The sequence below is a fragment of the Micromonospora okii genome (genome assembly GCF_020884795.1).
GTDB classification, from domain to species: domain Bacteria; phylum Actinomycetota; class Actinomycetes; order Mycobacteriales; family Micromonosporaceae; genus Micromonospora; species Micromonospora okii.
Genome location: NZ_BBZF01000016.1, coordinates 262782 through 318900, shown reverse-complemented (window position 1 = coordinate 318900; position 56119 = coordinate 262782). Strand labels below are relative to the sequence as shown.

The 56119-nt window shown below is 73.8% G+C and carries 54 protein-coding genes (1 of these 54 running past the window's edge); 28 read left to right on the top strand and 26 right to left on the bottom strand.

Going from position 1 to position 56119, the window contains the following annotated elements; translation table 11 throughout:
• Window positions 1–89: 89 nt before the first annotated feature.
• Window positions 90–1163, bottom strand: coding sequence for a succinyl-diaminopimelate desuccinylase (gene dapE, locus LPU43_RS13450; protein ID WP_229400717.1), 1074 nt, complete (start codon window positions 1161–1163; stop codon window positions 90–92).
• Between the two features lie 24 nt (window positions 1164–1187).
• Between dapE and dapD the strand changes: the two genes are divergently transcribed.
• Window positions 1188–2147 (top strand): 2,3,4,5-tetrahydropyridine-2,6-dicarboxylate N-succinyltransferase, encoded by a 960-nt coding sequence (gene dapD, locus LPU43_RS13445; RefSeq protein ID WP_229400716.1) that lies wholly within the window; start codon window positions 1188–1190, stop codon window positions 2145–2147.
• Between the two features lie 101 nt (window positions 2148–2248).
• Here the strand turns inward: dapD and LPU43_RS13440 are convergent, their stop codons facing one another.
• On the bottom strand, window positions 2249–5629 hold the full coding sequence (locus tag LPU43_RS13440) for a S8 family serine peptidase (protein ID WP_229400715.1): 3381 nt from the start codon (window positions 5627–5629) through the stop codon (window positions 2249–2251).
• Window positions 5630–5770: 141 nt separating this feature from the next.
• On the opposite strand from LPU43_RS13440, the gene LPU43_RS13435 reads away from it, so the two are divergent.
• Complete coding sequence (locus LPU43_RS13435; RefSeq protein WP_229400714.1) at window positions 5771–6328, top strand: sugar O-acetyltransferase; 558 nt, start codon at window positions 5771–5773, stop codon at window positions 6326–6328.
• A 105-nt stretch (window positions 6329–6433) separates the two neighbouring features.
• Entirely contained in the window at window positions 6434–9169 is a 2736-nt protein-coding gene (locus tag LPU43_RS28675; protein WP_305074124.1) for a hypothetical protein, read from the top strand.
• Between the two features lie 111 nt (window positions 9170–9280).
• On the opposite strand, the gene LPU43_RS13425 is transcribed toward LPU43_RS28675, so the two are convergent.
• The 3 genes from LPU43_RS13425 to LPU43_RS13415 form a co-directional block, all read right to left on the bottom strand.
• Window positions 9281–9928, bottom strand: coding sequence for a nucleoside/nucleotide kinase family protein (locus LPU43_RS13425; RefSeq protein ID WP_229400713.1), 648 nt, complete (start codon window positions 9926–9928; stop codon window positions 9281–9283).
• On the bottom strand, window positions 9928–10581 hold the full coding sequence (locus LPU43_RS13420; protein WP_229400712.1) for an SIMPL domain-containing protein: 654 nt from the start codon (window positions 10579–10581) through the stop codon (window positions 9928–9930). Before LPU43_RS13420 ends, LPU43_RS13425 begins: the two co-directional genes overlap by 1 nt.
• Before the next feature lie 222 nt (window positions 10582–10803).
• Complete coding sequence (locus LPU43_RS13415) at window positions 10804–11823, bottom strand: prephenate dehydrogenase (protein WP_229400711.1); 1020 nt, start codon at window positions 11821–11823, stop codon at window positions 10804–10806.
• 219 nt (window positions 11824–12042) lie between these two features.
• Between LPU43_RS13415 and LPU43_RS13410 the strand changes: the two genes are divergently transcribed.
• A complete protein-coding gene (locus LPU43_RS13410) occupies window positions 12043–13881 on the top strand; it encodes a M48 family metallopeptidase (protein ID WP_229400710.1) in 1839 nt (612 codons plus the stop codon).
• Window positions 13882–13932: 51 nt separating this feature from the next.
• Here the strand turns inward: LPU43_RS13410 and dapC are convergent, their stop codons facing one another.
• Both dapC and fdxA read right to left on the bottom strand, forming a co-directional pair.
• Window positions 13933–15048 carry a succinyldiaminopimelate transaminase gene (gene dapC / locus LPU43_RS13405; RefSeq protein ID WP_229400767.1) on the bottom strand — a complete coding sequence of 372 codons (1116 nt, stop codon included), beginning with the start codon at window positions 15046–15048 and terminating at the stop codon, window positions 13933–13935.
• On the bottom strand, window positions 15045–15371 hold the full coding sequence (fdxA, locus tag LPU43_RS13400) for a ferredoxin (protein WP_167492961.1): 327 nt from the start codon (window positions 15369–15371) through the stop codon (window positions 15045–15047). The genes dapC and fdxA overlap by 4 nt, the downstream gene beginning before the upstream one ends.
• A gap of 79 nt (window positions 15372–15450) precedes the next feature.
• Between fdxA and LPU43_RS13395 the strand changes: the two genes are divergently transcribed.
• Window positions 15451–16518 carry a GNAT family N-acetyltransferase gene (locus LPU43_RS13395; RefSeq protein WP_229400709.1) on the top strand — a complete coding sequence of 356 codons (1068 nt, stop codon included), beginning with the start codon at window positions 15451–15453 and terminating at the stop codon, window positions 16516–16518.
• Between the two features lie 15 nt (window positions 16519–16533).
• Here LPU43_RS13395 and LPU43_RS13390 read toward each other — a convergent pair whose 3' ends face one another.
• The 3 genes from LPU43_RS13390 to mshB all read right to left on the bottom strand — a co-directional run bounded on the left by LPU43_RS13390 (window position 16534) and on the right by mshB (window position 18459).
• Window positions 16534–16998 carry a hypothetical protein gene (locus tag LPU43_RS13390; RefSeq protein WP_229400708.1) on the bottom strand — a complete coding sequence of 155 codons (465 nt, stop codon included), beginning with the start codon at window positions 16996–16998 and terminating at the stop codon, window positions 16534–16536.
• A gap of 79 nt (window positions 16999–17077) precedes the next feature.
• Window positions 17078–17518 carry a hypothetical protein gene (locus LPU43_RS13385; protein ID WP_229400707.1) on the bottom strand — a complete coding sequence of 147 codons (441 nt, stop codon included), beginning with the start codon at window positions 17516–17518 and terminating at the stop codon, window positions 17078–17080.
• Between the two features lie 17 nt (window positions 17519–17535).
• Complete coding sequence (gene mshB / locus LPU43_RS13380) at window positions 17536–18459, bottom strand: N-acetyl-1-D-myo-inositol-2-amino-2-deoxy-alpha-D-glucopyranoside deacetylase (protein WP_229400706.1); 924 nt, start codon at window positions 18457–18459, stop codon at window positions 17536–17538.
• 86 nt (window positions 18460–18545) lie between these two features.
• Here mshB and LPU43_RS13375 point away from each other — a divergent pair, with 86 nt between their 5' ends.
• Together LPU43_RS13375 and LPU43_RS13370 are read left to right on the top strand one after the other, a co-directional pair.
• A complete protein-coding gene (locus LPU43_RS13375) occupies window positions 18546–20690 on the top strand; it encodes a S9 family peptidase (RefSeq protein WP_229400705.1) in 2145 nt (714 codons plus the stop codon).
• A 90-nt stretch (window positions 20691–20780) separates the two neighbouring features.
• Window positions 20781–21248 (top strand): hypothetical protein, encoded by a 468-nt coding sequence (locus tag LPU43_RS13370; protein WP_229400704.1) that lies wholly within the window; start codon window positions 20781–20783, stop codon window positions 21246–21248.
• Window positions 21249–21315: 67 nt separating this feature from the next.
• On the opposite strand, the gene LPU43_RS13365 is transcribed toward LPU43_RS13370, so the two are convergent.
• The 6 genes from LPU43_RS13365 to LPU43_RS13340 form a co-directional block, all read right to left on the bottom strand.
• Entirely contained in the window at window positions 21316–21915 is a 600-nt protein-coding gene (locus LPU43_RS13365; RefSeq protein WP_229400703.1) for a hypothetical protein, read from the bottom strand.
• A 520-nt stretch (window positions 21916–22435) separates the two neighbouring features.
• Complete coding sequence (locus LPU43_RS13360; protein ID WP_229400702.1) at window positions 22436–24178, bottom strand: ABC transporter substrate-binding protein; 1743 nt, start codon at window positions 24176–24178, stop codon at window positions 22436–22438.
• A gap of 123 nt (window positions 24179–24301) precedes the next feature.
• Window positions 24302–25288: an ABC transporter permease gene (locus LPU43_RS13355; RefSeq protein WP_229400701.1), complete on the bottom strand. Its 987-nt coding sequence runs from the start codon at window positions 25286–25288 to the stop codon at window positions 24302–24304.
• Between the two features lie 11 nt (window positions 25289–25299).
• Window positions 25300–26319 carry an ABC transporter permease gene (locus LPU43_RS13350; RefSeq protein WP_229400700.1) on the bottom strand — a complete coding sequence of 340 codons (1020 nt, stop codon included), beginning with the start codon at window positions 26317–26319 and terminating at the stop codon, window positions 25300–25302.
• Window positions 26316–27320: an ABC transporter ATP-binding protein gene (locus LPU43_RS13345; protein ID WP_229400699.1), complete on the bottom strand. Its 1005-nt coding sequence runs from the start codon at window positions 27318–27320 to the stop codon at window positions 26316–26318. The genes LPU43_RS13350 and LPU43_RS13345 overlap by 4 nt, the downstream gene beginning before the upstream one ends.
• Window positions 27321–27430: 110 nt before the next feature.
• Window positions 27431–28531 (bottom strand): ABC transporter ATP-binding protein, encoded by a 1101-nt coding sequence (locus LPU43_RS13340; protein ID WP_373321702.1) that lies wholly within the window; start codon window positions 28529–28531, stop codon window positions 27431–27433.
• A 230-nt stretch (window positions 28532–28761) separates the two neighbouring features.
• Here LPU43_RS13340 and LPU43_RS13335 point away from each other — a divergent pair, with 230 nt between their 5' ends.
• The 6 genes from LPU43_RS13335 (at window position 28762) to LPU43_RS13310 (ending at window position 36265) form a co-directional block, all read left to right on the top strand.
• Complete coding sequence (locus LPU43_RS13335; RefSeq protein ID WP_229400698.1) at window positions 28762–29310, top strand: Uma2 family endonuclease; 549 nt, start codon at window positions 28762–28764, stop codon at window positions 29308–29310.
• Window positions 29311–29342: 32 nt separating this feature from the next.
• On the top strand, window positions 29343–30779 hold the full coding sequence (locus LPU43_RS13330; protein ID WP_229400697.1) for a TldD/PmbA family protein: 1437 nt from the start codon (window positions 29343–29345) through the stop codon (window positions 30777–30779).
• Entirely contained in the window at window positions 30776–32167 is a 1392-nt protein-coding gene (locus tag LPU43_RS13325) for a TldD/PmbA family protein (protein WP_229400696.1), read from the top strand. The genes LPU43_RS13330 and LPU43_RS13325 overlap by 4 nt, the downstream gene beginning before the upstream one ends.
• 285 nt (window positions 32168–32452) lie before the next feature.
• Entirely contained in the window at window positions 32453–33259 is an 807-nt protein-coding gene (sdhC, locus tag LPU43_RS13320) for a succinate dehydrogenase subunit SdhC (RefSeq protein ID WP_229400695.1), read from the top strand.
• A gap of 10 nt (window positions 33260–33269) precedes the next feature.
• Window positions 33270–35201, top strand: a complete 1932-nt coding sequence (locus LPU43_RS13315) for a fumarate reductase/succinate dehydrogenase flavoprotein subunit (protein WP_229400694.1) — start codon at window positions 33270–33272, stop codon at window positions 35199–35201.
• Window positions 35201–36265 (top strand): succinate dehydrogenase/fumarate reductase iron-sulfur subunit, encoded by a 1065-nt coding sequence (locus LPU43_RS13310; RefSeq protein ID WP_229400693.1) that lies wholly within the window; start codon window positions 35201–35203, stop codon window positions 36263–36265. The genes LPU43_RS13315 and LPU43_RS13310 overlap by 1 nt, the downstream gene beginning before the upstream one ends.
• Before the next feature lie 177 nt (window positions 36266–36442).
• Here LPU43_RS13310 and LPU43_RS13305 read toward each other — a convergent pair whose 3' ends face one another.
• Window positions 36443–36886, bottom strand: a complete 444-nt coding sequence (locus tag LPU43_RS13305; protein ID WP_229400692.1) for a (deoxy)nucleoside triphosphate pyrophosphohydrolase — start codon at window positions 36884–36886, stop codon at window positions 36443–36445.
• 183 nt (window positions 36887–37069) lie between these two features.
• Between LPU43_RS13305 and LPU43_RS13300 the strand changes: the two genes are divergently transcribed.
• The 5 genes from LPU43_RS13300 to LPU43_RS13280 all read left to right on the top strand — a co-directional run bounded on the left by LPU43_RS13300 (window position 37070) and on the right by LPU43_RS13280 (window position 39436).
• The gene (locus tag LPU43_RS13300; protein WP_229400691.1) at window positions 37070–37378 is read left to right on the top strand and encodes a 4a-hydroxytetrahydrobiopterin dehydratase; all 309 of its coding nucleotides are present in this window, start codon (window positions 37070–37072) and stop codon (window positions 37376–37378) included.
• A 162-nt stretch (window positions 37379–37540) separates the two neighbouring features.
• Window positions 37541–37903, top strand: coding sequence for a hypothetical protein (locus LPU43_RS13295; protein WP_229400690.1), 363 nt, complete (start codon window positions 37541–37543; stop codon window positions 37901–37903).
• Window positions 37904–37996: 93 nt separating this feature from the next.
• A complete protein-coding gene (locus LPU43_RS13290; RefSeq protein WP_229400689.1) occupies window positions 37997–38743 on the top strand; it encodes a class I SAM-dependent methyltransferase in 747 nt (248 codons plus the stop codon).
• 46 nt (window positions 38744–38789) lie between these two features.
• Complete coding sequence (locus LPU43_RS13285) at window positions 38790–39152, top strand: PH domain-containing protein (RefSeq protein ID WP_229400688.1); 363 nt, start codon at window positions 38790–38792, stop codon at window positions 39150–39152.
• 95 nt (window positions 39153–39247) lie between these two features.
• Window positions 39248–39436, top strand: coding sequence for a hypothetical protein (locus LPU43_RS13280; protein WP_229400687.1), 189 nt, complete (start codon window positions 39248–39250; stop codon window positions 39434–39436).
• A 20-nt stretch (window positions 39437–39456) separates the two neighbouring features.
• Here LPU43_RS13280 and LPU43_RS13275 read toward each other — a convergent pair whose 3' ends face one another.
• Window positions 39457–39714: a hypothetical protein gene (locus tag LPU43_RS13275; RefSeq protein WP_229400686.1), complete on the bottom strand. Its 258-nt coding sequence runs from the start codon at window positions 39712–39714 to the stop codon at window positions 39457–39459.
• Window positions 39714–39992: a DivIVA domain-containing protein gene (locus tag LPU43_RS13270; protein WP_229400685.1), complete on the bottom strand. Its 279-nt coding sequence runs from the start codon at window positions 39990–39992 to the stop codon at window positions 39714–39716. Before LPU43_RS13270 ends, LPU43_RS13275 begins: the two co-directional genes overlap by 1 nt.
• Before the next feature lie 177 nt (window positions 39993–40169).
• Here LPU43_RS13270 and LPU43_RS13265 point away from each other — a divergent pair, with 177 nt between their 5' ends.
• Together LPU43_RS13265 and LPU43_RS13260 are read left to right on the top strand one after the other, a co-directional pair.
• Window positions 40170–40583, top strand: a complete 414-nt coding sequence (locus tag LPU43_RS13265; protein WP_229400684.1) for a GntR family transcriptional regulator — start codon at window positions 40170–40172, stop codon at window positions 40581–40583.
• A 313-nt stretch (window positions 40584–40896) separates the two neighbouring features.
• On the top strand, window positions 40897–41616 hold the full coding sequence (locus LPU43_RS13260) for a SanA/YdcF family protein (protein ID WP_229400683.1): 720 nt from the start codon (window positions 40897–40899) through the stop codon (window positions 41614–41616).
• Window positions 41617–41625: 9 nt separating this feature from the next.
• Here LPU43_RS13260 and LPU43_RS13255 read toward each other — a convergent pair whose 3' ends face one another.
• Window positions 41626–42540, bottom strand: a complete 915-nt coding sequence (locus LPU43_RS13255; protein ID WP_229400682.1) for an alpha/beta hydrolase family protein — start codon at window positions 42538–42540, stop codon at window positions 41626–41628.
• Window positions 42541–42576: 36 nt separating this feature from the next.
• Window positions 42577–43203 (bottom strand): histidine phosphatase family protein, encoded by a 627-nt coding sequence (locus LPU43_RS13250; protein ID WP_229400681.1) that lies wholly within the window; start codon window positions 43201–43203, stop codon window positions 42577–42579.
• A 217-nt stretch (window positions 43204–43420) separates the two neighbouring features.
• On the opposite strand from LPU43_RS13250, the gene LPU43_RS13245 reads away from it, so the two are divergent.
• From LPU43_RS13245 to LPU43_RS13230, 4 genes are all read left to right on the top strand, one after another.
• A complete protein-coding gene (locus LPU43_RS13245; protein WP_229400680.1) occupies window positions 43421–43807 on the top strand; it encodes a DUF6234 family protein in 387 nt (128 codons plus the stop codon).
• A gap of 36 nt (window positions 43808–43843) precedes the next feature.
• Window positions 43844–44371: a GNAT family N-acetyltransferase gene (locus LPU43_RS13240; protein ID WP_229400679.1), complete on the top strand. Its 528-nt coding sequence runs from the start codon at window positions 43844–43846 to the stop codon at window positions 44369–44371.
• A 166-nt stretch (window positions 44372–44537) separates the two neighbouring features.
• Window positions 44538–44906 carry a VOC family protein gene (locus LPU43_RS13235; protein ID WP_229400678.1) on the top strand — a complete coding sequence of 123 codons (369 nt, stop codon included), beginning with the start codon at window positions 44538–44540 and terminating at the stop codon, window positions 44904–44906.
• A gap of 150 nt (window positions 44907–45056) precedes the next feature.
• A complete protein-coding gene (locus LPU43_RS13230; RefSeq protein ID WP_229400677.1) occupies window positions 45057–45821 on the top strand; it encodes an aminoglycoside adenylyltransferase domain-containing protein in 765 nt (254 codons plus the stop codon).
• A gap of 215 nt (window positions 45822–46036) precedes the next feature.
• Here LPU43_RS13230 and LPU43_RS13225 read toward each other — a convergent pair whose 3' ends face one another.
• From LPU43_RS13225 to LPU43_RS13210, 4 genes are all read right to left on the bottom strand, one after another.
• Window positions 46037–46300: a hypothetical protein gene (locus LPU43_RS13225; RefSeq protein WP_229400676.1), complete on the bottom strand. Its 264-nt coding sequence runs from the start codon at window positions 46298–46300 to the stop codon at window positions 46037–46039.
• Window positions 46301–46658: 358 nt separating this feature from the next.
• On the bottom strand, window positions 46659–47744 hold the full coding sequence (gene ychF / locus LPU43_RS13220; RefSeq protein ID WP_229400675.1) for a redox-regulated ATPase YchF: 1086 nt from the start codon (window positions 47742–47744) through the stop codon (window positions 46659–46661).
• Between the two features lie 73 nt (window positions 47745–47817).
• Window positions 47818–48558, bottom strand: coding sequence for a Type 1 glutamine amidotransferase-like domain-containing protein (locus tag LPU43_RS13215; protein ID WP_229400674.1), 741 nt, complete (start codon window positions 48556–48558; stop codon window positions 47818–47820).
• 176 nt (window positions 48559–48734) lie between these two features.
• Window positions 48735–49190 carry a hypothetical protein gene (locus tag LPU43_RS13210; RefSeq protein WP_229400673.1) on the bottom strand — a complete coding sequence of 152 codons (456 nt, stop codon included), beginning with the start codon at window positions 49188–49190 and terminating at the stop codon, window positions 48735–48737.
• Window positions 49191–49490: 300 nt separating this feature from the next.
• Here LPU43_RS13210 and LPU43_RS13205 point away from each other — a divergent pair, with 300 nt between their 5' ends.
• The 4 genes from LPU43_RS13205 to LPU43_RS13190 are packed head-to-tail and all read left to right on the top strand — an operon-like array spanning window position 49491 to window position 55244.
• Complete coding sequence (locus tag LPU43_RS13205) at window positions 49491–50936, top strand: AlkA N-terminal domain-containing protein (protein ID WP_229400672.1); 1446 nt, start codon at window positions 49491–49493, stop codon at window positions 50934–50936.
• Complete coding sequence (locus tag LPU43_RS13200; protein WP_229400671.1) at window positions 50933–51466, top strand: methylated-DNA--[protein]-cysteine S-methyltransferase; 534 nt, start codon at window positions 50933–50935, stop codon at window positions 51464–51466. Before LPU43_RS13205 ends, LPU43_RS13200 begins: the two co-directional genes overlap by 4 nt.
• Window positions 51467–51513: 47 nt before the next feature.
• Entirely contained in the window at window positions 51514–53355 is a 1842-nt protein-coding gene (locus tag LPU43_RS13195; RefSeq protein WP_229400670.1) for an ABC transporter ATP-binding protein, read from the top strand.
• Complete coding sequence (locus tag LPU43_RS13190) at window positions 53352–55244, top strand: ABC transporter ATP-binding protein (RefSeq protein WP_229400669.1); 1893 nt, start codon at window positions 53352–53354, stop codon at window positions 55242–55244. The genes LPU43_RS13195 and LPU43_RS13190 overlap by 4 nt, the downstream gene beginning before the upstream one ends.
• Before the next feature lie 194 nt (window positions 55245–55438).
• On the opposite strand, the gene LPU43_RS13185 is transcribed toward LPU43_RS13190, so the two are convergent.
• On the bottom strand, window positions 55439–56119 hold the 3' end of the coding sequence (locus LPU43_RS13185; RefSeq protein WP_229400668.1) for a CotH kinase family protein. The gene runs 1038 nt beyond the window's last position; only the last 681 of its 1719 coding nucleotides appear in the window; the start codon falls outside the window, past its right edge; it ends in the stop codon at window positions 55439–55441.

Below are 56119 nucleotides of genomic sequence, written 5' to 3'. Positions count from 1 at the left end.
GTTTGCGTCAGGAACCGGCGGCCGGAACGACGCAAACTCCTTGATCACCGGGGTGGGCGGGGAGCGGGGCGCGGACGGTGGGGCGCAGGTCAGGCCGGGGTCAGCCAGCGGCGCAGGGTTTCCGCGCCCTCGCGGATCTTGCTGATCTCGACGTGCTCGTCCGGGTGGTGGGCCAGGTTGGGGTCGCCCGGCCCGAAGTTCAGCGCGGGGATGCCCATGGCGGCGAACCGGGCCACGTCCGTCCAGCCCAGCTTGCCGATCGGCGGGGCGTCGACGGCCGCGAGGAACTCCTTCGCCGGCGCCGCGTCCAGCCCCGGGGCCGCCCCGGCCGCCGCGTCGGTCACCCGCAGCTCGAAGCCGGCGAAGACCTCGCGCAGGTGCGCCTCTGCCTCGGCCGGGGTGCGGTCCGGCGCGAAGCGGTAGTTCACCTCGATCTCGCAGCGGTCCGGCACCACGTTGCCGGCGACCCCACCGTTGATCCGCACCGCGTTCATGCCCTCGCGGTAGTCGCAGCCGTCGATGGTCACCCGCCGCGCCTCGTACGTCGACAGGCGGTTCAGCACCTCCCCGGCGGCGTGGATGGCGTTCACGCCGTGCCAGGAGCGCGCCGAGTGGGCCCGCACGCCGGTGGTGGTCACCACCGACCGCAGCGTGCCCTGGCAGCCGGCCTCCACGATCCCGTGCGTCGGCTCCAGCAGCAGCGCGAAGTCGGCCCGCAGCCACTCCGGGTGCGCCTCGGCGACCAGGAAGAGGCCGTTGTACTTCGACTCGATCTCCTCGGCCTCGTAGAAGAAGTACGTCACGTCGTACTTCGGCTCGGCCAGGGTCACCGCGAGGTGCAGCGCGTACGCCACCCCGGACTTCATGTCGGAGGTGCCGCAGCCGTACATCAGGTCGCCGCGCGTGGTCGACGGGAAGTTGTTGTTCAGCGGAACGGTGTCGAGGTGCCCCGCGAGCACCACGCGGGAGGCCCGGCCCAGGTCGGTGCGCGCCATGACGGTGTTGCCGTGCCGGTACGTGGTCAGGTGCGGCACCCCGCGCAGCACCTCCTCGACGCAGTCCGCGATGGCCTTCTCGTCGAGGGAGACGGACTCGATGTCGACCAGGGCTCGGGTCAGCTCCACCGGATCGGCGAGGACCTCGGGGGTCAGCGGGTTCTCCATGGTTCGCACGGTACCTTCACAGTCGTGACGACTGCACAGCCTGCGTGGGGCATCGGACTGGCCACCATCACCGCTGACGACCAGGTGCTCGACACCTGGTACCCGACGGGCAAGCTGGGGCTCGGCGAGCTGCCGCTGGTCGCCGGGGAGGACGAGGCGGACGTCCTCGACCTGCCGCCGGGGGCGGTCGGCGAGCGGGCGCTGCCCGGTCTGCGTACCGCCCAGGTGGTGACGGTGATCGGTTCGCTGGCCGACCCGATCTCCGACGCCGCCGACGCGTACCTGCGGCTGCACCTGCTCTCCCACCGCCTGGTGCGACCCAACGAGCTGAACCTCGACGGCATCTTCGGCAAGCTGGCGAACGTGGCCTGGACGTCGGCCGGGCCGTGCCCGCCGGAGCGGGTGGACGAGCTGCGGGTGATCGAGCGGGCCGCCGGCCGCCACCTGGCCGTGTACGGCGTGGACAAGTTCCCCCGGATGACCGACTACGTGGTCCCCGCCGGGGTGCGGATCGCCGACGCGGACCGGGTCCGGCTCGGCGCGCACCTGGCCGCCGGCACCACCGTGATGCACGAGGGCTTCGTCAACTTCAACGCCGGCACGCTGGGCACCTCGATGGTCGAGGGGCGGATCGTGCAGGGCGTGGTGGTCGGCGACGGCTCCGACATCGGCGGCGGCGCGTCGATCATGGGCACCCTCTCCGGGGGCGGCACCGACCGGGTGCGCATCGGCGAGCGGAGCCTGATCGGCGCCAACGCGGGCGTCGGCATCTCCCTCGGCGACGACTGCGTGGTCGAGGCGGGCTGCTACGTCACGGCGTCGGCGAAGATCACCCTGCCGGACGGCCGGGTGGTCAAGGCCCGCGAGCTGTCCGGGGTCGACGGGCTGCTGTTCCTGCGCAACTCGGTCACCGGCGCGCTGGAGGCCCGCCCGCGCACCGGCCGGGGCATCGAGCTGAACGCGGCCCTGCACGCCAACGACTGACCCGCGCCCGGCGCGGTAACCACCGAACCGCGCCCGGCGCGGTGACGACCGGACCGCGCCCACGGGCCCGGCGAACGCGCCGCCGGGTCCGCGAGCGGGGCTCACCGCACCCGGTACGCCTGGATGATCCGCGTGGTCACCGTGTTGCCGGCGGTGTCCTTCGCGGTCGCCCGCAGGGAGACGTACCCGGGGCCGGCCGGGTGCCGCAGCGTGGCCACCCAGCCGCTGCCCTTGCGGCGCAGCTCCGCCTTGCGCCAGGTCTTCCCGCCGTCGTACGAGGCGTCGACGACCAGTGCGGCCACCCGCGCCCTCGGCGCGCCCTCCTGCCGCTGGACGGTGACCGGCACGGTGAAGGCGCGGCCCGCCGGGGCGCTGTTGTCGGCCCGCAGCGCCGGGGTGAAGCGCACCGCCGCCGCCGGCTGCGCCACGAAGCCGTCACCGGGGGCGTGCTTCGAGCGGAACGTCCACGCGCTGGTGACCTCGGTGGCCAGGTCCGTGAAGGAGCGCTTCGCCAGAATCTCCACCCGGTAGTCCGCCGCGCCCGGCGGCACCTCGAACTCGCCGTAGCCGGGGTACTCGCTCTCGCCGACCAACGTCCCGTCGCGGTACAGCCGGGTCCACTGGGGGTCGTTGAGCGACCCGCCGGGGTGCCCGGCCGCGTCGCTGTGCACGGGCAGGTCGACCACGACGGTGTCGCCCTTGCGGGTGATCCCCTCGTGCCCCCAGCGCCGCTGCGCGAACGACGGCCCGAAGGGCGCCGCCCCCCACGTCTCGCGGTGCGACCGGCCCGGCTGGTAGGCGGTGAGCGGGGACGACAGCAGCGCCTGCATCTCCAGCCAGCCCTCGGGGTCCCGGGTGCCGAAGCCCAGCTCCCCGGCCCACTTGACGCCGCCGGTGCTGTAGTGCTCGACGCGCTTGCCGGGGGTAGAGACGGGCAGGACCAGCGCCGAGCCGCCGGTGTTGTACTCCGGCTCGCCCATGACGACCCGCTCGGTCTCCAGCCCCGGGTAGGCGTCCCGGAAGGTGTGCGTGACGGTGGCCAGGTCCCGGCTGCGGTAGTGCTTGACGAAGCCCGTCGGCATCCGCCCGGGGAACGCCTCCAGCAGCGCGTAGAAGTAGGGGCTGACGTCCGCCTCGGCGTCGACCCACTGGCTGCCGATCGTGGCGACGAACGTGTCCGGCGTGCTCGCGGACCCGATCTGCCCGCTGCTCACGCCCGCGAACCCGTTGCTCCACAGCCCGAACGAGTAAGTGCTGTCGTCGGCCCCGAAGAAGATCGCGCTGACGTCCACCAGCGGCGCGACCGCCCCGCGTTGCGGCACGGTGTTCCGCACCGGCTTGGCGGTGCGGGCGTCGACGGTGAGCCGCACGTCCCGGTCGACGACCAGCTCGGGCCGGGCGAGCAGGGCGATCCCGGCGGGCTCGCCGGAGGGGTCGACGGCGAAGAGGGTGCTGGCCAGCCCGTACCGGCCCTTCGGCACCCGCACCGTCGCCGTCCCGTCGGCGTCGTACACGTCGCTGGGACGGTCGAAGCTGTCCAGGTTCGCCAGGCCGGTGTAGTAGTCGGCGGTCGGGCCCCCGTCGGCGCCGAGGTGGGTGACCGTGACGTCGTAGCTCTCCACCTCGCGGTGCACGGCGATCGGGGTGACCGCCACCTGCGCGCCGGAGCGGGCGACGACCCGGCCGGTGTAGTAGCCGTCCGGGCCCGCCACCCGGGTGTCGGCGCTGACCCGCACCGGGGCCTCGCCGCCGACCGGCACGGTGACCCGGGTCGCGTCGAGCCGGAACACGCCCGCCGGGGCCGGTTCGCCGGTCGGCCCGGTGGCCTCGATCGCGAGCTCCAGGGTGACCGGGGCGGTCCCCGAGTTGCGCCAGGTCACCGTCCGCTCGATCACCGGGTCGTCGCCGTGCGGCCACTCGGCGCGGCCGAACGACACGCTCGCCGGCTCGCTGCTGACCTGCTGGTCGATCGCGCGGGCCACGTCGACCCGCCCCGCGCCCTGCTGGTAGGCGGTCTGCCCGGGGTGCGGCCGGGCGGAGGCCATCAGGGCGGACTTGAGCGCGCCGGCCCGCCGGTCGGGGTGCCGCTGGGCGAGCAGCGCCGCCGAGCCGGCGACGTGCGGGGTCGCCATCGAGGTGCCGGAGAGCGACATGTACCGCTCCCCCACGGGCTCGCCGAGGTCGCTGCCGGCGGCCCGGGCGGCGACGATCTCCACGCCGGGCGCGGTGATCTCGGGCTTGAGCCCGCCGTCCGAGGCCCGGGGCCCACGGCTGGAGAACTCGGCGAGGTCGTCGGCCCGGTCGACCGCGCCGACGGCGAGGGCGGCGTCGGCGCTGGCCGGCGAGTCGATGCTGGCGTCCCGGCCCGAATTGCCGGCGGCGATGACGAAGAGGGCTCCGGTCTGCGCGGTGAGGGTGCCGACGGCCTCCTCCAGCGGGTCGGTCTCCGGGGTGTCCATCCCGCCGAGGCTCAGGTTGACCACGGCGGCCCGCCGCTCGACGGCCGCCCACCGCATGCCGTCGAGGATCGCGGACTCCGTGCAGCCGTACACCTCGCAGACCTTGCCGGAGACCAGCGTGGCGTCGGGGGCGACGCCCCGGTACTTCCCGGCCGAGGCGGTGCCGCTGCCGGCGATGATCGAGGCGACGTGGGTGCCGTGGCCGACGACGTCGCCCGGCTCGGCCTCCTCGGTGAAGTTGCGGGACTCGGCGAGCCGCCCGGCGAAGTCGGGGTGCGCGGGGTCGACGCCGGTGTCCAGCACCGCGACGGTGACCCCCTTGCCGGTGAGGCCGGCGGCGTGGGCCACGGGCGCGCCGATCTGCGGCACGCTGTGGTCGAGCGTCACCTGGCGCCGGCCGTCCAGCCAGAGCCGGTCGACACCCCCCGCCGTGTCGACCCGGGCGGCCGGGCTGCCGGTGGTCACCGCGCCCCACACCGCGCCGGCCCGGGCCTTCTCGGCCGTCACGGCCGCGCCGCCGATGGCGGGCAGGTCGCGGGTCACCCGGGCGCCGGCGATGCCGGCCACGGCCCGGCGGGCGTTGCCCGAGCGGTAGGACACCAGCAGCGGCAGGCTGTCCCGCCGGGCGTCGTCGTAGCCGGCCCGGATGAGCCCGGTGACGTCGAAGAGCCGCCGGTCCACCCGGCCGGAGCGCAGCAGCGGCAGCGCGTCCTGGGGCAGGACGGTGACGTTGCCCCGCTCGCGCCGGACCAGGAAGCGCAGGTCGTCGCGGCCGGCGCCGGGCCGGACGGAGACCGCGCCGGAGGCGGTGACGGTGACCCGGTCACCGGTGACCAGCGTGACGGTGGTCGCGCCGGCGGCGGTACGGCCGGCCGTGGCCGGCGACGTGGCGGGGGCGGCGGCCCGGCCGGCCGCGTTCGGGGACGTGGCGGGCGCCGCCCCGGCCGGGGCGGCCGGTGGCGCGGCGAGCACCAGGGCGAGGGCCAGCGCGAGGCCGGCCGACTTTCTTCCTCTACGACGCAACGGGTTCCTCCTCGTGAGGCGTCATCACTGACAGAAGTGGCAGTGACACGTAGGAGGATTGCATACTCGGTATGCAATCGGAAGTCAGAGATATGACAAACCTGGCAACGAAGTCGAGTTCGGACAGGCGATGATCGTCCGATGACCTCCATGAAGGACCGCATGCTCGCCGGGGAGCCGTACCGCGCCGAAGACCCGGAGATCGCGGCCGACCTCGACCGCGCCGCCCTGCGCGTCGAGGCGTTCAACCGCAGCTCGGCGGCCGACCCGCAGGCCCGACTGGCCGCGCTGCGCGCCCTGCTCGGCACCGTCGGGGAGGACGCCTGGGTCCGCCCGCCGTTCCACTGCGACTACGGCTGGAACATCCACCTCGGGCCGCGCGGGTTCGTCAACTTCAACGCAGTCTTCCTCGACGTCGCCCGCATCAACATCGGCGCGGACGTCCAGATCGGACCGAACGTACAACTGCTGACGGCCACCCACCCGATCGAGCCGGGGCCCCGCCGGGAGAAGTGGGAGGCGGCGCAGCCCATCACGATCGGGGAGAACGTCTGGCTCGGCGGCGGGGTGATCGTGCTCCCCGGGGTGACCATCGGCGACGACACGGTCGTCGGAGCCGGCGCGGTGGTGACCCGGGACCTGCCGGCGAACGTCGTCGCGGTGGGCAACCCCGCCCGGGTCGTCCGCAACCTCGCCTGAGCCGCGCACCCGCCGACCACCTGCGAAAACGTCTCGCCCGAGGGCTGGCCAAGCGACCCCCACAGGTGCAACTCTTAGTAGTGGATCGACTACGAGGAGGCACCGATGCCCGGTCGCGTGCTCGAACTCCGCATCCCCGGGGTGTCCAACACTCCCCCGGCCCAGGTGCTCGGCCTGACCCCGCAACCGGGCGAGGACGCCCCCCGGCCGTGGCTGGTCGCCGGGGACGGGGTGACCGGCTTCTACCGCTCCACCGCGACCGGCCCGGACGAGGCGGTCGCCGTCGAGGCGTACAGCTGGGGGCAGTTGACCTCCGGCGCGCGGACCGCACGGGACGTCGAGCGGGCCCTCTGGACGCTGCTGCTGCCGTTCACGCTGGCGAACGTGGCGCTGCACGCCCGCCCCGGCATACCGCCCGACCCGGCGCGGGAGCGGTGGGGCAGCCGCTCCGGGCTCACCGCCTGGCTGGTCCGGGTGTTCTGCCTCAGCCTGACCGGGACGCTGGTCCTCGCCGCCACCGGCGTCGGCGTGGACCTGATCGGCTGGCAGTGCGTCGACGAGGACTGCCTCGGCCGCGTCCCCGGGCCGTGGGAGTTCCTCGCGCACGGCTGGTGGCGGGAGGGGGCCCGGCCGCTGGCCGCCGGCCTGGCGATCCCGCTGGGCCTGCTGGCCCTGCTCGGCCTGCTGGCCTGGCGCACCTACCAGTACGAGGCGGAGATGCCCGCCGCCCCCGCCGCCCGGCCGCCGGCCCCCGCCGGGCCGGACCTGCCTCCGCCGGACCGCCCGGGGACCCCGCCTCCGCCGGACCGCCCGGGGGACCCGCCTCCGCCGGACCACCGGGGGAACCCGGCTGCGCCGGACCATCCGGGGGAGGACGGCGCGGCGCTCGGCCCCGCCGGAACCGTCAACCCGTTGCAGGACCCCACCTTCTGGTGCGGGGAGGGGCAGTTGCGCCGCGCCGCCGTGCTGCACCTCTGCGTCGGGTCGGCGGTCGCTGCGGCCGTGCCGCTCGGCGCGGTGCTCGCCGTGGACCCGCCGCTGGGCGTACGGGCCGCCGTCGCCTGGCCCACCGTGGCGCTGCTCGCCGCGGTGCCGCTGATCGCGGTGGTGGCGCTGGGCCGGCCCCGGCTGACCCGGCGCGACGGGGACACCCCGCTCGGCCGGTGGAGCATCGCGGTGGTCGTGCTGGCCTGCGCCGGGGTCGCCGGCACGGTGCTGCTCCTGCTGCTGCCCGACGGCCCGGCCGGCGCTCCGCTGGCCGAACTGCGCCCGCCGGTCGGCTGCCGGCACGACCCCGCCCAGTGCCGGGTCGACCGCTCGCTGCCCGGCTACGACTGGATCATCGCCTGGTACGGCACGGGTCAGGTGCTCCTGCTCGCGGCCATCGGCGCCGTCTCCCGCTCCGGTCGGCGCGCGCTGGCCGTGCCGGCCGCCGCCGCGCTGCTCCTCCCCCTCGGGGTCGCCTGGATCGCCGGCTGGCTGCCGGCGGTCCCGCCCGCGCCGGAACCGCTGGACGACTGGATGCTCGCCGTCCCCGCGATCGCGCTGGCCGGGGCCGGGCTGCTGCTGCCCCGCACCGGCCCCGCCGCGCCGATCCGCCCCGGGCAGCCGCACACCGACCTCGCTTGGGGCGGCCGGGGGCCGGCCGTCATCGCCGGCTTCGGCTGGCTGCTCGGCATCGCCTACTGCTCGGGGGTGCTCTACTGGGTCACCGACCGGCTCGGCGGCGGCGACTCCGCCGACGGCGGCACCGGGGTGGTCCCGCCGGTGCCCGTGACGTGGGCGGGGCTCGCCTTCGCCGGCGCGCTGATCGCCCTGGCCGGCGTCGCGCTCCGGGCCGGCCTGCTCTTCCACCGGCTCCGCCGCCGGGAGTACGCCGACCTGGTGCCCCCGGGCAACACCCTCTCCGCGCACGACCGGCGGCGCTGCCGCGACGTGAGCGCCTTCCGGGCGCTGCACCGGCTGGTCGGCGAGCACGTCGTCCGGCTGATCGGCTGGTACGCGGTGGTCGGCGCGGCCCTGGCCGCCCTCGGCTCGGCGGCGGCGCTCTCCCCAGTCCCGCCGGACGCGGTGGCGCTCCCCCACGACGCGGCGCTGGCCGCCGTCGCCCCGGACGCGGCGGCGGACGGCTGGCCGACGCTGGTCCGGGCGGTCGCCGCCGTCGGCGACACCCTGCTCGGCTGGCTGCCGGTGGCCATCGCGACCGTGGGACTGCTGGTCTACCGCAACGACACGGTGCGCCGCTCCGTCGGGGTGCTCTGGGACATCGGCACCTTCTGGCCCCGGGCCGCGCACCCGCTCGCCCCGCCCAGCTACGCCGAGCGCGCGGTGCCCGAGGTGCAGACCCGCACCGCCGGTCTGCTCGCCCTGACCGAGCCCGACCCGCGCCGGGTGGACGGGATCATCCTCTCCGGCCACAGCCAGGGCGCCGTGATCTGCGCGGCGGTGCTCCTCCAGCTCCCCGCCCGCTGGCGGCGACGGGTCTGGTTCTTCTCCTACGGCTGCCAGCTCACCCGGCTGTACGGGCGGGTCTTCCCGGCCTACTTCGGGCCGGACCGGTTGCCGGCGCTCACCGAGGCGCTCAGCGGCCCGACCGGGCGGCCCGGCTGGACGAACTTCTGGCGGGACACCGACCCGCTGGGCTGGCCGGTCACGGCCGGCGAACGGGACCTGCCCGTCCACGACCCGGACGCGCTGCACCCCACCGGCGGGGAGGTCGCCGACCCGCCGATCCGCAACCACAGCGGATACCCGGAGGCGGCCGAGTTCCGCCGGGAACGGGCCCGGGTGGCGTGGCTGCTGCGGCGTCCGACCCCGGCACCGCGACGGGCGACCGACTGACCGACCGCGTCACGGCGGCCCACCGCGCTGCGGCGACCACGGCTCGCCGCCGCGCTGAGCCACGTCGGCCCGCCGCGTCGTCACGGCGGCCACGTCAGCCAAGCCGCCGGGTCACTCCTGCGGCGGGTCGGCCAGGCGGACCACCAGGTCGGCGCGGTCGGCGGTGGCGGCCACCAGGGCGGCGTTGCGCTCGTCGCTGCCCAGCGCCCAGGCCCGCGCCTGCTCCGGCGACCGCCCGTACGCCTCGTGCCGGGCGGTCAGCCGGCGCAGCCGCACCTCGGCGTCCAGGTCGACGAACCACGCCTCGTGCAGCAGCGACCGCGCCTCCTCCCACGGGTCCCCCGGCAGCAGCAGGTAGTTCCCCTCGGTCACCACCAGCCGCACCTGCGGCGGCACCTCGATCGCCCCGGCGATCGACTCCTCCAGGTCCCGGCGGAACCGGGGGGCCCAGACCGAGGTCGGCTCCAGCCGGTGCAGCCGGCGCAGCAGCGCGACGTACCCGACCGCGTCGAAGGTGTCCGCCGCGCCCTTGCGCGCGTCCCGGCCCAACCGCTCCAGCTCCGCCTGGGCCAGGTGGAACCCGTCCATCGGCACCAGCCGGGCCGCCTCGCCCACCCCGGCGACGATCCGCTCGGCGAGGGTGGACTTGCCGGCGCCGGGCGCGCCCGCGATGCCGAGCACCTGCCGGGGGCCGGCGTCGGCGAGGGCCCGGGCGCGGGCCACCAGCTCCCCGACGGAGAGGACCCGGGCGGCCGGCATCAGTCGAGGGCCGGCGCGGTGATCGTGAACCGGGCCTCCACCGCCGCGTGCACGGACTGCGGCTGCGGGTCCAGGTCCAGCTCCGGCGGTGCGCCCTCCGGGCCGCCACCGCCGCCGCCCTTGAACATGGCCTGGGCCATCATCGGCTGCGGGGTCATCCCGGTGTCGGCCAGCTCCAGCAGGGCGGTCACCCGCGCGCCCAGCGCCTCGGCGTACTCCCGGGCGCGGGCCAGCGCGTCGCCGATCGCGGCGTGCCGGGCCTGCCGGTACGCCGGGCTGTCCGGCCGCAGCGACCACCAGGGGCCCGCGACCTCGACCTGGTCCTGGTCGGCCAGGCGCAGCATCAGCTCGCCCAGCGCCGTGAAGTCCGTGACGGTCACGGTGGTGGTGACGGTGCCGTGCCAGGCCACCACCCGCTCGCCGGAGCGCCGCGTCTCCGGCCACACCCGCAGGTCGCCGGTCTCCCGGCGCTCCACGGCCGACCCGGCGGCCTCCAGCAGCACCCGCACGGCGGCGGCCCGCTCGGCGAGCCGGGTCAGGGCGGCCTCCCGGTCCCGGTCCCGCGCCCGCGCGGTCACCGCGAACCGGGCCAGCTCGGGCCCCACCTCCCGGTACGCCTCGCCGCGTACCGCCACGACCGGTCCGTCCACCATGCTCCCAGGTTAAAGGAAGGGCCCCTTGTTAACGCATCTTGTAGAGCAGGGGCCCCTTCTTAACACCCGCCCCCGGGGCGGCCGGTACGCCACGGCCGGCTACGCAGCGGTCTACCGGCGTCGCGACCGTCGGCCGCCGGGGACCCCGATGGGCGAGGTCGGCGGGGACTCAGGCGGGCGCGGGGTCGGCCGGGGACTCAGGCAATCGGGGTCGGCGGGGGCTCAGGCAGGCGGGGTCGGCAGGTGGCCCGTGTAGCGCACCGTGTCCCCCGCGACCCGGCACCCCGTCAGGTGGCCACCCGCCGCGCCCAGCGACAGCAGGTACGCCAGTTCCGCCCCGGTGTCCCCGTCGACCGGGAAGTCGGCGTCGGCCGGGGAGAGCGCGCGGTCGAGCAGGGCCAGCCGCAGCCCCCTGGCCCGCTCGTACTGCCCCACGAGGGCCGCCGCGTCGCCGTCCCGCAGCGCGGCGGCGAGCCGGTCGAGGAACCCGGTCACCCGGCCGAGCTGCGCGAGCACCTCGTCGCGGTTGTTCAGCAGCATGTCGGCCGTGCGGGTGGCCGGCGTCCCGGCGACCCGGGTGCCGTCCCGGAAGCTCCCGGCGGCCAGCCCCAGCACGGCGTCCCGCAGGCCCGCCTCGGCCACCGCGCCGGCCAGGCTCCCGGCCAGCAGGTGCGGCACGTGCGACGCCAGCGCCGCCGCCGCGTCGTGCGCGCCCGGCGACATCGGCACGACCCGGGCGTCGAAGACGTCGACGACCAGCGCGGCCAGCCGGCGGAACGGGTCGATGCCCTCCGCCGCCGGGCAGAGCACCCACGCCGCGCCGGCCAGCAGCGCCGGGCCCGCCGAGGTCAGCCCGGCGCGCTCGGCCCCGGCCATCGGGTGCCCCGGGACGAACCGGCCGGTCAGCCCGTTGGCCGCCGCGAACCCGGCGATCCCGCCCTTGGTGCTGCCCACGTCGGTGAGCACGCAGTCGGGACCGGCGTAGGCGCCGACGGTGCGCAGGGTCTCCGGAAGGCTGGACAGCGGCCCGCAGAGGAACACCACGTCGCGGCCCCGGACCGCGTCGGCCAGCTCGTCGGGGAAGGCGACGCCCCGCGTACGCCCCTGGGCCCGGGTGGCCGGGTCCGGGTCCCAGCCGGCGACGTCGATCCCGCGCTCGCGCAGCCGCAGCAGGACCGATCCGCCGATGAGCCCGGTGCCCACCACCGCCGCCCGCACCGCCCCGCCGGGCCTGTCCACCATCTACGCACCTCGGCGTCTCGATCGGTACGCGTCGAGCTCGCCCCGACCCGGTTCCGCCCCGAGGATATCGCCCGCCGTGGGCCCCACCGGGTGCCGGGACGCGGGGCGGGCACCCGATGCCGCGCTGGCCGGAAGGGGGATGTCCGGTAGGGATCGACCCCGTACGGTCCCTCCCGCCGGCCACCGCACCGGTGGTCGTTACGGGGGAAGGGACACATCATGTCCGCGACGTACCGGGCCCTCGCCTCGGTGCTCATGTTGATCGGCTTCTACGTCGTCGCGCTGCTCCAGCTCGCCGCCGTCGTCGCGCTGGCCTTCTGGCTGCACCAGCGGGTCAGCGGCCTCGCCACCGCCAAGCTCACGATCCCGCTGCTGCTCGCGCTGGGCGCCGTGCTGGTCGGGCTGTGGCGGGCCATCCGCACCAAGAGCGAGCCCGCGCCGGGCCTGGTGCTCGACGAGCGGGTCGCCCCGCGCCTCTGGGCCACCGTGCGCGAGCTGGCCGCCGAGGTCGGCACCCGCGCGCCGGACGAGATCCGCCTGGTGCCCGAGGTCAACGCGGCCGTCGCCGAGCAGAGCACCATGCTCGGCCTGGTCGGCGGGCGGCGGACCATGTACGTCGGGCTGCCGCTGCTCCAGGCGATGCGGCTCGACCAGCTCCGCTCGGTGCTGGCGCACGAGCTGGGCCACTACTCGGGCCGGCACACCCGGCTCGGCGGGGTGGCGTACCGGGGGCGGCTGGCGATCGCCGAGACCATCGGGCGGATCGGCCGGCGCAACCCGGTCGGTTGGGTCTTCCGGGGCTACGCGAAGCTCTACCTGCTGGTGGACAACGCCGCGTCGCGCCGCCAGGAGCTGGAGGCCGACCGCTCATCGGTGCGGCTTGCCGGCCGGGAGGCGGCCACGTCCGCGCTGCGCACCCTGCCCGCGCTGGACGCCGCCTGGTCGTTCTACATGCGCGCGTACGTCGAGCCGGGCTGGTCGGCGGGGCTCGCCCCGGACGACCTGTTCGGCGGCTTCGCCCAACTGCTCGCCGGCCGCCAGGGCGAGATCGACGAGCTGCGGGAGAACGCGCCCGACGGGAAGCCGTCGCGCTGGGACACCCACCCGCCCATCGGCGTACGGGTGGCCGCGATGGCCGGCGCACCGGACACGGCCGCGCCGGACGAACGACCGGCCGCCGGCCTGCTGGCCGACATCGGCGCGGCGGGCCTGGCCCTCCAGTCGCTCGTCGTCGACCACGAGGGGCGGCAGGTCCTCCCGTGGCCCGAGTTCGTCGCGGCGTCCATCGCCGCCGGCAAGCAGCGCGAGGCCGACGCCGTCTACCGGGCCGCGGGCCGGTTCACGGGCACGGCGGAGCCCGGCCTGCACACGGTGCTGGACCTGGTTCGCGCGGGTCGGTTGGGTGAGTTCGCCGAGCAGTTCTTCCCCGACTCCAGCAGGGAGGAGGCCGGGGCCCGCTTCGCCGGCCCGATGCGGACGCTGCTGGTCAACGCCGCGGTCCGCGCCGGGCGGGCGCACTGGCAGCTCTCCTGGTCGGCCCCGGCCCGGCTGGTCGGCCCGGACGGCGAGCCGTGCGACCTGTCGGACGTCGCCAAGCTGGCGGTCGACCCGCAGACCCTGGACGAGGCGCTGGCCCGCCTCGCCGAGTCCGGCGTCGACCCGTCCGCAGCGACGGTGGTGCAGCGGCGGGTCTCCGGGCGGGACGCCGACTTCGTCGGCGCGCTGGCCAACATCAAAATCGACGGTGCCGAGCACGACGTGCTGGTCCTGGACCGGGGGCTGGTGCTGATCGCCGACCCGGGCAAGGCGAGCAAGGGCGAGGAGCGCCTCCGGGCGCTGCTCGGGTCGACGCCGGTGGCCGAGCTGGCGACCCGGCACACCTTCGTGCCGTACGAGGAGATCACCTCGGTGGCGGTGCGCCGGGAGGTGCCGTTGAAGGCCGAGCTGACCCTGCACGGCGGGCGGACGATGGCGATGCAGGAGCTGTACTCCAGCGAGTTGCTGGGCAAGCACAGCCGCGACGCCCTGCTGTCGGTGTTCCACCGCATCGGCGGGTGAGCCCCGGGGTGCCCCGGCCGGTCGGCCGGGGCACCCCGAAGCCCGCTCGGCTCAGGGCTGGGCGAGGCGCGCGGCGACCGCCGCGATCCGCTCGTCGGACTCGGTCAGCGCCGCCCGCACGTACGTCGCCCCGCCGGGGCCGTAGAAGACGCCGGCCGCGACGAGGATGCCCCGGCGGGCCAGCCAGTCGACGGTCGCCCAGCAGTCCTCGCCCCGGGTCATCCACAGGTAGAGCCCGGCCTCGGAGTGCTCGACCGTGAACCCGGCCCCGGTGAACGCGGCGAGCAGCCGCTCCCGCCGGGCCCGGTAGCGCTCGCGCTGGGCGTCGGCGTGCTCGGCGTCGCCCAGCGCGGCGATCATCGCCGCCTGGACCGGGGCGGGCACGATCATGCCGGCGTGCTTGCGCACCTTCAGCAGCTCGGCCACCAGGGCAGGGTCGCCCGCGACGAAGCCCGCGCGGTAACCCGCCAGGTTGGAGCGCTTGGACAGCGAGTGCACCGCCAGCACCCCGTCGTACGAGCCGCCGCACACCTCGGGCGCGAGCACGGAGACCGGCTCGGCGGCGGGCGACCAGCCCAGCGTCAGGTAGCACTCGTCGCTGGCCACCACGGCGCCCCGCTCGCGGGCCCAGTCGACCACCTTGCGCAGGTGGTTGGCAGGCAGCACCCGGCCGGTCGGGTTGCCGGGCGAGTTCACCCAGACCAGCCGGACCCGGGGGTCGGGGCCGAGCGCGGTCAGCGAGTCGGTGCGCACGGTGGTGGCGCCGGCGAGCCGCGCCCCGTCCTCGTACGTCGGGTAGCAGATCGACGGCACGACGACGACGTCACCGGGGCCGAGGCCCAGCAGGGTGGGCAGCCACGCCACCAGCTCCTTGGAGCCGACGGTGGGCAGCACCCCGAGGCCCTCGACGCCCGCGCCGGCCGCCCGGGCCACCCACGCCGCGATGGCGGCCCGCAGGGCGGGCGTGCCGGCGGTCAGCGGGTAACCGGGGGCGTCGGACGCGTCGGCGAGGGCCTGCCGGATCACCGGGGGCACCGGGTCGACCGGGGTGCCCATCGAGAGGTTGATCAGGCCGTCCGGGTGCGCCGCGGCCAGCTCGGCCGCGGCGTCCAGGGTGTCCCAGGTGAAGTCGGGCAGCCGTGACGAGACCGGCGCGGGCCGGTTCAGTTGCCCTCTCCGCGCGGTGGCTGGGCCGCGACGAACGTCGCGTCCTTCTCCACCTTGCCGACCTTCGAGGCGCCGCCGGGCGAGCCCAGGTCCTCGAAGAACTCGTAGTTGGCCCCGGTGTAGTCCTTCCACTGCTCCGGGACGTCGTCCTCGTAGAAGATCGCCTCGACCGGGCAGACCGGCTCACAGGCACCGCAGTCGACGCATTCGTCGGGGTGGATGTAGAGCATCCGGTTCCCCTCGTAGATGCAGTCGACCGGGCACTCCTCGATACATGCCTTGTCGAGCACATCCACGCAGGGCTCGGCGATGATGTAGGTCACCGGTCTTCTCCTCCGCAAGACACGCCGCGATCACCCGCGACGGTTAGAGCCTAGTATCTCGCCGGGGAGGGGGTCGATCGTGCTCCGACAGCAGGATGTGGGACACCGGATCGTGGTCCGCCGGATTGTGGGGATTCGCGAAGGCCGCCCGCTCTTCTCGGACGCCCTGGGCGAGCTGGTGGAGCTGACAGAGACACATATCACTATCTCGACGGCGCGGGGGCCGCTCCGGGTCGCCACGGGCGACGTGCACCGCGCCAAGCGGGTGCCGCCGGCCCGCCGGCCGACGGCCGCCGCCGTGGTGGCGCTGGAACTGGCCGCCGACGAGGCATGGCCGGCACCCACCCGGGGCCGGCTCGGCGACTGGCTGCTGCGCAGCGCCGAGGGCTGGACCGGCCGGGCGAACTCGGCGCTGCCGGTGGGCGACCCGGACCGGCCGCTGCCGGCCGCGCTGGACGCCGTGCAGCGCTGGTACGCCGACCAGGGCCGGCCCGCCCTGGTCAACACGCCGCTGCCGCTCGCGGCCCCGGTCGGCGCGGAGCTGGACGCGCGGGGCTGGGCCACGAGGCCGCCGACGCTGGTCCAGACCGCGCCGCTGGCCGCCCTGCTGGCCGCCGCCCGCCCGGACCGTGCCGCCCCGCCGCCCGACCACGCCGACCCGCCGCCGCCCGACCGCGTCGCCCCGACCCCGGGCCACTCCGTCCCGCCGGCCGACCGCGCCGCCCCGCCGCCCGACCACGCCGACCTGCCGCCCGTCGGGCTGGTCGCCGCGCCCTCCGACGACTGGCTCGAGGTCGCCGCCGCGCGCAAGGGCGGCCTCCCGGACGCCGCCCGGCACGTGCTCACCGCCGTCGACCAGGTCCGCTTCGCCCAGGTGTACGCCGGTGGCGAGCTGCTCGCCGTCGGCCGGGGCACGGTCACCGGCGGGGGCCGCTGGCTCGGCCTGTCCCTGATCGAGGTGCTCCCCCACGCCCGGCGGCGGGGCCTGGCCGGCCGGGTCGTCCACGCGCTGGCGGAGTGGGGGGCCGCTTTGGGCGCCACCGACGTGTTCCTCCAGGTGGAGCAGCGCAACACCCCGGCGGTGGCCCTCTACCGGGCGCTGGGCTTCACCACCCACCACACCTACCTCACCCGGGTCGCCCCCTGAGCGGGGGCCGCAGGGTCAGCGGCGCACGGGGCGGCGGGGCTTGGCGTTCTTGATCTCGGCGTAGCGCTGCAGCACCCGGGAGCGGTGGTCGCGGCCCAGCGCGGTGAGCGTCAGGTAGCCGACGAGGACGCCCGCCGCGGCGGCCACCACGTAGAACCCGACCTGGGCGAAGAAGGTGGCCGCGCCCCCGCCGAACGGGTTCTGCCCGACCAGCAGCGGCCCCACCAGGACGGTCAGCAGCAGCGCGACGCCCACGGCGGCGGCCACGTCGCCGGCCCAGCGGAGCACCGGCCGGTCCTGCCCCCAGCGGAACGCCAGCCCGGCGAGGAGCGCCCCGATCACCAGGAACATCGCCAGCGACACCCGGTCGGCGGCGGCCTGGTCGTCGGGGAAACCGAGCCGGGTGACCACCCGGGCGACCACGTTGACCGCGAACAGCGCCGCCGCGAGCACCCCGACCGCCCGCCACCGATCCCTCATCGCACGCCTCCCGCCGTACCGCCCGCCGACGACGGCGGGCCTCGCAGGAATATCTACCACCGCAGGCCGTGCGTCGTCATCACCCGTCGCGGCGAACCGGCGGCGGGGCGAGAACCTGCCGGAACCCCATCACCGCGAACGTCATCGCGCCCGCGACGATCATCGTCAGGCCCACCCAGTTGTCCCCGGCGAGCAGCAGGTCGCCCTCGCTGGTCCGCACGGCCGCCGCGCCCATCAGCACGAACCAGGGCGTGGCGGGCAGCACCACCGCCCAGCGGGTGCCCACCGCCTCGTGGGCGAACCAGCTCAGCGCGACGTTGGCGACCACGACCAGCGGCACCGACACCCCGACCAGCGTCCCGGAGACCCGGACGGTGGACAGGATCAGCTCCAGCAGCGCGGTCGCCACCGCGCCGACCACGGCCACCCCGCCGCCGGCGACCCGCAGGGCGACGTCGAGCGCCCGCCCCGGGCGCCCTGGCGGGGCCGGGGCGGGTGCTTCCGGGGGGACGACCGACATCGGCGCGGCGGGCAGGGTCACCGGACGCCGGCCGCCGTGACCGGCGCCGGCTCGGAACCGTCGAGGCCGAGCCCGGCGAAGAGGTCGCTCTCCCAGCCGTACGGGCCGCCGCCCGGCCCCTTCTCCCCCACCGCCAGGGTGAAGTACTCCACCCCCATGAACTCCGCGCCGAAGTTGCCGGCGATCGAGTAGAGCCAGGAGCTGGCCGGGATCTGGGTGGCGTGCGCCCGCATCGCCGCCTCCTTGGCGGCGTGCTGCTCGGTGGCGTCGATCCGGGCGGCGATCTCCGGGTCGGGGGTGCCGAAGGGGAGGTCGTCGATGTCGTCGATCCCCTCGAACGGGTTGTCCGACGCCTCGGTGAAGTGGTTCATGCCCGCCTCCAGCACGCTGCGCGGCATCGCCGTCCAGTAGACCTTCGCCGGGGCGATCCCCTCGGCGGCGGCCAGCTCGTGCGCCCGCATCGCCACCCGGTGCGCCTGGATGTGGTCGGGGTGGCCGTAGAAGCCGTTCGGGTCGTACGTGATCATCACCTGCGGGCGCACCTCGCGCATGATCTCCACGATCAACCCGGCGGCGGTGTCGAGGTCGGCCTGCCAGAAGGCCCGGGGGCGGTCGTTGGTGGCCAGGCCCATCATGCCGGAGTCGCGGTAGCGGCCCGCGCCGCCGAGGAAGCGGTGGTCGGTGACGCCGAGCGCGGCGCAGGCGGCGGCCAGCTCGCCGATGCGGTACCCGCCGAGCTGGTCGGCCTCGGCGGCGGCCAACTGGGCCAGCTCCGGCACGTGGATCTCGCCCTCCTCGCCGAGGGTGCAGGTCACCAGGGTGACGTGGGCGCCGGTGGCGGCGTAGTGCGCCATGGTCGAGCCGGTGCCGATCGACTCGTCGTCGGGGTGCGCGTGGACCAGCAGGAGCCGGCGGTCAGGCAGCGTCGTCACGACGGTCACTCTAACCGGCGGTTCTCCCCGCACCGGCCGCGACGCGTCCGCCCGGTCGGCCACATCACCCCGGACGCGGCTCTACGATCCTTCGTGTGGACTTTCCGGAGCTGGCCGCCCGCACCCGCCGGTTCAGCCACGGGGCGCCGCGCGCCGTCTCCGTGGCCGACGACGGCTCCCGGGTGATCTTCCTGCGCTCGGCCGGCCCGGAGGACCCCGCGGACGCGCTCTGGCTGCTCGACACCGCCACCGGCGAGGAGCGGCTGGTCGCCGACCCGGCGACCCTGCTCGGCGCGGGCGGCGACCCGGCCGCGCTCTCCCCCGGGGAGCGGGCGCTGCGCGAGCGGCGGCGGCTCAGCGCCGCCGGCATCGGCTCGTACGCGCTCGACGCGGCCGGCCGGGTGGCGGTGTTCGCGCTGGCGGGGCGGCTGTTCCGGGCCGACCTGGCGCACGGCGACGTGGTGGAGGTGGCGGCCGTCGGGCCGGTGCTCGACCCGCGTCCCGACCCGACCGGCGAGCGGCTGGCGTACGTCACGGACGCCGCCGACGGGGTGCGCCGGGGCGAGCTGCGGGTGGTGGCGGCCGACGGCACGGACTCCCTGCTGGCCGGCGAGGACGCCGGGGTCACCTGGGGGCTGGCCGAGCACGTGGCGGCCGAGGAGTTCCACCGGTTCCGGGGCTACTGGTGGGCGCCCGACGGCCGCTGCGTGCTGGCCGCGCGGGTCGACGAGTCCCGGCTGCCCCGCTGGCACCTGCACGACCCGGCCGACCCGGCCAGCCCGCCGACGACCATCGCGTACCCGCTCTCGGGCGGGCCGAACGCCGAGGTCAGCCTGCACCTGCTCGACCTCGACGGCGGCTGGGTCGACGTGCACTGGGACCGGGAGACCTACCCGTACCTCACCTCGGTCGACTGGGCCGACGGCAACCCGCTGATCACCGTGCTGCGCCGGTCGCAGCAGCACGGGCTGGTGCTCGCAGTCGACCCGCGCACCGGCGAGACGCAGGTCCACGCCGAGCTGGCCGACCCGCGCTGGGTGGAGCCGATCCCCGGCACCCCGGCGCACCTGCCCGACGGGCGGGTGCTGGTCGGCGGGGAGCTGGCCCACGACGGATACGACGCCCGCTGCCTCTTCGCCGACGGCACCCTGCTCACCCCGCCCTCGCTGTACGTGCGCCGGGTGGTGGGCCGGCTGCCCGCCGGCAGCGGCCCGGCCGACCTGCTGGTCGAGGCGAGCGAGGGCGAGCCCAGCCAGCAGCACCTGTACCGGGTGCGGACGCTGATCGGCGGCGGGGTGGACGCCCGCCGGATGAGCGCCGACCCCGGCTGGCACACCGCCGCCGTGGGCGGGGACACGCTGGCGGTCGGCACCGCGTCGCTGGACCAGCCCGGGGTCACCTGGGCGGTGTGGCGGGGCGACCGGGAGGTGGCGAAGCTCCGCTCGCTGGCCGCCACCCCGCCGTACGCGCCGAGGCCGATGCTGGTCCGGGTCACCGACCGCCGGCTGCCCAGCGCGGTCGTCTACCCGTCCCAGCACGTCAAGGGCAGCCGGCTGCCGGTGCTGCTGGACGTCTACGGCGGGCCGGGGCACCAGGAAGTCCGGGCCGCCCGGGCGTTCTGGCTGGAGCGGCAGTGGTGGGCCGAGGCCGGCTTCGCGGTGGTGACGATCGACAACCGGGGCACCCCCGGCGTGGCCCCGTCGTTCGAGAAGGCGGTGCACCGGCGGGTGGCCGACGTGGTGCTGACCGACCAGGTCGACGCGCTGACGGCGCTCGCCGACAAGCACCCCGACCTGGACCTGGGCCGGGTCGGCGTCCGGGGCTGGTCGTTCGGCGGCTGGCTGGCCGGGCTGGCGGTGCTGCGGCACCCGGAGCTGTTCCGGTGCGGGATCGTCGGCGCCCCCGTCACCGACTGGGCGCTGTACGACACGGCGTACACCGAGCGCTACCTGGGCCCGCCGGACGAGGGGGCGGACGTCTACGCGCACCACTCGCTGCTGGAGCTGGCCGCCGAGCCGCCCGTGCCGGGCGAGCCGGCACGGCCCATGCTCCTGGTGCACGGTCTGGTGGACGACAACGTGGTGGCCGCGCACACGCTGCGGCTGTCGGCGGCGCTGCTGGCGGCCGGCCGGCCGCACTCGGTGCTGCCGCTGACCGGGGCCACCCACATGGCGGCGGGCGGCCTGTCGGAGCGCCTGCTCCGCCTGGAGCTGGACTTCCTCCGCACCCACCTGGCGTGAGGTGCAAGGAAGGGCACCTTCTTAACGCATCCGGTAGAGAAGGGCTACCCTCTCACCGCCGCCATCCTCACTCCCCCTCGGAGAGACCACATGCAGCCGTCGTCTCCGGAGCCGACCGCACGGCGTCCGGTCTGGATGTGGGCCGGCGCTGCCGCCGGGCTCGCGATCGCCGTCGGCATGTTCCTGGTCGGCAGCAGGTCCCGTACCCCCGCCGCAGCGAGCCGGCAGCCGACGGAGACGTTCGTGGCCTCCGGCACGGTGCTGTTGGGCGACGGCACGTCCTTCGTCCGGGACGACCGGGGCGGCTGCGCCGGCACGGGCGATCACGCCGGCATCAGGGACGGCGCGCCGGTGATCATCACGACCGGCGACTCGTTCGCCGGGGGGAAACTGACCGACGCCCGCGTGCTCGCCGACGGCACCTGCCAGTTCCGGTTCTCCGTGCCGGGTGTCCCGGCCCGGCAGGACGCCTACCTGCTCACGGTCGCCGACCGAGACCCCCGTCAGTACATCGAACACGAACTCAGGAGCGCTCTGCTGGCCTTGCGCGTCGACTGAGCGTCGGCATCAACTGTCGTCAAAGGTCATCAGGCCCGGCCCGGCGCACCGACGCCAGCTTGGCCAATTAACTCTTCCAGACGATGGTTCGAAAGAGCAGATCCTCACCGTCCCTGCGGATCAGAAGCATCCACGCCACGTTCCCCTCGCTGGTGACGACGCATAGGGCCAGCTCTCCCGGCTCCAGGTCCTTGCCCCGCAGGAAACTGAAAGGCTCACTTCTCGCCGCCGACTCGCATGCCTCCGGCGACGGCTGCGTCGTCGGCCCCAGTCCGGCGTATGCCGAGGCCCGCCTCAGCTCTGCCTGGAAGCACTCCCCGTACACCAAATCGGTGTCTTCGTCGGCGTAGGCGACCGTCACCACCAGGAAATCATCTAGATCGACGACCGTGTCCGGGCAGTCGCCGGTGTCGGCGACCGCCCTCGGCACCCGAAGGTTCTTCGGGCCGAGAAGGACGGTGTAGTTCGTCGCGCGAGAGCCATCCGGCGCGGGCATCGACGCCTCAGGGGATTGCGCGGCCGGGCTTGCGTTCGGTGACGGATATTCGGTGGGCACGGGCGTCGACCCGCCCGGGGATGGCGTCGCGCTGGCCGTCTGACCTCCGGTCGCCTGCGCCAGCGGCTCGGAGGGTCTCAGGTTCACCACTATGACGATGACTGCCATCATCAGTACGACCAGGAGGGCGAAGAGCGCCAGCGCCCAGTAGACGAATGTCCTGGCCGGGAAAACGATCAGGGCACCTGGGTCTTCACCCGGCGAATGCTTACGTCGCACAAAGACCGGCCACGACGACGAATGCCCTGTACCAACATGGCGGATCGGGTTCCTCGGGCCGGGAACGGCGAGCCCCTTACCCTGCTGGTTTTCTGGCCTCGGCGATGCCCCGCTTGTTGCAGACCGGTCCTTTTTCGATGTCTCATCGTCAGGGTGATGCATGACGCGTCGAGTCACCGAACCTTTCTGGCTCCGCATCTCAATATTGAGGAGCACTATAGGCAGTACGGGCAAGCGGTTCGAGGCACCCCGGCCCGGCCCGCGTGGGCATCGAAGGTCGACGACCACGGATCGTCAGCTCAATCTCTTGATTCGCCTCGGCCCACCGGAACCGCAGCGGGGAACGACAGGGGCCCCTCCCGACGGCGTTGTCGGAAGGGGCCCTGCCTACGGCGAGGTGGTCAGCCGTGGGTCACTGCTTGACGTACGCGTTGACGAAGGCCGGGTAGCCGAAGACGCTGGAAACGAAGACCCCGCCGGCCTTGGAGCCGTGCACGAGGTACGCCACGTCGACGTAGAGCGGCACCACGGGCGCGTGCTCGGTCATGATCTTCTGGTCGAGCTTGGCCCACTCGGGCCCCTGCTTGGCCGGCTCCAGGGTGAGGATCCGGTCGAACTCGGCGCTGATCGCCGGGTCGTTGAAGTACGACTGGTTGCTGTTGCCCTCGGCCTTGATGGTGCGGCCGTCGTAGAGCACCGGCAGGATCGACGCGCCGCTCGGCCAGTCGGCCGCCCAGTTGCCGATGTACAGGTCCCAGGGGTTGTCCTTCTTCTTGATCTCGTCGAGCTTCGCGTCGTCCGGGATGTTCCGGACGGTGATCTTGAAGCCGGCCCGCTCCAGGTTGCCCTTGAGCTGCGGGGCGATCCGCTGCTCACCGGTGTTGTCGGCCACGCCGAGGACCAGCTCCGGGGTCTGGCCGCCGAGCAGCTCCTTGGCCTTCTCCAGGTTGCCGTTGGCCCCGGCCGGGTACGCGTCGTACGCCTGGTAGCCGATCGTCGACGGCGGCATCAGGGTGGTGATCGGCTGGGCCACGGTCTGCCCGCCGACCGCCTTGATCAGGCCCTCGCGGTCGATGGCGTAGTTCAGCGCCTGCCGGATCTTCAGGTCCTTGACCCGCTGGTTGTTGATGACGAGCTGGTTGGCGCTCGGCGTCGGGGAGAGGATGCTCCGCGACTTCAGCGTCGCGTCCTGGGCCACCCTGGCGACCAGCGAGGCCGGCACGTAGTTGAAGGCGACCGCGCTCTGGTCCGCGCCGTTGTCGGCGATCACCCGGTTGTTCGCGGCGTCCTGGGTGGGGCCGAAGCTCCACACGAACTGGTCCGGGTACTGGTGGCGCACCGGGTCGGTGTTGGCGTCCCAGTGGGGGTTACGGTCCAGCGTGAGCTGCACGCCGACCTGGTTCTTGGCCACCTTGTACGGGCCGGAGGAGAACGGCCGCTGGTCCAGGTTGACCCCGGTGTCCTTGTCGGCCTTCAACGGGGCGCTGGTGGGCAGCGACACCGCGAACGGCAGGTCGCAGCGCGGCTTGGCGAACTCGAAGCGCAGGGTCTTCGGGTCCGGGGTGGTCAGCCCCGGGGGCAGCGAGGTCTTGTTCTTCTTGAAGTCCCACTTGGTGTCGAACTCCGGGCTGTCGGCCAGCCACTCCTGGAGGTAGGTCGGGCCGCCGGCGAGGTCCGGGTTGAAGGACCGGGCGATGCCGTACGCGATCTCCTTGGAGGTGATCGGGCTGCCGTCCTCGAACTTCACCCCGTCCTTGATCTTGAATTCCCAGACCTTGCAGTCGTTGTTGACGTTGGTGCCCGGGGTCTCGGCCAGGTCGCCGACGAGGACCAGGCCGCCCTTGCCGTCGTCCTTCCAGGTGGTCAGGTAGCGGGCGAAGAGCGGGTTGGCCATCAGGCCCGCGAAGGAGTACGTCCGCTGCGGGTCCAGGTGGGAGATCGCGGTCTCCCGGATGATGGTGAAGGTGCCGCCCTTGCTCGCCCCGGCCACCTCGGCCGCCGGGCCCTTCGAGTCCTTCGGGTCGGTGGCGATGACCCCGGTCTGCTGCCGGGTGTTGTCCACCGTGGTGCCCTCGCCCGTGTTCTCCGAACACGCCCCCAACGCCACCACCAGTGCGATGGCGCCGCCTGCGGCGGCCGCTGCGCGTGGTCTCATCTACTGCCTCCTCCACCCGGTTGCCGCCGGGCGTGACCGCCGACGTTCCGAGGATCGTAAAGAAGAAAACCTTCGGTCCATGTAACGGTTTGTCGAAAAATGCCGAGCCCGGGGCGGCGGGCGTCAGCGCAGCCGCACCCGGGGGTCGATCGCGGCGTAGAGCAGGTCCACCAGGACGTTGGCCAGCACCACGAAGACCGCGGCGATGAGCACGGTCGCCATGATGGTGGGCAGGTCGCCGGCCCGCACGGCGTCCACCGCGGTACGCCCCAACCCCTGGATGCCGAACGTGGTCTCGGTGATGACGGTGCCGCCCAGCGCCCCGCCGACGTCCAGCCCCGCGATGGTCACCACCGGGGTGACCGCCGCGCGCAGCGCGTGCCGCCCGTACACCTTGGGTTTGGTCAGGCCCTTGGCCCGCGCGGTGCGGACGAAGTCCTCCGACAGCGTCTCCAGCATCTGCGCCCGGGACAGCCGGGCGTAGATCGCCGAGTAGAGGAAGGCCAGCGCGACCCAGGCGAGCACCAGTCCGCTGGCCCATTTCAGCGGATTGTCGAACAGCGACGTGTAGCTCGGCACCGGTAGCAGCCGCAGGTTGTAGACGAAGACCAGCAGCAGCACCGCGCCGACGAAGTAGAGCTGCAACGACGCGCCGGTCAGCGAGAAGCCGATGGCCAGGCGGTCCAGCCAGGTGCCCCGGCGCAGCGCCGAGACCATGCCGAGGCCCACACCGAGCAGCAGCCACAGGATCGCCGCCGGGATCACGATGCTCAGGGTCACCGGCAGCACCCGGCCGATGGTGTCGCTGACCGCCTCGTTGTTCACGTACGACCAGCCGAGGCAGGGGGCGTCGCACCGGCCGCCCTGGGCACTGCCCAGGTCCCGCCCGGTGACGATGCCCTTCATGTAGCCGGCGTACTGGGTGATTAGCGGGTCGCGCAGGCCCAGCTCCTGGCGGACCCGCTCCAGGCGCTCCGGGTTGCAGTTCTTCGGGCACATGCCCGTGACCGGGTCCCGGGGCAGGGCGAAGAACATCAGGAAGCTGAGCACGCTCACCGCGAAGAGGGTGAGAGCGGCGGAGAGCAGCCGCTTGACCAGGAACCGCGCCATGGTGATAACCCCTACCGGGACGACTTCGGGTCGAGCGCGTCGCGCAGCGCGTCCCCGAAGAGGTTGAAGGCGAACACCAGCGCGAAGATCGTGATGCCGGGGAAGAAGACGTACGCCGGGTCGGTCTGGAGGTAGTCCAGGCTGCGGTAGATCATCCGCCCGAAGCTCGGCGTCTCGTCGGTGAGCCCGACCCCGATGAAGGACAGCGCCGCCTCGCTGGTGATGAACGACGGCACCGCGAGGGAGAACGACACCAGGATCGGGGCCCAGATGTTCGGCAGGAGCTGGCGGAAGAGCATGTGCCCCAGCCCGGCGCCGCTGGCCCGGGCCGCCTCCACGAACTCCCGCTCGCGCAGCGCGATGACCTGCCCCCGGACCAGCCGGGCCGTGCTGGTCCAGTTGAACAGCGCGAAGATGGTGATCAGCACGCCGATCTGGAACGCCGGCGGCACCGCCTCGCGCTGGCCGTAGAAGCGCAGCGCGATGGTCGGGGTCAGGGCCAGGGCGATGATCAGGAACGGCATGGCCAGGGTCAGGTCCGTGATCCAGTTTATCACCGCGTCGAGCCAGCCGCCCAGGTAACCGGCGAGGGTGCCGAGCAGGATGCCGATCGCGGCGGTGATCACGGCGGCGGCGAACGCGATGAACAGCGACGTCCGCAGCCCGTGCACCATCCGGATGAAGATGTCCCGCCCCAGGCCCGGCTCCAGCCCGAACCAGTGCTCGCCGGTGATGCCACCGGCGTAGCCCAGCGGCATCCCGAAGCCGTCGAGCCGGCTCTGGAACTGCTCGCGCGGACCGATGCCGTACAGCGCCTCGATCAGCGGCACGGCGAACGCCACCAGCACGAAGAAGACCAGCATCACGGCGCTGACCAGGGCCGTGCGGTCGCGCCGCAGGCGGGCCCAGGCGAGCTGGCCGGGCGACCGGCCGACGAACTCCTTCGCCTTCGGCGCGGCGGCGTCGCCGTCGCCGTCGCCGGTGGACTCGATCTCCGCGAGGGCCGCGCCCTCGACCGGGGACAGGCTCACGCCGTCACCTCCGCACCGCTCGCGCCGACCCGCTCGGACTCGGGGAAGTGGCAGGCCGTCGACTGCGCGCCGCCGGAGCGCGGCACCAGGGCCGGCTCCTCGGTGGCGCAGACGTCCTGCGCCTTCCAGCAGCGGGTGCGGAACCGGCAGCCCGACGGCGGGTTCAGCGGGGTCGGCACGTCGCCGCTGAGGCGGATCCGCCCGCCCGGCCCGAGCGTCGTCACGTCCGGGATCGCCGACAGCAGGGCCCGGGTGTACGGGTGCTGCGGGCGCTCGTAGATGTCCTCCCGGTCGCCGATCTCCACGATCCGGCCCAGGTACATCACGGCGACCCGCTGGCAGAAGTGCCGCACCACGGCCAGGTCGTGGGCGATGAACACGAACGCCAGCCCGAGGTCGCGTTGCAGGTCCCGCAGCAGGTTGACCACCTGCGCCTGGATCGAGACGTCCAGGGCGGAGACGGGCTCGTCGGCGACGATCAGCTTCGGCCGCAGGGCCAGCGCCCGGGCGATGCCGATGCGCTGGCGCTGCCCACCCGAGAACTCGTGCGGGTAGCGGTTGTAGTGCTCGGGGTTGAGCCCGACCAGTTCCAGCAGCTCCTGGACCCGCTTCTTCACGCCGCCGGGCGGCTCGATCCCGTTGACCCGCAGCGGCATCGCCACGATCCGGCCCACCGTGTGCCGGGGGTTCAGCGACGCGTACGGGTCCTGGAAGATGATCTGGAGGTCCTGGCGCAGCGGGCGCAGCTCGCGCCGCCCCGCGTGGGTGATGTCGCGGCCGGCGAACTCGATCCGCCCGGCGGTCGGCTCCAGCAGCCGCACCAGCATCCGGCCGGTGGTGGTCTTGCCGCAGCCGGACTCCCCCACCAGGCCCAGCGTCTCACCGGGGCGCACCTCGAAGTCGAGGCCGTCGACGGCGCGCACCAGGCCGGTGCTGCGGAACCCCTCGCGCACCGGGAAGTGCTTGGCCAGCCCCGTCACCCGCAACAGCGGCTCGGCCACTGAGCTGCCTTCGTTCGCGACTGCGGGACTCCGCTCCGCTGCGTTCCTCGCGCTCACCGGGCTGCCTTCGTTCGCGACTGCGGGACTCCGCTCCGCTGCGTTCCTCGCGCTCACCGGGCCACCCCCACCTGTGCGACGTCCTCGCGGTACAACCGGGTGCGTTCCTCGGCCGACAGGTGGCAGGCGACCAGGTGGCCCGGCTCGCCGGCCGGGCGCAGCGTCGGGACCTCGGTGCGGGAGCGGTCGCCGTTGCGCCCGGCGTACCGGCAGCGCGGGTGGAAGGCGCAGCCCGACGGGAGGTTGATCAGGCTGGGCGGGTTGCCGGGGATCGGCACCAGGTCCGCCTCCGCGTCGCCGTGCAGCGACGGCACGCTGGAGAGCAGACCCCAGGTGTACGGGTGCTGCGGTCGCCGGAGCACCCGCTCCACGCCCCCGTGCTCGACGGCCCGGCCGCCGTACATCACCAGCACCTCGTCGGCGACCTGGCTGACCACGCCCAGGTCGTGGGTGATCAGGACGATCGCGGAGCGGAACTCGGCCTGGAGGTCGGCGAGCAGGTCGAGGATCTGCGCCTGCACGGTGACGTCCAGGGCGGTGGTCGGCTCGTCGGCGATCACCAGGTCCGGGTCGTTGACCAGGGCCATCGCGATCATCGCCCGCTGCCGCATCCCGCCGGAGAACTCGTGCGGGTACTGGTCGTACCGCCTGGCGGGCTGCGGGATGCCGACCCGGCCGAGCATGTCGACGGCCCGCCGCCGGGCCTCGCGCCGGCCGGCCCGGGGGTGGTGCACCCGGTACGCCTCGGCGATCTGCTTCCCCACCGTGTAGTAAGGGTGCAGCGCCGACAGCGGGTCCTGGAAGATCATCGCCATGTCCCGGCCGCGCAGCCGGCGGACCTCCTCCTCGGGCAGGCCGACGAGCTGCCGGCCACCGAGGGTGATCCCGCCGGTGATGGTCGCGCGCCTCGGGTCGTGCAGGCCGAGGATCGCCAGTGAGGTGACGCTCTTGCCGGAGCCGGACTCGCCGACGATGCCGAGGGTGCGCCCCCGCTCGACGGCGAAGGAGACGCCGTCGACCGCGCGGACCGTGCCGTCCTCGGTGGCGAAGCGCACCCGCAGGTCCTCCACGCTGAGGTACGGCCCGTCGCCGCGCTGCTCCGGCACGCCGGGGCGGTCGCCCGGTTGCCCGGACGCCGGTTCACGCTCGTCCACGACCGCCTCCCTCAGTGCGAAGAGAATCTACAACAGTTCACTGAGGCTGAAAATAAGCTACAAGGCGGGGGGCTGTCAGCGGGGGCCAGCGTAACGACTCGGCATCTACCTCCGACACCCCTCACCTGGACATCGACGGATGCGCACCCCCGATCGCACCCGCGGTGCGACCATGGGAGCGGCGACCGGGAGAGGATCCGCGCCGGATCGAGATCGAGGTGGAGGTGCCCATGACCGCGGCGGTGTTCGACCACGACGGACCGTGGACCGAGGAGGAGTACCTCGCCCTCGGCGAGACGTCCCAACGGGTCGAACTCTTCGACGGGAGCCTGCACGTGACCCCAGCCCCCACCCCACGCCACCAGAACATCTCCGGCGAGTTGCGAGCCGTCCTGCGGACGCCGGTCCGCGAAGCCGGCCTCCGCGTGCTGGAAGCCGTGAACGTCCGGCTGAGGCCGGGGCGCATCCTCATCCCGGACCTGGTGGTCACGGGGGAAATCGACTTCGACGACCCGAACATCGAGGCGCACGACGTGCGACTGGTCTGCGAGATCATCTCGCCGAGCAACGCGGCCACGGACAGAGTGCTCAAGATGCACTACTACGCCATCGCCGGCATCGAGTGGTACCTGCTGATCGAGCAGCGCAACGGAACGCTGCACCTCTACCGGCGGCACGGTCGCCACTACGTCGAGCAGTCGGTCGCCAAGGCGGGCGAGGTGTTGGAGCTGACCGAGCCCGTCCGGGCCACGATCCGCCCGGAGGACCTCGTCCCCTGACGGATGTCGGTCCGGTCCCCTAGGGTCGGGCCATGACGGGATTCGACGCGGCCTCCGCGGCCGTGCAGGCGGCCCTGGACGCGGGGGCCCGGTACGCCGACGCCCGGGTGATGCACCGCCGGTACGAGTCGATGTCGGCCCGCAACGGCGACGTCGAGGAGCTGACCCAGGACGAGAGCCTCGGGCTGGGCGTCCGGGCGCTGGTCGGGTCGAGCTGGGGCTTCCACGCCGTACCGGAGCTCTCCGACTCTGCGGCCCGCGACGCCGGCCGGCGCGCCGCGCGGATCGCCGCCGCGAGCGCGCGGGTCCCCGGGCCGCCGATCGACCTGGTGCCCGCCGAGCCGACCACCGCGAGCTGGGCCTCGGCCTGCGAGGTGGACCCGCTCGGGGTGGCCCTGTCCGACAAGGGCGACCTGCTGGTGGGCGCGACCGCCACGATGGCCGCGCACGGCGCGGACGTGGCCGAGGGGCTCTACCAGGTGTGGGACACCACGAAGTGGTTCGTCTCCAGCGAGGGGCACCGCATCGACCAGCGCATCCGCGAGTGCGGCGGCGGCATCTCGGCCACCTCCGTCGGCGACGGCGAGACGCAGCGCCGCTCCTACCCGAGCTACCGGGGCCAGTACGGCACCACCGGCTGGGAGCTGGTCACCTCACTCGACCTGCCCGCCCACGCCGCCCGCATCGCCGAGGAGAGCCGGGCGCTGCTCACCGCGCCCGAGTGCCCGGCCGGCGAGACCGACCTGATCCTCGGCGGCGAGCAGCTCGCGTTGCAGATCCACGAGTCGGTCGGGCACGCCATCGAGCTGGACCGCATCCTCGGCTGGGAGGCGGCCTTCGCCGGCACGTCCTGGCTGGACCTGGCCCGGCTCGGCACGCTGCGCTACGGCTCCGAGCTGATGAACGTCACCATCGACCCGACGATCCCCGGCGCGCTGGGCAGCTTCGGGTACGACGACGAGGGCTCCCCGGCGGTGCGGCGCGACGCGGTGCGCGAGGGCCGGTGGGTGGGGGTGCTCGCCGGCCGGGACTCGGCCGCCGTCGCCGGCCTCGACCACGGCGGCAGCGTACGGGCCGACGGCTGGGCCCGGCTGCCGATGGTGCGGATGACCAACGTCGGCCTGGAGCCCGGCCCGCACACCCTCGACGAGATCGTCGCGGCCACCGACGACGGGGTGCTGATGGACGTCAACCGCTCCTGGTCCATCGACGACAAGCGGCTGAACTTCCAGTTCGGCTGCGAGATCGGCTGGGAGGTGAAGCGGGGCCGGCGGGGGCGGATGCTGCGCAACCCGACGTACACGGGCATCGGCCCGCTGTTCTGGCGCTCGATGGACATGCTCTCCTCCGAGACCGTCGCCTGGGGCACGCCCAACTGCGGCAAGGGCCAGCCCGGCCAGGTCGGCCACACCGGCCACCCGGCCGCGCCGGCCCGCTTCCGCAACGTCCGGGTGGGGGTACGGGCATGAACGAGTTGGATCTGGCCGCTCGGGTGGTCGAGCTGGTCCGGAAGCTGGCCGGGCCGGCGGCGGAGGCCGAGGTGGTGGTGACCCGCTCCGACCTGGCGCTGACCCGGTTCGCCAACTCCTTCATCCACCAGAACGTCGCCGAGTCGGGCGTAGGGGTGCGGCTGCGGCTGCACGCCGGAGGGCGCACGGCGACCGGCAGCGGCAGCGTGGCCACCCCGGACGGGCTGACCGCCCTGGTCGAGCGGGCCGTCGCGGCGGCCCGGCTCTGCCCGCCCGACCGGGCCTGGCCGGGGCTGGCCCCGCCGTCGCCGGTGCCGTCCGCGCCCGCCTGGGACGAGGCGACCGCCTTCGCCGAGCCCGGCGAGCGGGCCGAGCGGGTGCGCGCCTTCGTCGCCGCCACCGGCGGCCTGGAGGCGGCGGGCTACTGTCGCACCGCGTACCGGGTGGCGGCGTTCGCCAACTCGGCCGGGCACTCGGCGCACGGCGGCTCGGCCGAGGCGGCGCTGGACGGCATCGCGCGGGCCGGCGGGGCGGACGGCGTGGCCCGGCTCTGCGCCGACCGGCTCGCCGACCTCGACGGTGCGGCGCTGGGCGCGCGGGCCGCCGCGAAGGCCCGCGCCGCCGCCGACCCGGTCGAGTTGCCGCCCGGCCGGTACGAGGTGGTGCTGGAGCCGGCGGCCGTGGCCGACCTGCTGCACAACTTCGCCCTGTGGGGCTTCAACGGCAAGCGGTACGCCGAGCGGCAGTCGTTCGCCGAGCCGGGCGTCGCCCAGTTCGACCCGGCGGTGACGCTGGTGGACGACCCGCTCGCCGCCTCGGGGCTGCCGTTCGACGACGAGGGCACCGCCCGGCGGGCGCTGACCCTGGTCGACGCGGGCACCACGGTCGCCGTGGCGCACGACCGGCGCAGCGGCGCGGAGGCCGGCGCGGCCTCGACGGGGCACGCCTCGCCGGGGGCGGCCACCTTCGGGCCGATGCCGACAAACCTGCACCTGTCCGGCCCCGACGGGCCCCCGGCCACCGGCGGCGGGACGGCGGAGACGCCGCTCGGGCCGGTGGTCGACGGCGAGACGGCAGCGCTGGTGGCGGGCGTGGAGCGCGGCCTGCTGGTCAGCGACCTCTGGTACACCCGGGTGCTCGACTCGAAGAGCCTGGTGATCACCGGCCTGACTCGCAACGGCGTCTGGTTGGTCGAGGGCGGGGTGCCGGTGCGGGCGGTGCGCGACCTGCGCTTCACCGAGTCGTACCCCCGGGCGTTGGGGCCCGGCGCGGTGCTCGGCGTCGGCCGGCGGCCGGTCCGGCAGCCGGACCGGTTCGACGGCGTGTGGTGGGACGCCCCGGCGCTGCGGCTGGCCGCCTGGAACTTCACCGGCGGCGCGTCCGGCTGATCCGGCGCCGCCCTCGCCGGCCCCGTGCGGGGGCGTGACGCAGTGAAGTTCTTAACAGTACGCATCGATCATGGTGCAGGGTCTTTTCGGCAGGCGGGACACACGGGACACTCCCTTGCGCGGACGGCTCGCGGAGATCGGCGTAACGTGTGTCACTTAGCTGCGCCGGTATGCCCGGTGTGGTCGTTGGTGAGCGCGTGACGTGGCAGCGGGTGCGGGTCGCCGGTCCGCCTGCCGACCGGAACAGGATGCCGCCCGTGAGGGCCCCTCAGGGAGACGACTCGAATGACATCAACGGCAACGAGGCCGCGGGGAGCGCGGGCACGCGCCGCCATAGCGGCGAAGACGTTGCGGACGGACCGCTGGTGGTTGGCCCCGCTGATCACCGTCGTCGGGCTCAGCGCCTGGATCGCGTACGCCACGGTCCGGGTCTTCATGCACAAGTGGTACTGGGTGGACCAGTACCACTACCTGACCCCGTTCTACTCCCCCTGCGTCACCGAGCGGTGCGTCGAGGGGTCCTCGCACTTCGGGCGCTTCCTGCCCGACTGGTGGATCATCCCGGACGCGGCACTGACGCTGCCGTTCCTGCTGCTGTTCCGCCTCACCTGCTACTACTACCGCAAGGCGTACTACCGGTCGTTCTGGCTGTCGCCGCCGGCCTGCGCCGTGCCGGACGGGCACCAGAGCTACTCCGGTGAGACCCGGCTCCCGCTGCTGGGCCAGAACCTGCACCGCTACTTCTTCTACGCCGCCGCGATCATCGCGCTGGTCAACACCTGGGACGCGATCCTGGCCTTCCACTCGCCGAAGGGCTTCGGCTTCGGGCTGGGCAACATCATCCTGCTGGTCAACGTGGTCATGCTGTGGGCGTACACGATCTCCTGCCACTCCTGCCGGCACATCATCGGCGGCCGGCTCAAGCACTTCTCCAAGCACCCCGTGCGGTACAAGGCGTGGACCGGGGTGTCCTGGCTGAACGTCCGGCACATGCAGCTCGCCTGGATCACCCTCGGCACCCTGGCGCTGACCGACTTCTACGTCATGGCGGTCGCGGCCGGCTGGTTCAACGACCTGCGGTTCATCAACTAGAGAGCCTGACATGACGACCACGAATCGCATCGAACGACACCACTACGACGTCGTCGTGATCGGGGCCGGCGGCGCCGGCCTGCGCGCGGCGATCGAGGCCCGGCTCGCCGGCAAGAAGACCGCGATCATCTCGAAGTCGCTGTTCGGCAAGGCGCACACGGTGATGGCCGAGGGCGGCGCCGCCGCCGCCATGGGCAACGTGAACAGCCGGGACAACTGGCAGGTGCACTTCCGCGACACCATGCGCGGCGGCAAGTTCCTCAACAACTTCCGGATGGCCGAGCTGCACGCGAAGGAGTCGCCGCAGCGGATCTGGGAGCTGGAGACGTACGGGGCGCTCTTCGACCGTACGAAGGACGGGAAGATCTCCCAGCGGAACTTCGGCGGCCACGAGTACCCGCGGCTGGCGCACGTCGGCGACCGCACCGGCCTGGAGCTGATCCGCACCCTCCAGCAGAAGATCGTCTCCCTCCAGCAGGAGGACAAGGCGAACCTGGGCTCGTACGACGCCCGGATCAAGGTCTTCGCCGAGACCACGATCACCGAGCTGCTGCTCGACGGGGACAAGGTCGCCGGCGCGTTCGGCTACTACCGGGAGTCCGGCGAGTTCGTCCTCTTCGAGGCCCCGGCCGTGGTCCTGGCCACCGGCGGCGTCGGCCGGTCCTACAAGGTCACCTCGAACTCCTGGGAGTACACGGGGGACGGGCACGCCCTCGCCCTGCGCGCCGGGGCGACGCTGATCAACATGGAGTTCCTCCAGTTCCACCCGACCGGCATGGTCTGGCCGCCCTCGGTGAAGGGCATCCTGGTCACGGAGTCGGTGCGCGGCGACGGCGGCGTGCTGAAGAACTCCGAGGGCAAGCGGTTCATGTTCGACTACGTCCCCGACGTCTTCCGCAAGCAGTACGCGGACAACGAGGCCGAGGCGGACCGCTGGTACAAGGACCCGGACAACAACCGGCGTCCGCCGGAGCTGCTGCCCCGCGACGAGGTCGCCCGCGCGATCAACAGCGAGGTCAAGGCAGGTCGCGGCACGCCGGCCGGCGGCGTCTACCTGGACATCGCCTCCCGGCTGCCGGCCGATGAGATCCGCCGCCGCCTGCCGTCGATGTACCACCAGTTCAAGGAACTGGCCGACGTCGACATCACCAAGGAGCCGATGGAGGTCGGTCCGACCTGTCACTACGTGATGGGCGGCGTCGAGGTGGACCCGGACTCCGGGGCCGCGTTCGGCTCGGTGCGCGGGCTGTTCGCCGCCGGCGAGGTTTCCGGCGGCATGCACGGCTCCAACCGCCTCGGCGGCAACTCGCTCTCCGACCTGCTGGTCTTCGGCAAGCGGTCGGGCGGCCACGCGGCGTCGTACCTCGATCAGCTCCCCGCGCGCCCGAAGGTGTCGATGGAGGCGCTGGAGGCCGCCGTGGAGACGGCGCTCGCGCCGTTGCAGCGGGACACCGGGGAGAACCCGTACCACCTCCAGCAGGATCTCCAGGCCGTGATGGGGGACCTGGTCGGCATCATCCGCCGGGAGGGCGAGCTGGCGGACGCGCTGGGCCGGCTGGCCGAGCTGCGCGAGCGGGTGGCGAAGGTCAGCGCGGCCGGCGGCCGGCGGTACAACCCGGGCTGGCACCTGGCGCTGGACCTGCGCAACATGCTGGTGGTGTCGGAGTGCACCGCGAAGGCCGCCCTGGAGCGGCAGGAGTCGCGCGGCGGCCACACCCGGGAGGACTTCCCGGCGATGGACCCGAAGTGGCGCCGGGTGAACCTGGTCTGCTCGCTGGAGGGCGACGCCGTACGACTGGCCCACAAGCCGCTGCCGAGGATGCGCCCGGAGCTGATCGGCCTCTTCGACCGCGCGGAACTGGGCAAGTACCTGACCGACGAGGAGCTCGCCGACTTCGACGCCCTCGTCTCGGACGCCGACGCCGAGGAGGCGGGGAACTGATGGGCACCAAGCGTCACTTCAGGGTCTGGCGCGGCGACGAGAACGGCGGCGACCTGCAGGACTACCAGGTGGAGGTGAACGAGGGCGAGGTGGTCCTCGACATCATCCACCGGCTGCAGGCCACCGAGGCCCCGGACCTGGCCTGCCGGTGGAACTGCAAGGCCGGCAAGTGCGGCTCCTGCTCGATGGAGATCAACGGGATGCCCAAGCTGGGCTGCATGACCCGGATGTCGACGTTCGAGGAGAACGAGACGGTCACGGTCACCCCGCTGCGCACCTTCCCGGTCGTGCGGGACCTGGTCACCGACGTCTCGTTCAACTACGAGAAGGCGCGGGAGACCCCGGCGTTCGCGCCCCCGGCCGGGGTCGCCCCGGGCGACTACCGGATGCAGCAGGTGGACGTCGAGCGCTCGCAGGAGTTCCGCAAGTGCATCGAGTGCTTCCTGTGCCAGAACGTCTGCCACGTGGTCCGGGACCACGAGGAGAACAAGCAGGCGTTCTCCGGGCCCCGGTACTTCATCCGGGCCGCCGAGCTGGACATGCACCCGCTCGACGCGAAGACCGACCGCAAGGAGTACGCGCAGTCGGACATGGGGCTCGGATTCTGCAACATCACGAAGTGCTGCACCGAGGTCTGCCCCGAGCACATCAAGATCACCGACAACGGGATCATCCCCATGAAGGAACGGGTGGTCGACCGCAGGTACGATCCTCTTGTGTGGCTCGGTAGCAAGATCTTCCGGAGGGGTCAGGTGCCTCAGACCAGCGTGACCAGCGCCTCGCACAGCGGTGCCGTGCACTCCAGCACCGCCAAGGGCGGGCTCCACTCGCACGCGGGCGGCTCCCACGACCCGCGCGCCGAGGCCCAGGCCCAGAGCGGCGTGAACTGGCACCGTGAGGTGCCGAGGCCGACCGTCCCGGCGGTGGACGCCAACGGCAGGCTCCCGCTGACGGAGCTCACCTTCGACCGGGCCGCCGCGCCGTCGCCGTTCGGCGACGACGTGACGTTCCCGCTGCCCCCGGAGCACCTGAACTTCGCCCACCCGGAGCAGGACAAGCACTGACGGTGACAGAAAGGTAACGGGGGCCGCGGCGACTGCCGCCGGCCCCCGTTCCCATTCCACCCACCCCGCCCTCACCCCCACCCCCGCCCCGACGCGTTGATCATGGAGTTGGCGGCACTGTCGATCTCCACAACTGCCGCCAACTCCATGATCAACGGGGCTGGGGATGGTCGCGGGTCAGGGCGTGGGGAGGAGGAGGGGGCGGAGGGCGGCGACGATGGGCGCGTCGGCGGGGAGCCAGGTGACCGAGTCGAGCTCGGCGGCGGAGAGCCAGCGCAGCCCCGAGTGCTCCAGGGCCTTCGGGCGGTCGCCGTGCAGCAGCCGGGCGGCGTACACCTTCAGCACCGAGCGGCCGTGGGCCATCCGCACGTTGCGGCCGACCCGGTCGCCGATCTCCACGCGTACGGCCAGCTCCTCGGCGCACTCGCGGACCAGCGCGGCGGTCTCGCTCTCGCCCGGCTCCACCTTGCCGCCGGGGAACTCCCACATCCCGGCGACCTCCGGCGGGGCGGATCGGGCGCAGGCGAGCACCCGCCCGCCCTCGATGATCGCCGCGCCGACGACGACCTTCGGCTCACGTCGTTCGGTCTGTCCGCTTTCGCTGGTCCGTTCGGTCTGCACAGGCGTCCAGCGTGCCAGATCAATAGGCGGTTTGGGTACCGTGACCGACCGCTAGGCCAGTAGAACTGGGAAGTGTGGGCGTGGACACCCTTCGACCCGGACGACAGACTTGACGGCACCGATGAGACACGGGACGGCGACGATTTGGCCACGAGCCGGCAACGGCACCTGGGGGGTGCGGTGATGCGTGTGCTGTTCAGGGGGCGAGCGAAGCACGACTACCTGAGCGACGCACTGACCCTGCTGACCGGGTGGACCCGGGAGGGCGAGCAGATTCGGCGCACGCTGGTAATGGACGACACCCAGCACGCCGCCCTCACCGAGCGGGTGAAGGTGGTCGCCGACGCCCTGCGGCTGCGCCCCGAGATCAGCCGCCGGGACGACCGGACGCAGATCCGGGTCGGGCACGGCGACGGGGAGCCGCTGGGCGAGGGCGAGGTCCTGCTGGCCGCCCGCATCGAGGACGCGTACCGGGCGGTCACCGGCGACTGAGCCGCCTCGCCCCGGCGACACGCCGGGGGTCACTGAGAACATCCTGAGAATCTTCTGGTTTCCCCGAAATTACGTGCGGGTACCTGAATCCGTGCGGGAGCAGACATTGACCCCGCAGAGGACGAAGTAGGACTTATCGCACATAAATTTTGGGAGCTTCTCATGACTGCGCCGACCACCAGCGCCAACCGTCTGAACCACGGGACCGACCAGGCCACCCACAACCACGCGGGCCACACCGCCCACCACCTCGACCACGACGTCCGGCACGTCGCCCGGCGCGGCGACGAGACCAAGCCGTCGTGGAAGACCACGGAGCTGGCCGTCTACGTGCTGGCCGTGGTCGGCGTGCTGATCGCCTCGCAGACCGTCGGCGACGGCGCGGCCAACAACGGCGGGGACTACTTCGCCGCCGACAAGGCGTGGTGGTACATCTCCCTGCTGACCATCGGTTACATGATCAGCCGGGGCCTGGCCAAGGCCGGCAGCCACACCCGCGACAACGACCCGCGCACCGGCCGGTAAGCCCCCCTCGTTCGCCCGGAGCCCCGCCGACACGTCCACGAGACGCCCGGCGGGGCTCCGGCACGTCCGCGCCACCGCGGCTACCATCCGCAGGTGCGCCACGGCGAGTTCCTCGATCCCCTGCTGGTGCCGGTCTACGACGCCGAGTGCCGCTGGGGCCCCGACGACGACTTCTTCCTGTCGCTGGTGGCCGAGACTCCGGTCGCCCGCGTGCTCGACCTGGGCTGCGGCACCGGCCGGCTGACCGTCGCACTGGCCGCCGCCGGGCACACCGTCACCGGCGTGGACCCGGCCGGCCCCGCCTTGGCGGCGGCGCGGCGCAGGCCCGGCGCGGACGGGATCGCCTGGGTCGAGGGGACGTCCGCCGGGCTGCCCGCCGGGGCGTACGACACGGCGGTCATGACCAGCCACGTGGCGCAGGTCTTCGGGACCGACGAGGAGTGGGACCGTACCCTCGCCGACCTGGCGCGGGCGCTCGCGCCCGGTGGTCGGCTCGCGTTCGACTCCCGCGACCCGGCGGCGCGACCGTGGGAGCGCTGGAACCCGACCGACTCGCGGCGGCTGGTCCGCCTGCCGGACGGCCGGACGGTGCGGGCCTGGACCGAGGTGACCGACGCACGCGACCGGACCGTGAGCTTCACCCACCACTACCTGTTCCCCGGCGGCGAGGAACGGCTCAGCTCCGCGACCCTACGTTTCCGCAGCGAGGGGGAGCTGCGCGGGTCGCTGCGGGCCGCCGGCTTTGCGGTCGAGCGGGTCCACGGCGGCTGGTGCGGGCAGGCCGTGGGCGAGGGCGACGGGGAACTCGTCGTCGTCGCCCGCTCGTCGCCCGCCGGCTGACGGTGGTGGGCCGGGCGGTTGGCGCGGCCTGCCTACCGTGGGACGCATGGCCAACGCGACATACGACCGCAAGGAGCAGTTCCAGCAGATCCAGAGCGGGCTGCTCACCGGCGAGCAGATCATCGCTGTCTACGACGCCGTGGGCACCGGCACCGGCTTCATCGGCCTGACCGACCGGCGGGTGATCATCCAGGACCGGTCATTCGTCGGCAAGCGGTACGCGATCACCAGCATCCCGTACTCGAAGATCACCAGCGTGAGCGTGGTGAGCAACAAGTCGTGGGGCGGGGAGTTCTTCTCCACCGGCGCCATCGCCATCCACGTCGGCACCCACACGTACGAGGTCGAGTTCCGGGGCGCGCAGAAGAGCCACCACGTGCACAACGTGATCCTGCACTACATCTCCTGAGCCCTGGCGGCGCGCTCGCGGTGACCCGGCAGGGCGGGCATTGGTGGGCCGTGGCCTTGCCGGGGTGCCCCACGATGGGCCACATGATGACAGTGATGATTGTCCTCGGAACGGCCGCAGCCCTGGCCGTCGCCGCGTTCGTCGTGGTCGCCTGGCGGGACCGGCGGCGGGAGTCCGGCCGGGAGGACGCGGCGGCGGCCCGGGAGGCGGCCGGCACCCAGCAGCGGTACGCGGCCGAGCGGCACGGCGTCCAGGGCGAGGTGTGGCGACGCCAGACCCCGTAGGTCCGGCCGTTCGGCGTGGGTCAGCGGGTCGGCCGGCGGGTGCAGGAGCCGTCGTGGTCGGCCCGGAGCAGGCAACGCCGGCCGTCCGGCAGCCGCCGGTCGCAGAAGACCCGGTGCCGTACGCCCTGCTCGTCCTCCGCCGACACGGTCGTCTCCCCCGGGTCGCCGAATGAGAGCACGCCCGCCCAGCGCGCGACCACCCGGGCGAGGCGCACCGCGCCGCCGAGGTCGGCGGCGAGCACCGGCAGGTGGATGACGTACCGCTCGCGGGCCGCCATCAGCGCCGACCCGCGTTGGGTCGGCGCACCCGCTCGGCCCGCAGCCGCCGCAACTCGAAGCCGAGCCGCGCCGCCTCCAGCCGGGCGCTGCGCAGCGCGTCGTCGTGCGCGGCCATCTCGGCGGCCAGCCGGTTCAGGAACACCCGCACGTCCGCCGGGTCGAGGCCCCGCCGACCGAACCGGGCCGGACGGAACCGCTGCTCCCGCACCTGCCAGGGCAACAGCGACCGGTACGCCGAGGGACGCGGACCGGGCGACGCCGGAACCTTCTGCGACACCCACCCCGGCCACCTGAACAAGCGACGCATCATCAACCACCTTCCCGTGGAACCGGTTCAACTGACCGGGCGACAACCGGAACGTTCCAGCCCGACCACTCAACGTAGCTGTGACTATATGCCCAGGCGGACAGGGGCACAACCAGCGTTACCCACGGGGGAACAAGGCTCCATGCCATGACGATCGATCCGCGCTCGCATACGCCGGTCTATGTGCAGCTCGCCGATCTTCTTCGTCAGCGGATCGAAGCGGGCGAGCTGGCATATGGTTCGGCGCTGCCGAGCGAGGCACGACTGACCCAGGAGTTCGGAATCGGTCGCGAGGCGGTTCGCATGGCCATCTCACTGCTCCGCTCGGAGGGACTCGTCATCACCGTGCGCGGGCACGGGAGCTACGTGCGGGAGGCGCCGCAGCGGCGGCAGGTGGAGGTGCCGCCGGGGGCATCGGTCATCGCGCGGATGCCCCGTGGGAGCGAGCGCCGGGCGATGCAGCTCGACGAGGGCGTACCGGTGCTTGAGGTCCGTGGCCCCGGAGGCGACGTGGAGGTCCTGCCGGGCGACGAGGTCGAGCTGACCCGCCCGCCGTCCTGACCCCTCCGGGGCGTCTTGATCCACACCATGCCGGTGACATAGCGGCCTCCCACCAGCCAGGATGCCGCCATGTCGGCGACACGGAGTCGATCACACGACACCGACGACTCGACACTGACGACTCGGCACGCCACGCCGAACTGACCCGGCCGCCGGCCGAGGTCCCCGGAACGTCTTGATCCACACCGTGCCGGCGACATTGCGGCCTCCACCAGCCGGGATGCCGCCATGTCGGCGGCATGGAGTCGATCAAGGAGGCAGGACCGGTGGCGGGCAAGATCAGGTGTCGTGCGGGCCTGGGATACTTGCCCCTATGCGGGGTCGACTCTCCACTCTGTTCGGCAGGCAGCGCCCGGCTGGCAGCAGGCGTACGCGCTGGTGGCGTCGCCTCGTCGTCGCGGCCGTGGCCGGCGCGGTGCTCCTGACGGGCGGCACCGTGGCCAGCGTGGCGTGGATTCGCGGGGCGGCGGAGGGGCACGTCTACGCCGAGGCGGACGTCCCCGAGGCACCGGTCGCCCTGGTGCTGGGCACCAAGGTCCACCCGGACGGCACGCCGTCGCCGTTCCTCACCGGCCGGCTGGAGATCGCGCGGCGGCTGCTCGCCGCCGGCAAGGTGCGCGCCATCCTGCTCTCGGGCGACAACATGAACGCGGACTACGACGAGCCGACGGCGATGCAGCGCTGGTTGGTGGCCAACGGCGTGCCGGCGGAGAGGACGGTGCTGGACTACGCCGGCTTCGACACGTACGACTCGTGCGCCCGCGCGAAGCGGGTCTTCGGGGTGGACCGGGCGACGGTGGTGACCCAGTCCTTCCACCTGCCCCGCGCCGTGGCGGTGTGCCGGCGGCTCGGCGTCGACGCCGCCGGGGTGGGCGACGAGACGGCCCGCGCGTACGGCCGGACGTGGCGGATCAGCTCCACCCGCGAGTACGGCGCGTGCGTGAAGGCCGCCGTGGACCTGCTCTCCGGCCGCGACCCGGCCCACCTCGGCCACCGCGAGACCGGCGTGGAGGACGCCCTGAGCCGGGCGTGACGCGCTCCGCTAGCCGGCGGGCAGCACGGCGTCGAGCCAGCGCAGCATCGTGGCGGCGTACTGCGGGCTGATGCTGTCGAGATCCTCGCCCCCGCCGAGGGTCGGGTAGTGGTCGCAGCCGTCGAGCCGGTGGACGGTGGGCGGGGTCGCCGCCCCGGCGGTGGCGCGCCGCCAGGCGGCGACGCTGGCGTCGATCGGAACCCACGCGTCGGTCGTACCGTAGAACAGCAGGGTCGGGCAGGTCACCCGCGCGAAGACCGGGACCGGGTCGAAGTCCATGTCCCGCCAGGTGCCCGGCCGGTCGGGCAGCTCGCGCAGGAGGTACGCCAGGGGGAACCACGGGCGCGCGGCCGAGCGGTCGACGGCGGCCTGCGCCGTGGCCCGGTCGAGGTCACCCCGCTGGTACGCCTCCACCGTGGCCCGCAGCCGGCCCAGCTCGGCGAGGTCCGCATCGCCGTACCCGTGCCGGCGGAGCTGCTCGGCGGTGCCGTAGCGCATCTGCGCGGCGGGGCTGACACCGCTGCTGGACACCAGCACGAGGAAGGCGACCAGGTCGGGGTGGAGCGCGGCGGCCAGCGGCGCCGCCCAGGCGCCCTGACTGAGCCCCCACAGCCCGATCGGCACGTCGCCGGCCTGCCCGCGCAGCACCTCGATCGCGGCGACCGCATCGGCGGCCTGGTCGGCGAGGGGGACGTCACGGCCGTCGACCCGGGGCCGGCGGTCGAAGCGCAGCACCGCGATCCCCGCGCCGGGGAGCAGGCGGGCCAGGTGCTCGTAGCAGAAGTACGACAGGTGCCCGGCGCCGGCGGCGTGCAGGGCCACGATCCCGCCCCGGACCGGCCCGGCCGGCAGGTCCACCGTGCCACCCAGCCCCGCCACCTGTACGTCCCTGACCTCGATCGTGGACACCTTCCGTTCGCTCACGACGACGATCGTCCACGGCCTCGGGCTGGACGCGGGTCAGGAGACGTCGCTGAAGCGGCGCAGCGTCCAACGCGGCGGCGGCCAGCCGGTGGGGTCGCCGTCCGTGGTCCACTCGGTGATCGAGGCGGGGGCCACGTCCATGTCGAAGCCCCGGAAGAGCGGCTGCGCGGCGAGGGCGTGGAAGGAGGCTTCGACCGTCTCGGTGTGCCCGACCAGGACGACGTTGCCGCCCCGGTGCCGGTGCGCGATGTCCATGATCGCCCGACCGACCCGTACGACCAGCTCCGCCCAGTTCTCGTTGCCCTCCTCGAACGGCCGGAAGATCCCGCCGCCCTCCACCGCGCGCTCGGCATGGAACCGGGCCGTGGGCAGCCCGTCGGCGTACGGCGGCGTGTGCCAGGCGCACAGCCCGCAGTCCGCCACCGGGCTGACGCCCAGCGCGGAGGCGATGGGCCAGGCGGTCTCTACCGCCCGGCGCAGCACGGAGGAGTAGACGGCCACGGGGCCGGAGACCGCGAGTTCGTCGGCGAGCCGCCCGGCCAGGCGGTGCGCCTGCTGGTGGCCAGCCTCGGTCAGTCCCCGGCAGCCGTGCGGGCCGCCCACCACCCCCTCGACCTGGTGCACCGACTCACCGTGTCGGACGAAGATCAGCCGAGTTCGCATCAGGTCATCATGCAGCGAGTTCGCTGACCTGTCGATCAACGAATGCGTACCGGTCCAGGTCGGACGTCGAAGCGCGCCGGGCCGGACGGCCCCGCAGACGCCGAAGCGGGCGCTCGTCCGCTGAGTACGGCGACTCAGGCCCCCGGTTGCCTTCCCGGCAAGGCTGAGCGGCATGGCGTCCTCCACCTCTCCCCCGACCGCGCGGCACGGGGGCCCCGTGGTGGGACTCCTGACGCTGCTCTGGGTCGGGGGCCTGCTCGCGCTCGCCTCCTACTGGTTCGCCATCGGCATGGAACAGTGGGCCGCCTCGTACTCCCCCGAGGGCGAGGAGACGGCGAACCTGCGCCGCCGGGCGTCGGAGGCGATGCTGGCCACGCTCCTGCTGGCGGCGGCCGGGCCGCCGCTGATCGCCGCCGTGGCGTACGGGATGCGGCTGGTCCGCACCGCGATCGTCTTCCTGGTGCTGGCCGTCGTCCTCGGCGTGCCGGCGCTGACGCTGGCCGCGTACACCTACCGCGACCTGGACCCGCCGCCGCCCGCCCCGGCCCCGGTGACCGGGTGCCGCGAACTCAGCGGCGGCGACACCCGCTGCCCGGGCGGCTGAACCCGGCGGTGGCGTGGGCGGGGCTATCGTTGCCGCGTGCCGGAACTGGTTGCCCCCACCGTACGGCTGCACGCCGCCTGGCTCGCGGCGCACCGTGAGTGGGGCCCCGGCCTGCACGAGGACGGCTTCGGCCTGAGTCCCTCCGACGACGTGTGCTCCCCCGCCGGATTCGCCGCCTGGGTGGCCCGGCTGACCGGCCAGTCCGACCCGACGGAGCCGCTGGAGAACGGCCGGGTCCGCTGCACGTACCGCTGGATCGTCGAGGACGACCAGGTGCTCGGCGGGATCGCGCTGCGCCACGAGCTGAACGACCGCCTGCGCCAGCTCGGCCACATCGGATACGGCATCCGGCCGTCCGCACGGCGACGGGGCCTCGCCACCTGGGCGCTGGGCCGGATGCTCGGCGAGGCGCGAGAAGTCGGCCTGGAGCGGGTGCTGATCGTCTGCGCGGCCGACAACATGGCCTCGGCGAGGACCATCGAACGGCACGGCGGCGAACTGGAGGAGATCCGGGAGACCGAACTCGGCCCCGCCCGGCGGTACTGGATCAGGCTCCAACATTGATCTCGTAGGCGACCGCTCTGCGGCTCGATGCCGGCTCCCGAAGCTCAACCACTCTCGGCGATACCTCTACGGCCGCCCCGAGCACCCCGCGCCGTACGGCGACCACCGCTAGACTGCTGCGATCTCCGGTTCCGAGACCTCTCCCAGCGTGAAGACGAGGTTGCCGATGCCCCCGCGGCTGAAGCTCACGGCCATAACACTCGACTGCGCGGACCCGAGGGCTCTGGCCGCCTTCTACCAGCAGACCACCGGACTCACCATCGACGCCCGGTCCGACGACGACTTCGTCGGGCTGATCGGCGAAGGCGGACTCGTCATCGGCCTACAGCGGGTCAACGACCACCGGGCACCGACCTGGCCCGACGAGCGCGTGCCGCAGCAACTCCACCTCGACTTCGCCGTGGACGACCTCGACGAGGCCGAGGCCCTGGTCCTGCGGCTGGGCGCGACCAAACCGAAGACCCAGCCGGGTGGCAACCGATGGCGCGTCTTTGTCGACCCGGCCGGACACCCCTTCTGCCTGGTGAGAAGCTGAGGTACGGCGCTGCCCCCAATGCCTGGGGCTTGCCGGTCCTACCTTCCGGGCATCCTCAGGGCGGTGGCTCCGGCGGCGGCCGGTCCTGGCGGCGGCTTTCCGCGACGTTGCTGACACCCGGGCGACATGGCCTTCTGGTAGAAATGCCCGATGGCGCACGACGAAGAGGTCGCGGTCCTGGCCGCTGCGGAGCGGCTTGCCCACTCGGCCGCCGACATCATCGGCCCTCCGCTGCGGTCGGCGATCCTGCACGGTTCCGTGGCTACCGGTCACTTCGTCCCCGGCAGCAGCGACATCGACCTACTTCTCATCACCGACAACCGGCTGGTGGATGCCGAAATCGACGCCCTGGAGACCGTGGTCCGTCGGTTCGACCTCGGCGAGGCGACCGGTGTCGATCTGCACGTCGTGACCACCGGCGTTGCCTGCGCGCCCACGCGAGCCCCAGTCTTGGAGTTGCACATCGGGCGGTACGACCGGTCGTCGGTGGGAATCGAGATCGAACGGCGCACCCAAGCCCCTGACCTGCCGGCCGAACTGTCCATGGCGCGTGCGGACGGCTACGCGCTGATCGGTTCGGGGCCGGGCGAGGTCATCGCGCCGATCCCGCCCCGATGGCTACGCGAACGCGGCAGGCACTGGCTGACGACCTGGCAGTCACTCACCGACGACGCGGAGGACGCCGCGTTCATGGTGCTCACCGCCTGCCGGATCTGGCGTTTCGGCATCGAGGGCGTGCACTGCGCCAAGACCCAGGCCGCGGAGTGGGCACTCGAGCGGAACCCGTCACTGACGGCGGTCCGCCAGGCGATGCGACAGTACGGGGCCGAGCCCGCCGCGCCGCCCGATGAGGACGGCGTGGCGCAGGTGCTGGATACCGTCCTGCGCGAGACGGCCGACCTGCCGAACGACTGACATCCGAGGGTCGGGCTACCGGACGGCACCGCGAACCACGACCTGCGCCCACCACTACGTCAGACGTTCAAGCGGAACTTGGAGCCGCTGGCCCATCAGCAGCGGGAACAGGACGGGCGGCCTGCTCACGCGGCCGCTTCGGGCTGCCAACGTCGCTCGCTGGCTGACGGCGTTCGACGGTGTCTTGTGTCCCCTGTGTGCTCCAATGCCGTGGCTCAGTTGCCGTCGTCGCCTCTTGCCCCTCGCCGCTCCTCGCGCCACAACTCGTGCCCACGCATCAGCCATCCAACCCAGTACACCGCGAACAAGATCAGGAAGCACGCGAACAACACAATCGCGAGCACCGCCGCGATCGGCTGGAAGCGCCCCCCATCACCGTTCCATCCGCTCGTCGCAAGCGCTCCAAGACCGGCACTTATGATCATGAAGACGACAAGGCCCGGCCGGTCAACCGGGTGAGGCTCACGGGGCAGACGCAACTCAGCTCCTCGGTCAGCGGCACACGAGACGTCCACCCACGGCCGCCTCCGATCGCCAGCATCGTTGCATTGCCAAGCCAGCGATCAAAGACTCCGCAAGGCCGCCCTACCGAAGAGCATCACGAGCCACGGACTGCGCCATCACTACGCCTCGGTTCCGCTGATGCAGGGCGAGTCGGTCACCACCGTGGCCGAACGGCTGGGGCACGAGAACGCGATCCTGGTCCTGTCGACGTACGGCCACCTGATGCCGGACTCCGAGGAGCGCACCCGGCGGGCGGTCGATGAGGCGTGGGTGTGCCCCACATGTGCCCCCGGGCGAGGGAGCAAGCGCGCGAGATGCGCGAGCGAGCCGAATTCAGACGTTGAAGCGGAACTCCACCACGTCGCCGTCCTGCATCACGTACTCCTTGCCCTCGATGCGGACCTTGCCCGCCGCCTTGGCCGCCGCCATCGATCCGGCCTCGACCAGGTCGGCGTAGGAGACGACCTCGGCCTTGATGAAGCCGCGCTGGAAGTCGGAGTGGATCACCCCGGCGGCCTCCGGCGCGGTCGCGCCGACCGGGATCGTCCAGGCCCGCGCCTCCTTGGGGCCGGCCGTGAGGTACGTCTGGAGGCCCAGCGTGCGGAAGCCGACCCGGACGAGCTGGTCCAGCCCCGGCTCGGACTGGCCGATCGACTCCAGCAGCTCGCGGGCCTCCTCCTCGGGCAGGTCCACCAGTTCCGACTCGATCTTGGCGTCCATGAAGACGGCCTCGGCCGGGGCGACCAGGGCGCGCAGCTCGTCGAGGAACTCGGCGTTGGCCAGTTCGGCCTCGTCGACGTTGAAGACGTACAGGAAGGGCTTGGTGGTGAGCAGGTGCAGCTCGCGCAGGTGCTCCAGCTCGATCTTCGCGGCGGCGGCCCCGGAGTAGAGGGTGGTGCCGCCGTCGAGCACCTCGACGGCCTGCTTCGCGGCGGTGACGGCGGCGGCCCGGTCCTTGCGGAGCTTGGCCTCCTTCTCCAGCCGGGGCAGCGCCTTCTCCAGGGTCTGGAGGTCGGCGAGGATCAGCTCGGTGTTGATCGTCTCGATGTCGTCGGCCGGGGAGACCTTGCCGTCGACGTGCACCACGTTCGGGTCGGAGAAGGCGCGTACCACCTGGCAGATCGCCGAGGCGTCGCGGATGTTGGCGAGGAACGCGTTGCCCCGGCCCTGCCCCTTCGACGCGCCCCGGACCAGGCCGGCGATGTCGACGAACGACACCGGCGCGGGCAGCACCTTCTGCGAGGAGAAGATCTCGGCCAGCTTGTGCAGCCGCTCGTCCGGCAACCCGACGACGCCGACGTTGGGCTCGATGGTGGCGAACGGGTAGTTCGCCGCGAGCACGTCGTTCTTGGTCAGCGCGTTGAACAGGGTGCTCTTGCCGACGTTGGGCAGGCCGACGATGCCGATGGTGAGACTCACGACAAGCCAGCTTACGCGGGCCGCCCCCGGCGCGAGGCAGGCAGCCCCGCACGGACGCGCCGCCGGTAGCGGGTCAGGCCAGGGCGGTCAGCAGCCTGGGCTCGATCCGCTTCTCGCGCACCTGGCCGTCCCCGGCCCGGCTGACCTCGTACGCCGCGACGCCCTTGCGGTCGGCGACCGCCTCGACCAGGCGGGTGCCCCGGTAGACCAGCCCCACCCCGTCGTCGGTGCAGTGGCTCGTCGGCAGCGTGCCGTCGCCGACGAGGCGGTGCATGAGCGGCCGACGCTGCTCCTCGCTGTCGTAGTGCACCCCGTTGCCGTACGGGAGCCAGCCGAGCCCGTCGGTGAACGCCCGCAGGTCGGGGCCGAAGCTGTCGGTGGCGCCGCCGAGGTGCCAGCAGATGGAGCCGGCAGAGACGCCGCCGAGCACCACCCCGGCCTGCCAGCACTCGTGCAGGATGTCCGGCAGGCCGTGCGCGCGCCACACAGCGCAGAGGTTGGCGACGCTGCCGCCGCCGACCCAGACGATGTCCTGGTCGAGCAGGTGCGCGCGGATGTCCTCGACGTTCGGCATCGGGAAGAGCGCCAGGTGGGAGGCGCGGTACGGGGTGCCGGCGAAGGCCCCGTACCAGACGGCGAACGAGGTGGGCTGGTCCCCGACGGCCTGGTTGAGGTAGCAGATCTTCGGCGTGTCGGTCCCCGCCAGCTCGGCCATCAGCGCGAACACCGGGCCGGGCTGGGCGTCCCACGGGCCCCGGCGGCGGCTGCTGAAGCCCATGCTGGTGGCGACGATGGTCGGCTCGCTGGCGGGCATACGCGCTCTCCTCCGGTCGGCGGTGACGGTCCTGATCATCATGCCCGGTGGCCGGGCTCCCGGCGCGGCCCTGCACAGACCCCACGCGACAGAACCCGACCCGGGGCAGCCCGACCCGACAGGGCGCGGCGTGGCACCGCCCGATGCGGCCCCGCACGGCCCGGCGCGGCGCGGGTTCAGCCGGCCAGGAGCCGGGGGAGCTCGGTCACGCCGTCGCCCCACTCCGGGAGGGCACCGGACGGCAGCTCGGCCGCAGCGGCGAGCGGCAGGACGAAGCGGTGCGCCGCCGCCCGGCCGGCCGCCTCGGACTCGCCGAGCATCCAGCGCACCTCGTCGGCCGTCCAGCCCAGCCCTCGGCGCCCGGCGACCTCCCGCACGAGGCGCAGCCCCACCCGGGTGTCGTCGTCGTAGAAGCGCACGCACCAGTGGTGCGCCCACATGCCGAGGGCGCGCAGGCCGGCCGCGTCGAGCGACGCCGCGAGCCGGCCGCAGGCCGTGTCCCGGAACGCCCGCCCCGGGTCGCCGGCCCGGTCCCGCTCCATCGCCCCGTAGGCCGCCGGGGCCACCGCCCGCATCCGGTCGTAGAAGCCCTGGACCACCGCCCGGTCGAGCCGAACCCGCCCCGACCGCATCAGCCGACCCCTCGCCCGGCCAAGCTCGCCATCGCCGCACCCTTCTTGAGTTGGTGGCGGGACGGTACCGGCCCCTACCGACACTTTCCTTCCGGCCTCCCCGCTCCCCCGTCGGACGGCGGGCGGCCCGGCGCGGGGTGGCCCGTGGCGCTCGCCCGGCTTCGCGGCGGACAGTCCCCGAGGTCGGGGCGTTAGAAAGGGGCCCTTCCTCTACCGAAAGCGTTAACAGGGTGCCCCTCCTTACACCCACGTCCGAAACCCGCGAGCCCCCGGCGGGGGTGGCGGGGCAGTATCGGGGGCGTGGAGTTGGACTTCGAGCGGTGCTACCGGGCCGTGGACAGCCGTGACCAGCGCTTCGACGGCTGGTTCTACACGGGTGTGACGTCGACCGGGATCTACTGCCGGCCGTCCTGCCCGGCGGTCACGCCGAAGCGGCGAAACGTCCGGTTCTTCCCGTCGGCCGCCGCCGCGCAGGGCGCCGGGCTGCGGGCCTGCCGCCGCTGCCGCCCCGACGCCGCCCCGGGCTCCCCGGAGTGGGACGTGCGGGCGGACGTGGTGGGCCGGGCCATGCGGCTGATCGCCGACGGGGTCGTGGACCGCGACGGCGTACCGGGGCTGGCCGCCCGGCTCGGGTACACCGAGCGCCACCTGCACCGGATGCTGCGGGCCGAGATGGGTGCGGGGCCGCTCGCGCTGGCCCGCGCGCAGCGCGCCCAGACCGCCCGGGTGCTGATCGAGACGACCGGGCTCGGGATGGCCGAGGTCGCGTTCGCCGCCGGGTTCGGCAGCGTCCGGCAGTTCAACGACACGGTCCGGGAGGTGTACGCCACCGCCCCGTCGCAGTTGCGGGCCGCCGGGGGGCGGCTCCCGGCGGTGGGCGGGGCGGGCACGATCACGCTGCGGCTGGCGTACCGGCCGCCGCTGCACGCCCCGGCCCTGCTGGACTTCCTCGCGCTGCGGGCGCTGCCGGGCGTCGAGGAGGCGCGCGGCGGGACGTACCGGCGGGGGTTGCGGCTGCCGCACGGCGCGGCGGAGGTGGCGCTGACGCCGGCGGCCGGGCACGTGGCGGCGACGCTGCGGCTGGCGGACATGCGCGACCTGGCCCCGGCCGTGGCCCGCTGCCGCCGGCTGCTCGACCTCGACGCGGACCCGGAGGCCGTCGACGGCGCGCTCGCCGCCGACCCCGCCCTGGCCGCCGGGGTGGCGGCGGAGCCGGGGGTACGCCTGCCCCGCGCCGTCGACGGCTTCGAGATGCTCGTCCGCGCGGTCGCCACCCAGCAGGTCTCGCTGCGCTCCGCCCGCACCACGCTCACCCACCTCCTGTCCCACCTCCCCGCCGGGGAGGACGAGCCGGACGGGGCGCAACGCCTGCGGGGGTTCGTCACGCCGCGCGAGCTGCTGGACGTGCCCGACGACGGCTTCCGCATGCCGGCGGCCCGGCGCGAGACGCTGCGGGCGGTGGCCCGCGCGGTCGTCGACGGCGACCTCGACCTCGACCCGGGCGGGGACCGGGAGGAGACCGTGCGGCGGCTGCGGGAGGTGCCGGGCATCGGCCCGTGGACGGCCGGCTACGTCGCCATGCGCGCCCTCGGCGACCCCGACGTGTTCCTCCCCACCGACCTGGCCGTGCGGCGCGGGGCCGCCGTGCTCGGCCTGCCCGACGACCCCAAGACCCTCGACGCGTACGCGGTGCGCTGGCGCCCCTGGCGCTCGTACACGGTGATCAGACTCTGGAGAGCGGCATGACCAGCACGCTGAACGAAGCGACCGGCACCCTCGACGCCACGGTCGTCGGCACGCCCGCCGGCCCGCTGAGCATCCTCGCCGGCCCCGACGGGGCGGTCCGGGCGGCCGGCTTCACCGCCGAGCCGGAGGCGCTGCTGCCCCTGGTGCACCCGGCGCTGCGCGGCGCGGTGCGGCAGCGGCCCGACCTCGGCCCGGTGACCACCGCCGTCGCCGCGTACCTCGACGGGGAGCTGACCGCGATCGACGCGGTGCCCGTGAGGCAGCACACCGGCGGCGCGTTCATGGCGCACGCGTGGGAGGTGCTGCGCGAGGTGAAGCCGGGCCAGCCGGTGACCTACACCGGGTACGCCGGGCTGGCCGGGCGGCCGGCGGCGGTGCGCGCGGCGGCGGCGGCCTGCGCCCGCAACGCCGCCGCCCTCTTCGTGCCGTGCCACCGGGTGCTGCGCACCGACGGGGGCCTCGGCGGCTACCGCTGGGGGCTGGACGTGAAGCGGTGGCTGCTCGCCCACGAGGCGCCCAGGTCACACTGACGAAAGTTGACAGTGGCGGCGCTCACATTTGCCGCTACGGTCGGGTGGTGCCTGCGGGAAGCGACGGCCATCCGGTCCGCCGGGCCGACGCGCGCCGCCCGCTGCGCAACCTCTGGCGGCTGCACCCCTACCTGCGCCCGTACGCCGCCCAGTTCTGCGGCCTGCTCGTGGCGGCGCTCGCCGGCACCGGGGCGAGCCTGGCCGTGCCGCTGGTGGTGCAGCGGGTGGTCGACGGCCCGATCGCCCGGCACGACCCGGGCGGGCTGGTCCGGCTCGGCGGCCTGGCCCTGCTCCTCGGCCTCGCCGAGGCCCTGCTGATCTTCGTCCGCCGCTGGGCGCAGTCCTCGGCCTCGGTGGGCATGGAGGCGGCGCTGCGGGCCGACATCTACGCCCACCTGCAACGGCTGCCGCCCAGCTTCCACGACCGCTGGCAGTCCGGCCAGTTGCTCTCCCGGATCACCAGCGACCTGTCGGTGATCCGCCGCTTCCTCTCCTTCGGCCTGCTGTTCCTGGTGCTCAACCTCGTCACGTACGTCGCCGTGGTGGTGCTGCTGATCCGGCTGCACCCGGCGCTGGGGCTGCTGGTGGCGGCCAGCGCGGCGCCCCTGTTCCTGATCAGCCGACGGTTCGGCCGGTACTACCACGCGGCGTCGCGGCGGATGCAGGACCAGCAGGGCGACGTGGCGACGCTGGTCGAGGAGACCGCCCAGGGGCTGCGCACCATGAAGGCGTACGGCCGGGGGCCGGAGCTGGCCGGCCGGTTCGCCGCCGGGGCCCGCGCGCTGCACGACACCGGGGTCGCCAAGGGCCGGCTGCTGGCCCGCACCTCCGCGCTGTTCGACCTGGTGCCCAACCTGACCCTCGGCGTGGTGCTGGTCGCCGGGGCGGTCGCCGCCGCCGGGGGCGCGCTCACCGTCGGCGAGCTGGTCGCCTTCGTGAGCCTGCAACTCATGCTGATCTGGCCCGTGCAGTCGCTCGGCTGGATCATCGCCAACGGCCAGGAGGCGGCCACCGCCGCCGACCGGGTCCAGGAGGTGCTCGACACCCCGCCGAGCATCGTGGACGCCCCGGGCGCGGTCGACCTGCCCCGCCCGGCGGCGCGCGGGCGGCTGGCCTTCGAGGGGGTGTCGTTCCGCTACCCGGGCACCGCCGCGCCGGTGCTGTGCGACGTCACCCTCACCGTGGAGCCCGGCGAGACGCTCGCCCTGGTCGGCGCGACCGGCTGCGGCAAGAGCACGCTGCTCTCCCTCGTGCCCCGGCTGCACGAGGTGACCGGCGGGCGGGTCACGCTGGACGGCCACGACGTGCGCGGGCTGCGGCTGGCCTCGCTGCGCCGGCTGGTCGGGGTGGCGTTCGAGGAGCCCACGCTCTTCTCCATGTCGGTCTGGGAGAACCTCACCCTGGGCCGCCCGGACGCCGACGAGGACGACGTCCGGGCGGCGCTCGCGCTGGCGCGGGCCGACTTCGCGTACGAGCTGCCGTGGGGCCTGGCCACCCGGGTCGGCGAGCAGGGGCTCACCCTCTCCGGCGGGCAGCGGCAGCGGCTGGCGCTGGCCCGGGCGGTCCTCGGCCGGCCGGCGGTGCTGGTGCTGGACGATCCGCTCTCCGCCCTCGACGTGCACACGGAGGCGCTGGTGGAGGCGGCGCTGCGGCGGGTGCTGCGGGACACGACCGCGCTGCTCGTGGCGCACCGGCCGTCGACCGTGGCGCTGGCCGACCGGGTGGCGCTGCTGGAACGGGGGCGGATCGCCGCCGTCGGCACCCACTCGCGGCTGCTGGCCACCGTGCCGGCGTACCGGGCGATCCTCTCCGCCGACCCGGCGCCGGCCGGGGAGCCCGTCACCCGCGCGCCCACCGGGCCGGACGGCCGGGGGCTGGTGCGGTCGTGACCGCTGCCTCCCGGCCGCGTGACCGTGCTCTCCGTGCCGAGCAGGACGGGCTCGACCCGCACGGGTGGCGGGGGCGGGCCGCCGACCCGGAGGCGGACCGCAGCAGCGCCGAGGAGGCGACGCCCGAGGCGGTGGCCCGGCTGCGCGCGCGGGGCCGGGTGCTGCTGCGGAGCCTGCTGCGCCCGCACCGGGGGCGGTTGGGGCTGGCCGTGGGGCTGCTGCTGGCCCAGAACGCCGCCGCCATGGCCGGGCCGTACCTGGTGATGCTCGGCATCGACCGGGCGATCGGGCCGCTGCGGGCCGGCGACAGCGGCCCGCTGGTCGCGCTGGCCGGCGCGTTCGCCGCCGCCGCGGCGACCGAGTACGCGGCCCGGCGCGGCTTCCTGGCGCTCTCCGCCCGGATCGGCCAGGCCGTCCTGCTGGACCTGCGCCAACGGGTGTACGGGCACTTCCTGCGGCTCTCCGTCGGCTTCCACGAGCGGTACACCACCGGCCGGATGATCTCCCGGCTCACCAGCGACCTGGACTCGATCGGCGAGCTGGTCGACGGCGGGGTGGACGGGCTGGTTCTCGCCGCGCTCTCCATCCTCTCCGTGGCGGGCATCCTGCTCTGGCTGGACGCGCCGCTGGCCGGGGCGACCCTGCTGGCGTTCCCCTTCCTGCTGTGGCTGTCCCGCTGGTTCGCCCGCGCCTCGGCCGGGGCGTACCGGCGCAGCCGGGAGGCGGTGGCGCTGGTCATCGTCCACTTCATCGAGTCGATGCGCGGGGTGCGGGCCGTGCAGGCGTACCGGCGGGAGCCGCGCAACCAGCGGATCTTCGCGGCGGTCAGCGACGACTACCGGCGGGCCAGCCTGGACGCGATGCGGCTGATCGCCACGTACTCGCCGGGGATCAAGGTGATCGGGAACGTGACCGTGGCGGTGGTGCTCGCCTACGGCGGGCACCGGGTGCTCGGTGGCGGCATGGAGGTGGGGGTGCTCGCCGCGTTCCTGCTCTACCTGCGCCGGTTCTTCGAGCCGATGCAGGAGCTCAGCCAGTTCTACAACTCGTTGCAGTCGGCGACGGCCTCGCTGGAGAAGCTCGCCGGGGTGCTCGACGAGCGGCCGGGGGTGCCCGAGCCGGCCGACCCGGTGCCGCTGCCGGGCGGCCCCGGGCGGGGGGCGGTGGAGTTCCGGCGCGTCTCCTTCGGGTACCGGGCCGGCGCGCCGATCCTGGCCGGCGTGGAGCTGACCGTGCCGGCCGGGCAGACCGTGGCGCTGGTCGGCCCCACGGGGGCGGGCAAGTCCACCGTCGCGAAGCTGCTGGCCCGCTTCCACGACCCGGACGCCGGCACGGTCACCCTGGACGGGGTCGACCTGCGGGACCTGGCCGACGCCGAGCTGCGCCGGGCGGTGGTGCTGGTGACCCAGGAGAACCACCTGTTCAGCGGCTCGGTGGCGGAGAACATCCGGTTCGGCCGGCCGGACGCCGACGACGCGGCGGTGGAGGCGGCGGCGCGGGCGGTCGGCGCACACGACTTCATCGCCGCACTGCCCGAGGGGTACGCCACCGAGGTGCGCCGGCGCGGCGGCCGGCTCTCCGCCGGCCAGCGGCAGCTCGTGGCGTTCGCCCGCGCGTTCATCGCCGACCCCCGGGTGCTGATCCTGGACGAGGCCACGTCGTCGCTCGACGCGCCCACGGAGCGGCTGGTGCAGCGGGCGCTCGCCACGGTGCTGCGGGAGCGGACGGCGCTGGTGATCGCGCACCGGCTCTCGACGGTGGAGACCGCCGACCGGGTGCTGGTCCTCGATGGCGGCGAGGTCGTTGAGGACGGCCCGCCGGGCCGGCTGGCGCGCTCCGGGGGCCGGTACGCGGCGCTACACCGGCAGTGGCGGGACTCGCTGGTCTGACGTGCCGGCCCGGTGCTCGGGCCTGATGCGCCGGCGGCCGCGGGTCTGCTGCGGTGGCCACGGCGCGGGTCTGCTGCGGCGGCCCGGCGTGCTGGCCCCGGTGGTGGTACCGGCTCGACGACATTGGCGAGCCGGACACCCCCACCCTCTCACACCGGGCGGGCCCGGCGCTGCCGCTCGTCCCGCCCCGTGGATCAGCTACCGGCGATCACCTCGTTGCTCCGGAGGCTCTCGGTGCGCTGCTGGACCAGGGTGCGCAGCCGGTCGACGTCGGAGTCCACCGCCGTCGCGTCGGCCCCGTCCACCGTCTTCAGCACGGCGGTGATCGCGTCGAGAGACCGCCCGGCCCCACCGCTGCCGTAGACCTGTCGGTACAGCTCGCGGTACGCGTTCTCGTAGGCCTCGGTGAAGGCGTCGCTGGCGAGGAAGCGCTCCTTGAGCTTGTGGCCCCCCATCCGGCCGCCGCCGGGCCGCCCGCGCTCGGCGTCCCCGTCCTCCTGCTCGGTGGCCGCGCCGCCGGGCGGCTGGACGCCGTCGGGGAGCGGCACACCGGCCGGCGGCTGCATCCCTTCGGGGAGCTGCGCGCCGCCCGGCCGCGTTCCCCCGCCCGGTCCGCCGAAGCCGCCGCTGTCGTGCGGCCCCTGCGTGGCGCTGCCGCTGAAGGTGAGGTTGTGGTCCCAGGCGAGCACGCTGAACTTCTTCGTCCCGAGGTCGTACCAGAGGTAGTAGTTCTTCCCCGGCCCGGCCATGTCGTCGAAGTTGAGCAGCAGGTTCTGCATCGCCACGTACCGGGCGAAGGACTCCACGTCGACCCGCTCGGCGAGCCCGGCGTCGAACTCCTCGTCGCTGGCCGAGTCCACCCACCTGATCAGGTT

Excerpts from the sequence above, each read along its gene's own strand:
- dapE (WP_229400717.1), bottom strand. The coding sequence starts at position 1,163 with ATGGAGAACCCGCTGACCCCCGAGGTCCTCGCCGATCCGGTGGAGCTG.
- LPU43_RS13435 (WP_229400714.1), top strand. The coding sequence starts at position 5,771 with ATGACCTCCATGAAGGACCGCATGCTCGCCGGGGAGCCGTACCGCGCC.
- LPU43_RS28675 (WP_305074124.1), top strand. The coding sequence starts at position 6,434 with ATGCCCGGTCGCGTGCTCGAACTCCGCATCCCCGGGGTGTCCAACACT.
- LPU43_RS13425 (WP_229400713.1), bottom strand. The coding sequence starts at position 9,928 with ATGCCGGCCGCCCGGGTCCTCTCCGTCGGGGAGCTGGTGGCCCGCGCC.
- LPU43_RS13420 (WP_229400712.1), bottom strand. The coding sequence starts at position 10,581 with ATGGTGGACGGACCGGTCGTGGCGGTACGCGGCGAGGCGTACCGGGAG.
- LPU43_RS13415 (WP_229400711.1), bottom strand. The coding sequence starts at position 11,823 with ATGGTGGACAGGCCCGGCGGGGCGGTGCGGGCGGCGGTGGTGGGCACC.
- LPU43_RS13410 (WP_229400710.1), top strand. The coding sequence starts at position 12,043 with ATGTCCGCGACGTACCGGGCCCTCGCCTCGGTGCTCATGTTGATCGGC.
- LPU43_RS13390 (WP_229400708.1), bottom strand. The coding sequence starts at position 16,998 with ATGAGGGATCGGTGGCGGGCGGTCGGGGTGCTCGCGGCGGCGCTGTTC.
- LPU43_RS13385 (WP_229400707.1), bottom strand. The coding sequence starts at position 17,518 with ATGTCGGTCGTCCCCCCGGAAGCACCCGCCCCGGCCCCGCCAGGGCGC.
- LPU43_RS13370 (WP_229400704.1), top strand. The coding sequence starts at position 20,781 with ATGCAGCCGTCGTCTCCGGAGCCGACCGCACGGCGTCCGGTCTGGATG.
- LPU43_RS13365 (WP_229400703.1), bottom strand. The coding sequence starts at position 21,915 with ATGATGGCAGTCATCGTCATAGTGGTGAACCTGAGACCCTCCGAGCCG.
- LPU43_RS13360 (WP_229400702.1), bottom strand. The coding sequence starts at position 24,178 with ATGAGACCACGCGCAGCGGCCGCCGCAGGCGGCGCCATCGCACTGGTG.
- LPU43_RS13355 (WP_229400701.1), bottom strand. The coding sequence starts at position 25,288 with ATGGCGCGGTTCCTGGTCAAGCGGCTGCTCTCCGCCGCTCTCACCCTC.
- LPU43_RS13335 (WP_229400698.1), top strand. The coding sequence starts at position 28,762 with ATGACCGCGGCGGTGTTCGACCACGACGGACCGTGGACCGAGGAGGAG.
- LPU43_RS13330 (WP_229400697.1), top strand. The coding sequence starts at position 29,343 with ATGACGGGATTCGACGCGGCCTCCGCGGCCGTGCAGGCGGCCCTGGAC.
- LPU43_RS13325 (WP_229400696.1), top strand. The coding sequence starts at position 30,776 with ATGAACGAGTTGGATCTGGCCGCTCGGGTGGTCGAGCTGGTCCGGAAG.
- sdhC (WP_229400695.1), top strand. The coding sequence starts at position 32,453 with ATGACATCAACGGCAACGAGGCCGCGGGGAGCGCGGGCACGCGCCGCC.
- LPU43_RS13315 (WP_229400694.1), top strand. The coding sequence starts at position 33,270 with ATGACGACCACGAATCGCATCGAACGACACCACTACGACGTCGTCGTG.
- LPU43_RS13310 (WP_229400693.1), top strand. The coding sequence starts at position 35,201 with ATGGGCACCAAGCGTCACTTCAGGGTCTGGCGCGGCGACGAGAACGGC.
- LPU43_RS13300 (WP_229400691.1), top strand. The coding sequence starts at position 37,070 with ATGCGTGTGCTGTTCAGGGGGCGAGCGAAGCACGACTACCTGAGCGAC.
- LPU43_RS13295 (WP_229400690.1), top strand. The coding sequence starts at position 37,541 with ATGACTGCGCCGACCACCAGCGCCAACCGTCTGAACCACGGGACCGAC.
- LPU43_RS13285 (WP_229400688.1), top strand. The coding sequence starts at position 38,790 with ATGGCCAACGCGACATACGACCGCAAGGAGCAGTTCCAGCAGATCCAG.
- LPU43_RS13280 (WP_229400687.1), top strand. The coding sequence starts at position 39,248 with ATGATTGTCCTCGGAACGGCCGCAGCCCTGGCCGTCGCCGCGTTCGTC.
- LPU43_RS13275 (WP_229400686.1), bottom strand. The coding sequence starts at position 39,714 with ATGGCGGCCCGCGAGCGGTACGTCATCCACCTGCCGGTGCTCGCCGCC.
- LPU43_RS13265 (WP_229400684.1), top strand. The coding sequence starts at position 40,170 with ATGACGATCGATCCGCGCTCGCATACGCCGGTCTATGTGCAGCTCGCC.
- LPU43_RS13260 (WP_229400683.1), top strand. The coding sequence starts at position 40,897 with ATGCGGGGTCGACTCTCCACTCTGTTCGGCAGGCAGCGCCCGGCTGGC.
- LPU43_RS13250 (WP_229400681.1), bottom strand. The coding sequence starts at position 43,203 with ATGCGAACTCGGCTGATCTTCGTCCGACACGGTGAGTCGGTGCACCAG.
- LPU43_RS13235 (WP_229400678.1), top strand. The coding sequence starts at position 44,538 with ATGCCCCCGCGGCTGAAGCTCACGGCCATAACACTCGACTGCGCGGAC.
- LPU43_RS13230 (WP_229400677.1), top strand. The coding sequence starts at position 45,057 with ATGGCGCACGACGAAGAGGTCGCGGTCCTGGCCGCTGCGGAGCGGCTT.
- LPU43_RS13215 (WP_229400674.1), bottom strand. The coding sequence starts at position 48,558 with ATGCCCGCCAGCGAGCCGACCATCGTCGCCACCAGCATGGGCTTCAGC.
- LPU43_RS13210 (WP_229400673.1), bottom strand. The coding sequence starts at position 49,190 with ATGCGGTCGGGGCGGGTTCGGCTCGACCGGGCGGTGGTCCAGGGCTTC.
- LPU43_RS13200 (WP_229400671.1), top strand. The coding sequence starts at position 50,933 with ATGACCAGCACGCTGAACGAAGCGACCGGCACCCTCGACGCCACGGTC.